General features: G+C 65.7%; 44 protein-coding genes and 1 pseudogene. 22 read left to right on the plus strand and 23 right to left on the minus strand.

Features of this window, described 5'->3' with window-relative positions; genetic code table 11:
• A pseudogene (locus L6D75_RS27555) lies at positions 1 to 106 on the plus strand (IS110 family transposase); the annotation flags it as partial.
• Positions 107 to 184: 78 nt separating this feature from the next.
• Here L6D75_RS27555 and L6D75_RS24740 read toward each other — a convergent pair.
• From L6D75_RS24740 to aceE, 5 genes are all read right to left on the minus strand, one after another.
• The gene (locus L6D75_RS24740; RefSeq protein WP_176516965.1) at positions 185 to 808 is read right to left on the minus strand and encodes a glutathione S-transferase; all 624 of its coding nucleotides are present in this window, start codon (positions 806 to 808) and stop codon (positions 185 to 187) included.
• 3 nt (positions 809 to 811) lie between these two features.
• Positions 812 to 1,480 carry a peptide-methionine (S)-S-oxide reductase MsrA gene (gene msrA, locus L6D75_RS24745; protein WP_176516963.1) on the minus strand — a complete coding sequence of 223 codons (669 nt, stop codon included), beginning with the start codon at positions 1,478 to 1,480 and terminating at the stop codon, positions 812 to 814.
• A 138-nt stretch (positions 1,481 to 1,618) separates the two neighbouring features.
• Positions 1,619 to 4,300, minus strand: a complete 2,682-nt coding sequence (locus L6D75_RS24750; RefSeq protein ID WP_176516961.1) for a putative bifunctional diguanylate cyclase/phosphodiesterase — start codon at positions 4,298 to 4,300, stop codon at positions 1,619 to 1,621.
• A gap of 365 nt (positions 4,301 to 4,665) precedes the next feature.
• Complete coding sequence (gene aceF, locus L6D75_RS24755) at positions 4,666 to 6,306, minus strand: dihydrolipoyllysine-residue acetyltransferase (RefSeq protein ID WP_176516959.1); 1,641 nt, start codon at positions 6,304 to 6,306, stop codon at positions 4,666 to 4,668.
• Positions 6,307 to 6,319: 13 nt separating this feature from the next.
• Positions 6,320 to 8,965 carry a pyruvate dehydrogenase (acetyl-transferring), homodimeric type gene (gene aceE, locus L6D75_RS24760; RefSeq protein ID WP_176516957.1) on the minus strand — a complete coding sequence of 882 codons (2,646 nt, stop codon included), beginning with the start codon at positions 8,963 to 8,965 and terminating at the stop codon, positions 6,320 to 6,322.
• Positions 8,966 to 9,348: 383 nt separating this feature from the next.
• Between aceE and glnE the strand changes: the two genes are divergently transcribed.
• The 8 genes from glnE to L6D75_RS24800 all read left to right on the plus strand — a co-directional run bounded on the left by glnE (position 9,349) and on the right by L6D75_RS24800 (position 19,432).
• Positions 9,349 to 12,282, plus strand: coding sequence for a bifunctional [glutamate--ammonia ligase]-adenylyl-L-tyrosine phosphorylase/[glutamate--ammonia-ligase] adenylyltransferase (gene glnE, locus L6D75_RS24765; RefSeq protein ID WP_176516956.1), 2,934 nt, complete (start codon positions 9,349 to 9,351; stop codon positions 12,280 to 12,282).
• Between the two features lie 192 nt (positions 12,283 to 12,474).
• Positions 12,475 to 13,524: a lipopolysaccharide heptosyltransferase II gene (waaF, locus tag L6D75_RS24770; protein WP_176516954.1), complete on the plus strand. Its 1,050-nt coding sequence runs from the start codon at positions 12,475 to 12,477 to the stop codon at positions 13,522 to 13,524.
• Positions 13,525 to 14,583 (plus strand): lipopolysaccharide heptosyltransferase I, encoded by a 1,059-nt coding sequence (waaC, locus tag L6D75_RS24775; RefSeq protein ID WP_176516952.1) that lies wholly within the window; start codon positions 13,525 to 13,527, stop codon positions 14,581 to 14,583.
• Positions 14,583 to 15,707, plus strand: a complete 1,125-nt coding sequence (locus L6D75_RS24780; RefSeq protein WP_176516949.1) for a glycosyltransferase family 4 protein — start codon at positions 14,583 to 14,585, stop codon at positions 15,705 to 15,707. Before waaC ends, L6D75_RS24780 begins: the two co-directional genes overlap by 1 nt.
• Positions 15,704 to 16,510 carry a lipopolysaccharide core heptose(I) kinase RfaP gene (gene rfaP / locus L6D75_RS24785; protein WP_176516947.1) on the plus strand — a complete coding sequence of 269 codons (807 nt, stop codon included), beginning with the start codon at positions 15,704 to 15,706 and terminating at the stop codon, positions 16,508 to 16,510. The genes L6D75_RS24780 and rfaP overlap by 4 nt, the downstream gene beginning before the upstream one ends.
• On the plus strand, positions 16,510 to 17,244 hold the full coding sequence (locus L6D75_RS24790) for a lipopolysaccharide kinase InaA family protein (protein ID WP_176516945.1): 735 nt from the start codon (positions 16,510 to 16,512) through the stop codon (positions 17,242 to 17,244). The genes rfaP and L6D75_RS24790 overlap by 1 nt, the downstream gene beginning before the upstream one ends.
• A complete protein-coding gene (locus L6D75_RS24795; RefSeq protein WP_176516943.1) occupies positions 17,241 to 17,993 on the plus strand; it encodes a lipopolysaccharide kinase InaA family protein in 753 nt (250 codons plus the stop codon). The genes L6D75_RS24790 and L6D75_RS24795 overlap by 4 nt, the downstream gene beginning before the upstream one ends.
• A complete protein-coding gene (locus L6D75_RS24800; RefSeq protein ID WP_176516941.1) occupies positions 17,993 to 19,432 on the plus strand; it encodes a lipopolysaccharide kinase InaA family protein in 1,440 nt (479 codons plus the stop codon). Before L6D75_RS24795 ends, L6D75_RS24800 begins: the two co-directional genes overlap by 1 nt.
• Positions 19,433 to 19,507: 75 nt before the next feature.
• On the opposite strand, the gene L6D75_RS24805 is transcribed toward L6D75_RS24800, so the two are convergent.
• From L6D75_RS24805 to L6D75_RS24835, 7 genes are all read right to left on the minus strand, one after another.
• Entirely contained in the window at positions 19,508 to 19,687 is a 180-nt protein-coding gene (locus tag L6D75_RS24805) for a hypothetical protein (protein WP_176516939.1), read from the minus strand.
• Positions 19,684 to 20,796, minus strand: a complete 1,113-nt coding sequence (locus tag L6D75_RS24810; RefSeq protein WP_176516937.1) for a PepSY-associated TM helix domain-containing protein — start codon at positions 20,794 to 20,796, stop codon at positions 19,684 to 19,686. Before L6D75_RS24810 ends, L6D75_RS24805 begins: the two co-directional genes overlap by 4 nt.
• 83 nt (positions 20,797 to 20,879) lie before the next feature.
• Positions 20,880 to 23,312 (minus strand): TonB-dependent siderophore receptor, encoded by a 2,433-nt coding sequence (locus tag L6D75_RS24815; protein WP_176516935.1) that lies wholly within the window; start codon positions 23,310 to 23,312, stop codon positions 20,880 to 20,882.
• A gap of 237 nt (positions 23,313 to 23,549) precedes the next feature.
• Complete coding sequence (locus L6D75_RS24820) at positions 23,550 to 24,506, minus strand: FecR domain-containing protein (RefSeq protein ID WP_176516932.1); 957 nt, start codon at positions 24,504 to 24,506, stop codon at positions 23,550 to 23,552.
• Positions 24,503 to 25,021 (minus strand): RNA polymerase sigma factor, encoded by a 519-nt coding sequence (locus L6D75_RS24825; protein WP_236193877.1) that lies wholly within the window; start codon positions 25,019 to 25,021, stop codon positions 24,503 to 24,505. Before L6D75_RS24825 ends, L6D75_RS24820 begins: the two co-directional genes overlap by 4 nt.
• A 201-nt stretch (positions 25,022 to 25,222) precedes the next feature.
• Positions 25,223 to 25,933 carry a 3'-5' exonuclease gene (locus L6D75_RS24830; RefSeq protein ID WP_236193878.1) on the minus strand — a complete coding sequence of 237 codons (711 nt, stop codon included), beginning with the start codon at positions 25,931 to 25,933 and terminating at the stop codon, positions 25,223 to 25,225.
• Positions 25,930 to 27,867, minus strand: a complete 1,938-nt coding sequence (locus tag L6D75_RS24835; protein WP_176514847.1) for a putative nucleotidyltransferase substrate binding domain-containing protein — start codon at positions 27,865 to 27,867, stop codon at positions 25,930 to 25,932. The genes L6D75_RS24830 and L6D75_RS24835 overlap by 4 nt, the downstream gene beginning before the upstream one ends.
• 190 nt (positions 27,868 to 28,057) lie before the next feature.
• On the opposite strand from L6D75_RS24835, the gene L6D75_RS24840 reads away from it, so the two are divergent.
• On the plus strand, positions 28,058 to 28,501 hold the full coding sequence (locus L6D75_RS24840) for a response regulator (protein WP_176514849.1): 444 nt from the start codon (positions 28,058 to 28,060) through the stop codon (positions 28,499 to 28,501).
• Positions 28,502 to 28,615: 114 nt separating this feature from the next.
• Here the strand turns inward: L6D75_RS24840 and L6D75_RS24845 are convergent, their stop codons facing one another.
• Positions 28,616 to 30,793 carry a malate synthase G gene (locus L6D75_RS24845; RefSeq protein ID WP_176514851.1) on the minus strand — a complete coding sequence of 726 codons (2,178 nt, stop codon included), beginning with the start codon at positions 30,791 to 30,793 and terminating at the stop codon, positions 28,616 to 28,618.
• 455 nt (positions 30,794 to 31,248) lie between these two features.
• On the opposite strand from L6D75_RS24845, the gene L6D75_RS24850 reads away from it, so the two are divergent.
• Positions 31,249 to 31,767: a glycine cleavage system transcriptional repressor gene (locus tag L6D75_RS24850; protein ID WP_176514853.1), complete on the plus strand. Its 519-nt coding sequence runs from the start codon at positions 31,249 to 31,251 to the stop codon at positions 31,765 to 31,767.
• A gap of 219 nt (positions 31,768 to 31,986) precedes the next feature.
• Here L6D75_RS24850 and rarD read toward each other — a convergent pair whose 3' ends face one another.
• The 4 genes from rarD to L6D75_RS24870 all read right to left on the minus strand — a co-directional run bounded on the left by rarD (position 31,987) and on the right by L6D75_RS24870 (position 35,612).
• Entirely contained in the window at positions 31,987 to 32,874 is an 888-nt protein-coding gene (gene rarD / locus L6D75_RS24855) for an EamA family transporter RarD (RefSeq protein ID WP_176514855.1), read from the minus strand.
• Positions 32,875 to 32,938: 64 nt separating this feature from the next.
• A complete protein-coding gene (locus tag L6D75_RS24860) occupies positions 32,939 to 33,913 on the minus strand; it encodes a serine/threonine protein kinase (RefSeq protein WP_176514857.1) in 975 nt (324 codons plus the stop codon).
• 142 nt (positions 33,914 to 34,055) lie between these two features.
• Positions 34,056 to 34,820: a TOBE domain-containing protein gene (locus L6D75_RS24865; protein ID WP_176514859.1), complete on the minus strand. Its 765-nt coding sequence runs from the start codon at positions 34,818 to 34,820 to the stop codon at positions 34,056 to 34,058.
• A 54-nt stretch (positions 34,821 to 34,874) separates the two neighbouring features.
• Positions 34,875 to 35,612: a ComF family protein gene (locus tag L6D75_RS24870; protein ID WP_176514861.1), complete on the minus strand. Its 738-nt coding sequence runs from the start codon at positions 35,610 to 35,612 to the stop codon at positions 34,875 to 34,877.
• An 89-nt stretch (positions 35,613 to 35,701) separates the two neighbouring features.
• Here L6D75_RS24870 and bioB point away from each other — a divergent pair, with 89 nt between their 5' ends.
• The 9 genes from bioB to L6D75_RS24915 all read left to right on the plus strand — a co-directional run bounded on the left by bioB (position 35,702) and on the right by L6D75_RS24915 (position 46,071).
• Positions 35,702 to 36,760: a biotin synthase BioB gene (gene bioB, locus L6D75_RS24875; RefSeq protein WP_176514863.1), complete on the plus strand. Its 1,059-nt coding sequence runs from the start codon at positions 35,702 to 35,704 to the stop codon at positions 36,758 to 36,760.
• Between the two features lies 1 nt (position 36,761).
• Complete coding sequence (gene bioF, locus L6D75_RS24880; RefSeq protein ID WP_176514865.1) at positions 36,762 to 37,934, plus strand: 8-amino-7-oxononanoate synthase; 1,173 nt, start codon at positions 36,762 to 36,764, stop codon at positions 37,932 to 37,934.
• A complete protein-coding gene (locus L6D75_RS24885) occupies positions 37,927 to 38,658 on the plus strand; it encodes an alpha/beta fold hydrolase (RefSeq protein ID WP_176514867.1) in 732 nt (243 codons plus the stop codon). The genes bioF and L6D75_RS24885 overlap by 8 nt, the downstream gene beginning before the upstream one ends.
• On the plus strand, positions 38,651 to 39,469 hold the full coding sequence (gene bioC, locus L6D75_RS24890) for a malonyl-ACP O-methyltransferase BioC (protein WP_176514869.1): 819 nt from the start codon (positions 38,651 to 38,653) through the stop codon (positions 39,467 to 39,469). Before L6D75_RS24885 ends, bioC begins: the two co-directional genes overlap by 8 nt.
• Before the next feature lie 10 nt (positions 39,470 to 39,479).
• Positions 39,480 to 40,160 (plus strand): dethiobiotin synthase, encoded by a 681-nt coding sequence (gene bioD / locus L6D75_RS24895; protein ID WP_176514871.1) that lies wholly within the window; start codon positions 39,480 to 39,482, stop codon positions 40,158 to 40,160.
• 117 nt (positions 40,161 to 40,277) lie between these two features.
• Positions 40,278 to 40,574, plus strand: a complete 297-nt coding sequence (locus L6D75_RS24900; protein ID WP_176514873.1) for a pyrroloquinoline quinone biosynthesis protein PqqE — start codon at positions 40,278 to 40,280, stop codon at positions 40,572 to 40,574.
• Between the two features lie 302 nt (positions 40,575 to 40,876).
• Positions 40,877 to 42,682, plus strand: a complete 1,806-nt coding sequence (locus L6D75_RS24905) for a phenylacyl-CoA dehydrogenase (protein ID WP_176514875.1) — start codon at positions 40,877 to 40,879, stop codon at positions 42,680 to 42,682.
• A gap of 202 nt (positions 42,683 to 42,884) precedes the next feature.
• The gene (locus L6D75_RS24910; RefSeq protein WP_176514877.1) at positions 42,885 to 44,168 is read left to right on the plus strand and encodes a GGDEF domain-containing protein; all 1,284 of its coding nucleotides are present in this window, start codon (positions 42,885 to 42,887) and stop codon (positions 44,166 to 44,168) included.
• 124 nt (positions 44,169 to 44,292) lie between these two features.
• Complete coding sequence (locus L6D75_RS24915; protein WP_176514879.1) at positions 44,293 to 46,071, plus strand: acyl-CoA dehydrogenase C-terminal domain-containing protein; 1,779 nt, start codon at positions 44,293 to 44,295, stop codon at positions 46,069 to 46,071.
• 230 nt (positions 46,072 to 46,301) lie between these two features.
• On the opposite strand, the gene L6D75_RS24920 is transcribed toward L6D75_RS24915, so the two are convergent.
• On the minus strand, positions 46,302 to 47,228 hold the full coding sequence (locus tag L6D75_RS24920; RefSeq protein ID WP_176514881.1) for a LysR family transcriptional regulator: 927 nt from the start codon (positions 47,226 to 47,228) through the stop codon (positions 46,302 to 46,304).
• Between the two features lie 211 nt (positions 47,229 to 47,439).
• Here L6D75_RS24920 and L6D75_RS24925 point away from each other — a divergent pair, with 211 nt between their 5' ends.
• Both L6D75_RS24925 and L6D75_RS24930 read left to right on the plus strand, forming a co-directional pair.
• On the plus strand, positions 47,440 to 48,720 hold the full coding sequence (locus tag L6D75_RS24925; protein WP_176514883.1) for an aspartate aminotransferase family protein: 1,281 nt from the start codon (positions 47,440 to 47,442) through the stop codon (positions 48,718 to 48,720).
• A gap of 139 nt (positions 48,721 to 48,859) precedes the next feature.
• On the plus strand, positions 48,860 to 49,018 hold the full coding sequence (locus L6D75_RS24930; protein WP_009681539.1) for a YqaE/Pmp3 family membrane protein: 159 nt from the start codon (positions 48,860 to 48,862) through the stop codon (positions 49,016 to 49,018).
• A 3-nt stretch (positions 49,019 to 49,021) separates the two neighbouring features.
• On the opposite strand, the gene L6D75_RS24935 is transcribed toward L6D75_RS24930, so the two are convergent.
• The 5 genes from L6D75_RS24935 to L6D75_RS24955 form a co-directional block, all read right to left on the minus strand.
• Positions 49,022 to 50,845 carry a S9 family peptidase gene (locus tag L6D75_RS24935; protein ID WP_176514885.1) on the minus strand — a complete coding sequence of 608 codons (1,824 nt, stop codon included), beginning with the start codon at positions 50,843 to 50,845 and terminating at the stop codon, positions 49,022 to 49,024.
• Positions 50,811 to 51,959, minus strand: coding sequence for a pyrroloquinoline quinone biosynthesis protein PqqE (pqqE, locus tag L6D75_RS24940; RefSeq protein ID WP_176514887.1), 1,149 nt, complete (start codon positions 51,957 to 51,959; stop codon positions 50,811 to 50,813). Before pqqE ends, L6D75_RS24935 begins: the two co-directional genes overlap by 35 nt.
• The gene (gene pqqD / locus L6D75_RS24945) at positions 51,931 to 52,206 is read right to left on the minus strand and encodes a pyrroloquinoline quinone biosynthesis peptide chaperone PqqD (RefSeq protein ID WP_176514890.1); all 276 of its coding nucleotides are present in this window, start codon (positions 52,204 to 52,206) and stop codon (positions 51,931 to 51,933) included. Before pqqD ends, pqqE begins: the two co-directional genes overlap by 29 nt.
• Complete coding sequence (gene pqqC, locus L6D75_RS24950; RefSeq protein WP_176514892.1) at positions 52,203 to 52,958, minus strand: pyrroloquinoline-quinone synthase PqqC; 756 nt, start codon at positions 52,956 to 52,958, stop codon at positions 52,203 to 52,205. Before pqqC ends, pqqD begins: the two co-directional genes overlap by 4 nt.
• Positions 52,959 to 52,967: 9 nt before the next feature.
• The coding region (locus tag L6D75_RS24955) for an MBL fold metallo-hydrolase (protein WP_236193881.1) at positions 52,968 to 53,399 on the minus strand (432 nt) is incomplete at its 5' end.

Below are 53,399 nucleotides of genomic sequence, written 5' to 3' on the forward strand. Positions count from 1 at the left end.
CCTCGTCATCCTGTCCCGGAAATTAGCCAGAATTGCGTTCGCCCTGATGAAAAACCAAAGCGAATACATCAGTAACGGGGGCAAAAAACTTTGCCCCCAACCATAGAATCTCCCACAGGTACACCACAGTTCTCGAACGCTGTGGTCTACCTGTGGGAGCCGGCTTGCCGGCGATTGCGGTCTGTCAGGCTGTCGGCGCAGTGGCGAGCATCGACGGCCGCTCGCTCACCTCGGCATACCACGCCGCCAACCCCGGCTGGCGCTCGCGCCAACCGAAATCAGGCTGGCGCAAATCCAGATACCCCAGCGCACAGGCCACGCCAATCGCCGCCAGGTCGAAGCCCGACATCAGCTCCGGCAGGTGCTCCTGCTCCAGGTTGGCCAGGCTGCGGCGGATCTTCTCGCCCTGCGCCTGCAGCCAGCCCTCCCAGCGCTTGGCCTCCGGGCGCAGGAAGCTTTCATAGCGCGACGACACCGCCGCATCCATGATCGCATCGGCCTGGGACGCCAAGGTCATGCGCCGCCAGCGCGCCGAGCCCTCGCGGGGCAGCAGTGGGTTGCCCACATGCTGCAGGTCCAGGTACTCGCAGATGACCCGGCTGTCGTGCAGCACGGTGCCGTCTTCCAGGCGCAGGGCCGGGATCTTGCCGATCGGGTTGCCCTGGTTGAGCTGCGCGTCGCCGCTCACCGGGCTGATGTTCACTGGCTGCAGGGCCACCCGGTCAAGCTGGCCGGTCTCGTGCAGCACCACCATGACCTTGCGCACGAATGGCGACAGCGGCGAGTGGAACAGGGTCATCGTGGCCATGGCTCAGTTGCCTTGCAGGCTGGGTGGCAAGCACACGCCGGTGCCGCCGATGCCGCAGTAGCCTTCCGGGTTCTTGGCCAGGTACTGCTGGTGGTAGGCCTCGGCGAAGTACACGGTCGGCGCCTGGTCGATCTCGGTGGTGATCTCGCCGTAGCCGGCCTTGGTCAGCTCGGCCTGGAAGGTGTCGCGGCTGGCCTTGGCTTCGGCGAGCTGCTCTGGCGAGGTGCAGTAGATGGCCGAACGGTACTGGGTGCCGATGTCGTTGCCTTGGCGCATGCCCTGGGTCGGGTTGTGCAGCTCCCAGAACATCGCCAGCAGCTCGCGGTAGCTGACGCGGTCCTTGTCGAACACCACCAGCACCACTTCGGTGTGGCCGGTCAGGCCGGAGCAGACTTCTTCGTAGGTGGGGTTAGGGGTGAAGCCGCCGGCATAGCCGACCACGGTGCTGACCACGCCTTCACGCTGCCAGAAGCGGCGCTCGGCGCCCCAGAAGCAGCCCAGGCCGAAGATGGCGAAGTCGACGCTGCCTTCTAAGAACGGGCCGAGCAGGGGGGTGCCTTCGAACACGTAGTGGAACTCGGGCAGGCTCATCGGGGTTTCGCGGCCGGGCAGGGCTTGCTCGGCGGTTGGCATGACGTTTTTGTTCACCAGGATTTCCGAACGCAGGACCATGGCCGTTCCTCTGTGTTTTCAGTTGGATAGGTGTTGGTCTCATCGCGGATAAATCCGCTCCTACAAATGCGTGTAGGAGCGGATTTATCCGCGATGAGGCCCGAATGGACTCTATAGTGCCCGAGCTTTACGCAGCTGTCAGTCCATTGGACCGCGCGGATAGCGCTTGAGTTTTTCCGCCAGCTCACGCCCCGGAATCGGCCGGTCGAACAGGTACCCCTGGCCCACATCGCAGCGGTGCCGGCGCAAGAACGCCAGCTGCTCCGACGTCTCGATCCCCTCGGCTACCACCTTGAGCTTGAGGTTGTGGGCCATGGCCACCACCGCCGAGGTGATCTCCATGTCGTCCTGGTTGTCGGGGATCTCGTTGATGAAGCTGCGGTCGATCTTGATGATGTCGATCGGAAACTTCTTCAGATAGCTCAGCGACGAGTAACCGGTGCCGAAGTCGTCCATGGCCAGGGTCAGGCCCAGGGCCTTGAGCTCGTCGAGCTGGCGGTGGGTGTCTTCGGTGGCCTCCAGCAGCAGGCCTTCGGTCAGCTCCAGCTCCAGCAGGTGCGGGGGCAGGGCTTCTTCCTTGAGGATCGAGCCGATCGAGGCCACCAGGTCGGGGTCGGAGAACTGCTTGGGCGAGAGGTTGATGGCCACGTGCAAATTGCCCATGCCGGCCTCGCGCAGCTGCTGGCTCATGCGGCATGCCTGGCGCACCACCCACTTGCCGATGGGGATGATCAGGCCGGTTTCTTCGGCCACGCTGATGAACTGGTCGGGGCGGATCATGCCGCGCTCGGGGTGGTTCCAGCGCAGCAGCGCCTCCAGGCCCAGCAGGCGGCCGCTGCGCAGGCACAGCTTGGGCTGGTAGAACACCTCCAGCTCGTTCTGGGTCAGGGCGCGGCGCAGGTTGTTCTCGACGAACAGCTTGTAGCTGGCCTCGGCATTGAGCACCTCGGTGAACACCTGCACCTGGTGCTTGCCATTGGCCTTGGCCTTGTGCAGGGCCAGGCCTGCGTTCTTCATCAGGCTGGTCGGGTCGCTGCCGTGCAGCGGCGCGCAGGCCAGGCCCACCGAGGCGGTCACGTTGATCAGCTGGTTGTCGACGAACATCGGCTTGTCGAGCGTGCGCAGCAGTTGCAGGGCAACGCCCTGGCCGTCTTCCAGGCTGGTTTCGTCGAGCAGCACGGCGAATTCGTTGCTGGCAAAGCGCGCCAGCACGCCGCCGGCGCTGAGGCTGTTGCGCAGGCGCCGGGCCAGGCTGATCAGCAGCTTGTCGCCGGTCTGGTGGCCGAGGCTGTCGTTGATCCGCTTGAAGTTGTCGATGTCCACCAGCAGCAGGCAGGTGGGGCTTTCGCCTTCGCGGGCGAAGCGTTCGTCGAGGCTGCGGATGAAGGCCGGGCGGTTGCCCAGGTTGGTCAGGTTGTCGGTGTAGGCCAGGCGCTCGATGCGCTGCTGGGCCAGCTTGGTCTGGGTGACGTCTTCGTAGATGCCGATGTAGTGGGTCAGCTCGCGGTTGTCGCCATACACCTTGGAGATCGACAGCTGGCCCCAGTAGGGCTCCAGGTTCTTGCGCCGGCTCTTGAATTCGCCTTGCCAGCTGTTGCCCATGGCCAGGCTCGACGGCGAGTCGAACAGCAGTTCGCTGAGGTTTTCCAGCGCTGGCAGCTCGGCCAGGTGGTGGCCCTGGACTTCCTCGGTGCTGTACTGGGTGATCGCCGTGAAGCTGGGGTTGACGTACTCCACCACGCCGTCGCGGTTGACCAGCAAAAAGGCGCTGGCGCTTTGTTCCACGGCGCGCTGGAACAGGTGCAGGGCGCTGGCGGCGGTGCGCCGGTTGTGGTTGGTGATGACCTGGGCGAACTGGTCGGCCAGCTCGCCGGCAAAGGCGATTTCATCCGACTGCCAGGCCCGTGGCTGGCCGGTCTGCTCCAGGCACAGCACGCCGACCACCTGGCCATCGACGCGGATGCTGGCGTCGAGCATGGCGTTGTTGTCGGCCAGCAGGCTTGCGGCCAGCTCACGGGTGCGCGGGTCGTGGTTGGCGTTGTGCGCATCGATGGCGCGGCTGGCGTGGAGGGCGTCCAGGTAGTCGGGGAAGCGGCTGGCGTCGATGGCCTCGGGCAGGCGATGCACCTGCTCGTTGCGCAGCCAGGCGCTGATCGGCTCCAGGCGCTGGTCTTCCAGGTGCCAGATGCTGGCGCTGTCGACCTTGTAGATTTCGCAGGCGCTGCGGGTGATCAGCTGCGCGGCTTCGAGCAGCGAGTTCTCGGCGCTGTAGCGCTGGCGGGCCAGGCGCAGGATCAGGTCCTGCTGGCCGCGCACGCGCTCCAGGTGTTCGAGCTGCTCCTGCTGAGCGCGCTGGTTCAGTTGCAGGGCCAGTTCCAGGCGGTTGTTGCGTGATTCCAGGGCCGTGGCATCGAGCTCGTCGTCTTCGTCGTCCAGCACCGTGAGGAAGCCGCGCAGCAGCTGGCGGTTGTGCTGCTTGAAGGCTTCGCCGGTTTCCAGCACGCGCAGGGTGCGCGCCTGGGCGTGCAGGCTGTAGCGCACGCGGTAGTAGCTGCGCTGGTTGAGCTGCAGCTGGATGTCGTCGTGCAGGCGGTAGCGCGCCTCGGGCTCCATGAGGCTGGCATACGGCGCGTCGATCAGCGCGCACAGGTCGGAGGCCGGCAGGCCGAACTGCTGCTCGCAGGCCGGGTCGAGGTAGAGCATGGCCCAGGTGGCTTCGTTGAGCCTTTCGAAACGCAGCATGCCGAGCCGCGAGGGCACGGGAAGCTGCGTGACGACCTCGGCCGCCACACGGCTGGCGGCATCGGGTTGGCTTTTCATCGAAGACTCGCTTGAAGAGGGAGACGCGGCCTGGGCGGCGGCGCATCTGGCAAGGTTGCATCATGTCCCCAAGGCTGGCAAGCGGCCATGTGGGGTGTCATGTATATGTTTTCGGCGGCAGGGCGGGAATCCTTAGGGGTGCTGGAAAATGGGGGCCGCTTTGCGACCCTTTCGCGACACAAGGCCGCTCCTACAGATGACCGCGATCTGTCTGTAGGAGCGGCCTTGTGTCGCGAAAGGAGGGCAAAGCCCTCCCAAAAAATCGCAGGCAAAAAAAAGCCCCGCCAGATGACGGGGTTGAGGTACGAGCGTGGCAGCTCGAAAAGGGTACCTGCCTCCGCGAAGGGAGGCAGGCTGGCTGCGTGTTACAGCAGCATGGTGCGGATATCGCCCAGCACGTCGCCCAGGCGCTTGGTGAAGCGCGCGGCGGCGGCGCCGTTGATCACGCGGTGATCGTAGGACAGCGACAGCGGCAGCATCAGCTTCGGCTGGAAGGCCTTGCCATCCCAGACCGGCTGCATGGTTGCCTTGGACACACCGAGGATCGCCACCTCAGGCGCGTTGACGATCGGCGTGAAGCCGGTGCCGCCAATGTGGCCGAGGCTGGAGATGGTGAAGCAGGCGCCCTGCATGTCGTCGGCCGACAGCTTCTTGGTGCGGGCCTTCTCGGCGAGCGCGGCAGCTTCGGCAGCCAGCTGCAGCAGGCTCTTCTGGTCGACGTTCTTGATCACAGGGACCAGCAGGCCGTCCGGGGTGTCCACGGCAAAGCCGATGTGCACGTACTTCTTGCGGATGATGGCCTTGCCGCTTGGCGCCAGCGAGCTGTTGAAGTCCGGCAGTTCCTTGAGCAGGAAGGCGCAGGCCTTGAGCAGCAGCGGCAGCACGGTCAGCTTGACGCCAGCCTTCTCGGCCACGGCCTTCTGCGCAACGCGGAAGGCTTCGAGCTCGGTGATGTCGGCGGAGTCGAACTGGGTCACGTGCGGCACGTTCAGCCAGCTGCGGTGCAGGTTGGCGGCACCGACCTGCATCAGGCGGGTCAGGGCCACTTCTTCCACTTCACCGAACTTGCTGAAGTCCACGGCCGGGATCGGCGGGATGCCAGCGCCGCCGGTCGCGCCAGCGGCTGCTGGTGCTTCCTTGGCCTTCTGCATCATCGCCTTGACGTAGACCTGCACGTCTTCTTTCAGGATGCGGCCGTGCGGGCCGGTGGCCGCGACAGCGCCCAGCTCGACGCCGAACTCACGGGCCAGCTGGCGGACCGCCGGGCCTGCGTGAACCTTGGCGTTGCTGCCGGCAGCCGGTGCGCTGGCAACCGGTGCAGGGGCAGCGGCCGGGGCGGCAGCGGCAGGCGCGGCAGCTGGAGCAGGCGCCGCTTCAGCCTTGGCAGGTGCGGCAGCGGCCGGAGCCGGTGCGGCAGCCGGGGCAGCGCCAGCCACCTTGAGCTTGAAGATCAGGTCGCCAGTGCCGACTTCATCTTCTAGCTTGCACAGCACTTCTTCGACCACGCCAGCAGCCGGCGACGGGATCTCCATGGAGGCCTTGTCGGACTCCAGGGTGATCAGCGACTGGTCGGCTTCGACGGTGTCGCCGACCTTGACCAGCACTTCGATGATCTTGGCCTTGCCCGACGAGCCGATGTCCGGCACGTGGATGTCCTGCACGCTGGCGGCAGCCGGGGCTGCAGCAGGCGCAGGGGCGGCTTCGGCAGGCTTTTCAGCCGCAGCCGGTGCAGCAGCAGGGGCCGCGGCCGGAGCCTCGGGCGCCGCAGCGGCGCCCTCGGCTTCCAGCACCAGCAGTTCGTCGCCTTCTTTCAGGCGGTCGCCCAGCTTGACCTTCAGTTCCTTGATGACACCGGCCTTGGGCGCCGGGATCTCCATGGAGGCCTTGTCGGACTCCAGGGTCAGCAGGCTCTGGTCGGCCTCGATACGGTCACCGACCTTGACGAACAGCTCGATGATTTCACCTTCACCGCTGCCGATGTCAGGTACGCGAATGAGTTCGCTCACTTAAAAATACTCCTCAGCAGTCCAGTGGGTTGCGCTTGTCCGGATCGATGCCGAACTTGACGATGGCGTCGGCCACCACCTTCGGTTCGATCTCGCCACGGTCGGCCAAGGCTTCCAGGGCAGCCAGCACCACGAAGTGGCGGTCGACTTCGAAGAAGTGACGCAGCTTCTTGCGGCTGTCGCTGCGACCGTAACCGTCGGTACCCAGGACTTTGAACTCTTTGCTCGGTACCCACTGGCGAATCTGCTCGGCGAACAGCTTCATGTAGTCGGTAGAGGCGACAACCGGGCCTTTGCGGCCGGCCAGGCACTGCTCGACGTAGGTCTGCTGTGGCTTCTGGCCAGGCTTGAGGCGGTTGGCGCGTTCCACGGCCAGGCCGTCGCGACGCAGTTCGTTGAAGCTGGTGACGCTCCACACGTCGGCACCGACGTTGAACTCTTCACGCAGGATCTTCGCCGCTTCGCGAACTTCGCGCAGGATGGTGCCGGAGCCCATCAGCTGTACGTGGTGCGCGGCTTCGCGGGTGTCTTCCTCGAGTAGGTACATGCCCTTGATGATGCCTTCCTCGACACCGGCCGGCATGGCTGGCTGCTGGTAGGACTCGTTCATCACGGTGATGTAGTAGAAGATGTCCTGCTGCTCTTCGGTCATCTTCTTCATGCCGTCCTGGATGATCACCGCCAGCTCGTAGCCGTAGGTCGGATCATAGGTGCGGCAGTTCGGGATGGTCCCGGCCATCATGTGGCTGTGGCCGTCTTCGTGCTGCAGGCCTTCACCGTTGAGGGTGGTACGGCCGGCGGTACCGCCGATCAGGAAGCCACGGGTACGGCTGTCGCCAGCGGCCCAGGCCAGGTCGCCGATACGCTGGAAGCCGAACATCGAGTAGAAGATGTAGAACGGCAGCATCGGCTGGTTGTGGCAGCTGTACGAGGTACCGGCAGCGATGAACGACGACATGGCGCCGGCTTCGTTGATGCCTTCCTCGAGGATCTGGCCCTTTTTGTCTTCGCGGTAGAACATCACCTGGTCTTTATCGACTGGCTCGTAGAGCTGGCCGACCGACGAGTAGATGCCCAGCTGGCGGAACATGCCTTCCATGCCGAAGGTACGGGCTTCGTCCGGGATGATCGGGACGATGCGCTGGCCGATTTCCTTGTCCTTGACCAGCTGCGCGAGGATACGCACGAAGGCCATGGTGGTGGAGATTTCGCGGTCGCCCGAACCGTCCAGGATCGCCTTCAGGGTTTCCAGTGGCGGGGTCGGCACGCTGAAGCTCTGGGCACGGCGCTGAGGCACGAAACCACCCAGTGCGGCGCGGCGCTCGGCCAGGTACTTGGCTTCGGCGGAACCTTCTTCTGGCTTGAAGAACGGCAGGTTCTCAAGCTCGGCATCCTTGACCGGGATGTCGAAGCGGTCACGGAAGTGACGCAGGCTGTCGACGTCGACCTTCTTGGTGTTGTGCGCGGTGTTCTTGGCTTCGCCAGCACCGGTACCGTAACCCTTGATGGTCTTGGCCAGGATGACGGTCGGCTGCTCTTTGTGGTTGACCGCCTGGTGGTAGGCCGCATAGACCTTGTACGGGTCGTGGCCGCCACGGTTGAGCTTCCAGATCTCGTCGTCGGACAGGTCTTCGACCATGGCCTTGAGCTCTGGGGTGTTGAAGAAGTGCTCACGCACGTAGGCGCCGTCTTTGGCCTTGTAGTTCTGGTACTCGCCGTCGATGACTTCGTCCATGCGGCGCTGCAGGGCACCGTTGGTGTCCTTGGCGAACAGTGGGTCCCAGAAGCGGCCCCAGACGACCTTGTTGACGTTCCAGCCACCGCCACGGAACACGCCTTCGAGTTCCTGGATGATCTTGCCGTTGCCGCGAACCGGGCCGTCGAGGCGCTGCAGGTTGCAGTTGATGACGAAGATCAGGTTGTCCAGCTTCTCGCGGCCAGCCAGGGCGATCGCGCCCAGGGATTCCGGCTCGTCGCACTCGCCGTCGCCCATGAAGCACCAGACCTTCTGCTTGCCGGCCGGGATGAAGCCACGGGCTTCCAGGTACTTCATGAAGCGCGCCTGGTAGATCGCCTGGATCGGGCCCAGACCCATGGAAACGGTCGGGAACTGCCAGAAGTCAGGCATCAGCCAGGGGTGCGGGTACGAAGACAGGCCTTTGCCGTCCACTTCCTGACGGAAGTTGTTCATCTGGTCTTCGTTGATGCGCCCTTCCATGAAGGCACGGGCGTAGACGCCTGGCGAAGCGTGGCCCTGGAAGAAGATCAGGTCGCCGCCGTGTTCTTCGGTCGGGGCCTGGAAGAAGTAGTTGAAGCCGATGTCGTACAGGGTGGCGCTGGAGGCGAAGCTGGAGATGTGGCCGCCCAGGTCCGAATCCTTCAGGTTGGTGCGCATCACCATGGCCAGCGCGTTCCAACGCACCATCGAGCGAATGCGGCGTTCCATGAACAGGTCGCCAGGCATGCGTGCTTCGTGGGTGACAGGGATGGTGTTGCGGTATGGCGTGGTGATTGCGTATGGCAGCTGGGAGCCACTGCGGGTGGCCAGCTCGCCCATGCGGGTCATCAGGTAATGAGCGCGGTCTTCGCCTTCTTTGTCGAGGACCGACTCCAGGGCATCCAGCCATTCCTGGGTTTCGATTGGATCGAGGTCTTGCATGGCTTGCTCCAGGGCGGAAAGGCCACCAGAATCGGGGGCCTGAGTTTGCGACTGGCCTTATGGGCAGACGTCGTGAATTCTTGGATTGCCGGAGTGTGCACCGGCGGCGTGTAGTTTTACTACATTTGCTTTCGCATTTCATGCTTTTGCACGGTCGGGGTAGTAGTAAAACTACACAAATGCGACGTTTGGTCGCACCTTGGCTTGTGAGGAAAAACGTTCATGTTGGTTGGCTTTGTGTCGCGAACGGGTGATTCTTGATGTTTATTGCCAATGATTCGTTTTTTTCAGCTATTTCCAACTTTTGTACGACAGTCCAACCGTGGTCCAGCCTCCCCGTGGCCGCATTTACCCCTCTCTTTCACGCCGATCAAGGATAGACCATGCGCCTGCCTTTGCCGCTCGAACTGCCTGCCACCCTGCAACCGCTGGTCGCGCGCAACCAGCAGTTTCTGCTCGATGCCCTGGCTGGCCATCCTGAGCTGGACCTGAACAGCTGGAGCGCGGCGCAACGCCTGCAATTCGACCAGGTGGCGGCGGCCAGCGACTTCGTCCTCGGCCTGGCCCAGCGCGAGCCGGCGCTGCTGTTTGCGCTGCTGGCCAGCGGCGAGCTGGAGCGGCGTTATGCTGCGGGCGAGTTGCGCGGGCACGTCGCCGCCGCAGCCCAGGCGGCGCAGAGTGAAGAGGAGCTGGCGCGCAACCTGCGCCGCGAGCGCAACCGCCAGCAGCTGCGCATCATCTGGCGCGACATCACCCGCCAGGCCGAACTCGGCGAAACCTGCCGCGACCTGTCCGACCTTGCCGATTCGGCCATCGACGAAGCCTATCAATGGCTGTACCCGCGCCATTGCCAGCAGTTCGGCACGCCGATCGGCAACCGCAGCGGCCAGCCGCAGCACATGGTGGTGCTGGGCATGGGCAAGCTGGGGGCGGTGGAGCTGAACCTGTCGTCGGACATCGACCTGATCTTCGCCTTCCCCGAAGGCGGCGAGACCGAAGGGGTCAAGCGTTCGCTGGACAACCAGGAGTTCTTCACCCGCCTGGGCCAGCGCCTGATCAAGGCGCTCGACCCGGTCACCGTCGACGGCTTCGTGTTCCGCGTCGACATGCGCCTGCGCCCCTATGGCTCGGCCGGTGCCCTGGTGCTCAGCTTCAATGCCCTGGAGCAGTACTACCAGGACCAGGGCCGCGACTGGGAACGCTACGCGATGATCAAGGCGCGGGTGGTGGCTGGCGATCAGGCCGCCGGCGCCCAGCTGCAGGAGATGCTGCGCCCGTTCGTCTACCGCCGCTACCTGGACTTCTCGGCCATCGAAGCGCTGCGCACCATGAAGCAGCTGATCCAGCAGGAAGTGCGGCGCAAGGGCATGGCCGACAACATCAAGCTCGGTGCCGGCGGCATCCGCGAGGTGGAGTTCATCGCCCAGGCCTTCCAGTTGATCCACGGCGGGCGCGACCTGAGCCTGCAGCAGCGGCCGCTGCTCAAGGTGCTGGCCACTTTGGAGGGCCAGGGCTACCTGCCGACGGCGGTGGTGCTGGAGCTGCGCGAGGGCTATGAGTTTCTGCGCTACACCGAGCATGCCATCCAGGCCATCGCCGACCGCCAGACGCAGATGCTGCCGGACAGCGACCTCGACCGTGCGCGGGTGGCCTACATGCTCGGCTATGCCGACTGGGACAGCTTCCATCAGCACCTGATGCACTGGCGTGGCCGGGTCGACTGGCACTTCCGCCAGGTGATTGCCGACCCGGATGACGAAGACGGCGAGGGCGAGCTGGTGGTGGGCGGCGAGTGGTCGCCGCTGTGGGAGCAGGCACAAGATGAAGAAGCCGCCTGCCGGCAGTTGCAGGAGGCCGGCTTCGAGCAACCGGCCGAAGCCCTGCGGCGCCTGACCGGGCTGCGCGCCAGCCCGCAGTTGCGCTCGATGCAGCGCATTGGCCGCGAACGCCTGGATGCCTTCATCCCGCGTCTGCTGGCCCAGGCTGTGGAACACGATAACCCGGACCTGGTGCTGGAGCGCGTTTTGCCGCTGGTCGAGGCCGTGGCGCGGCGCTCTGCCTACCTGGTGCTGCTCACCGAAAACCCCAGCGCGCTGCGCCGGCTGCTGACCTTGTGCGCCGCCAGCCCCTGGATCGCCGAGCAGATCGCCCGCTACCCGCTGCTGCTCGATGAGCTGCTCAACGAAGGCCGGCTGTTCAGCCCGCCGATGGCGCCGGAGCTGGCGGCCGAGTTGCGCGAGCGGCTGACGCGCATCCCCGAGGACGACCTCGAGCAGCAGATGGAAGCGCTGCGCCACTTCAAGCTGGCCCACAGCCTGCGCGTGGCCGCCTCGGAAATCAGCGGCAACCTGCGCCTGATGAAGGTCAGCGACTACCTCACCTGGCTGGCCGAGGCCATCCTCGACCAGGTGCTGGCACTGGCCTGGCGCCAGACCGTGGCCCGCCACGGCCAGCCCAAGCGCAGCGACGGCAGCCTGTGCGACCCGGGCTTCATCATCATTGGCTACGGCAAGGTCGGTGGCCTGGAGCTTGGCCACGGCTCGGACCTGGACCTGGTGTTCATCCACGATGGCGACCCGCAGGCCGAAACCGACGGCGCCAAGCCGATCGACAGCGCGCAGTTCTACACCCGCCTGGGCCAGCGCATCATCCACCTGCTGACCACCCAGACCAACTCCGGCCAGCTGTACGACGTCGACATGCGCCTGCGCCCGTCCGGCGCCTCGGGGCTGCTGGTCAGTTCGCTGGGCGCATTCGAGCGCTACCAGCAGAACGAAGCCTGGACCTGGGAGCACCAGGCGCTGGTGCGGGCCCGCGTGCTGGTGGGCTGCAAGCAGCTGACCGCGGCATTCGAGAGCGTGCGCGCCAAGGTGCTGGGGCAGCCGCGCGACCTCGACAAGCTGCGCGTCGAAGTCAGCGAGATGCGCGCCAAGATGCGCGACAACCTGGGCACCAAGGCGACGGCCGCAGGCACTGCCAGCAATGCGTTCGACCACGGCATGGCGTTCGATATCAAGCAGGACGCCGGCGGTATCGTCGATATCGAATTTATGGTGCAATACGCCGCTCTGGCCTGGTCCCACGACCATCCGGCCATTCTCCGATGGACCGATAACATCCGCATTCTGGAAGAGCTGGAGCAGGCGCAGTTGATGCCAGCCAGCGATGCGATCCTGCTGCGCGAGGTGTACAAGGCGTTTCGTTCGGCTTCGCACCGCCAGGCCCTGCAGAAGCAGGCCGGGGTGATCGACGCGACGCAGTTTGCCGATGAACGCCGCGAAGTGCGGCGGATCTGGGGGCAGTTGGGGTTGACTTGAAGTCTGTGCTGGCCCCACCGCGGATAAATCCGCGCCTACGCCGCCTGTAGGAGCGGATTTATCCGCGATGGGGCCAGCACAAACAGCATCTACCCCTCGGTGGTACACTGTCCGCCACATAGCCTGAATATAAAGAGGGGAGGCCAGGCTGTAATGCAGCCTGCAGCCTCCCCGAGCGTTTCTGGACTAAGCATGAGAATACTGATCATTGGCCCCAGCTGGGTCGGCGACATGGTGATGGCGCAGACCCTGTTCCAGTGCCTGAAACAGCAGCACCCCGACTGCGTGATCGACGTCCTGGCCCCCGAGTGGAGCCGGCCGATCCTCGAACGCATGCCCGAGGTGCGCCAGGCCTTGAGCTTCCCGCTCGGCCACGGCGCGCTGGAGCTGGCCACGCGCCGGCGCATCGGCAAGTCCCTGGCCGGCCAGTACGACCAGGCCATCCTTTTGCCCAACTCGCTGAAGTCGGCGCTGGTGCCGTTCTTCGCCGGCATCCCCAAGCGCACCGGCTGGCGCGGCGAAATGCGCTTTGGCCTGCTCAACGACGTGCGCAAGCTGGACAAGGCCCGCTACCCGCTGATGATCGAGCGCTTCATGGCCCTGGCCTACGCGCCCGGTGCCGAACTGGCGCAGCCCTATCCGCGGCCCAGCCTGCAGATCGAAGCCGCGAGCCGCGAGGCGGCCATGGCCAAGTTCGGCCTGGAGCTGGACCGCCCGGTGTTGGCATTGTGCCCCGGCGCCGAGTTTGGCGAGGCCAAGCGCTGGCCTTCCGAGCACTATGCCGAGGTGGCCGACGCGATGATTCGCCAGGGCTGGCAGGTGTGGCTGTTCGGCTCGAAGAACGACCACGCCGTCGGCGAGCAGATCCGCGGCCGGTTGATCCCGGGGTTGCGGGAGGAGTCCTACAACCTGGCGGGCGAAACCTCGCTGGCCGAGGCCATCGACCTGATGTCCTGCGCCGATGCCGTGGTGTCCAACGATTCGGGCCTGATGCACGTGGCCGCCGCGCTGAACCGCCCGCTGGTGGCGGTGTACGGCTCCACGTCGCCTGGCTTCACGCCACCGCTGGCAGAGCAGGTGGAGATCGTGCGCACCGGCATCGAATGCAGCCCGTGCTTCGACCGCACCTGCCGCTTCGGCCATTACAACTGCCTGCGCCTGCTGGAGCCGGGCAAAGTCATCGCTGCCCTGCACAGCCTGGGCGGGCCGAACCTGATCGATGCCGTGGCCGAGGTCGACTAAGTGCGGGTACTGATCATCAAGACCTCGTCGCTGGGTGATGTGATCCACACCCTGCCGGCGCTCACCGATGCCGCCCACGCGATCCCGGGCATCCGCTTCGACTGGGTGGTGGAAGAAGGCTTCGCCGAAATCCCCAGCCGGCATCCGGCGGTCGACCGGGTCATCCCGGTGGCCATCCGCCGCTGGCGCAAGAACCTCTGGCAGACCCTCAAGAGCGGCGAGTGGAAGGCCTTCAAGCAGCGCCTGCGCGAGCACAAGTATGACCTGGTGATCGACGCCCAGGGCCTGGTCAAGTCGGCCTGGCTGACCCGCTACGTCAAGGCCCCGGTGGCCGGCCTGGACCGCTTCTCGGCGCGTGAAGGCCTGGCCAGCCGCTTCTATGACCGGCGCCTGTCGGTCGCGGTCGGCCAGCATGCGGTGGAGCGTGTGCGCCAGCTGTTCGCCATGGCCCTGGCCTACGACCTGCCGGAAGGCATCGGCAACTACGGCCTGGACCTCGACCGCCTGCAACTGCCGCCGGCGGCACCCTACGTGGTGTTCCTGCACGGCACTACCTGGGCGACCAAGCACTGGCCCGAAGCCTACTGGCGCGAGCTGGCCGAACGCCTGGGCCGGCGCAAGCTGCAAGTGCGCCTGCCATGGGGCAACCCGGCGGAGAAGGCCCGTGCCGAGCGCATTGCCCAAGGCTTGAACAACTGCCAGGTGCTGCCCAAGTTGAACCTTGCCGGCGTCGCCCGCGTGCTGGCGGCAGCCAAGGCCTGCGTGGCGGTGGACACCGGCCTTGGGCACCTGGCCGCGGCGTTGGATGTGCCGACCATTTCCCTGTTCGGCCCGACCAACCCGGGCCTGACCGGCGCCTATGGCCGCGTCCAGGTTCACCAGGCCAGCGACTTCCCCTGCGCGCCGTGCCTGCAGAAAAAGTGCACCTACAAACCGAGCGCCGACGACCTGCGCCGGTTCGATCTGAAACGCGAGTGGCCGCTGTGCTTCACTCGCCTGAATCCCGAGCATGTGGCGAGCCGCTTGAGCGCGCTGCTGCTGGCTGAGGATGTCCGTTGATGCAACTGGCTTTCGTGCTTTACAAGTATTTCCCCTTCGGCGGGCTGCAGCGCGACTTCATGCGCATTGCCCTGGAATGCCAGAAGCGGGGCCACCAGATCCGCGTCTACACGCTGATCTGGGAGGGTGATATTCCGCCGGGCTTCGAGGTGCTGGTAGCGCCGGTCAAGGCGCTGTTCAACCACCGGCGCAACGAGAAGCTCAGCGCCTGGATGGCTGCTGACCTGGCCAAGCGCCCGGTCGACCGCCTGGTGGGCTTCAACAAGATGCCGGGGCTGGACGTGTACTACGCCGCCGACGGCTGCTTCGAGGACAAGGCCCAGACCCTGCGTGGCGGCCTGTACCGGCGCTGGGGCCGCTACCGGCACTTTGCCGAGTACGAGCGGGCCGTGTTCGCCAAGGACGCGCACACCCAAGTGCTGATGATTTCCGAGGTGCAGCAGCCGCTGTTCATCAAGCATTACGGCACCCCGGTGGAGCGCTTCCACCTGCTGCCGCCAGGTATTTCCCAGGACCGCCGCGCGCCGGCCAATGCCGCCGAGATCCGCGCCGAGTTTCGCCGGGAATTCAACCTGGGCGATGACGACCTGCTGCTGGTGCAGATCGGTTCGGGCTTCAAGACCAAGGGCGTGGACCGCAGCCTCAAGGCCCTGGCCGCGCTGCCCTCGGCGCTGCGCAAGCGCACCAGGCTGATGGTCATCGGCCAGGACGACCCCAAGGTGTTCCAGCTGCAAAGCGCCACCCTGGGCCTGGGCGACCAGGTGCAGTTCCTCAAGGGGCGCAGCGACATCCCGCGCTTCCTGCTCGGCGCCGACCTGCTGATTCACCCGGCCTACAACGAGAACACCGGCACGGTGCTGCTCGAAGCCCTGGTGGCCGGCCTGCCGGTGCTGGTGTCCAAGGTTTGCGGCTACGCCCATTACATCGCCGAGGCCGACTGCGGCCTGGTGCTCGACGAGCCGTTCGAGCAAGAGCAGCTCAACCGCTACCTGCAGCGCATGCTCGATGAGCCGCAAGCGCGCGCCGAGTGGTCGCGCAACGGCCTGGCCTTTGCCGAGACCGCTGACCTGTACAGCATGCCGCAGCATGCTGCCGACGTGATCCTGGGGCAGGAGACCGCATGAAGCTGATACTGGCCGAACCCTTCAAGCGCCTGTGGGCCGGGCGTGACGCCTTCGAGGCCGTGGAAGCGCTGCAAGGCGAGGTGTACCGCGAGCTGGAAGGGCGCCGCACGCTGCGTACCGAGGTCGATGGCGAGGGCTTTTTCGTCAAGATCCACCGCGGCATCGGCTGGGGCGAGATCTTCAAGAACCTGTTCACCGCCAAGCTGCCGGTGCTCGGCGCCGGCCAGGAATGGCAGGCCATCCAGCGCCTGCATGAGGTGGGTGTGCCGACCATGACCGCCGTTGCCTATGGCGAGCGCGGCAGCAACCCGGCGACCCAGCACTCGTTCATCGTCACCGAAGAGCTGGCGCCGACCATCAGCTTGGAAGACTTCAGCATCGACTGGCTCAAGCAGCCGCCCGAGCCACGCCTCAAGCGTGCGCTGATCGCCGAAGTGGCGAAGATGACCGGCGGCATGCACCGCGCCGGGGTCAACCACCGCGACTGCTACATCTGCCACTTCCTGCTGCACACCGACCGCCCGGTGACGGCGGACGACTTCAAGCTGTCGGTCATCGACCTGCACCGCGCCCAGACCCGCGCCACCGTCAGCCGCCGCTGGCGCGACAAGGACCTGGCCGCGCTGTACTTCTCGGCGCTGGACATCGGCCTGACCCAGCGCGACAAGCTGCGCTTTCTGCGCGGGTACTTCCAGCGCCCGCTGCGCCAGGTGCTTGCCGAAGAGGCGGCGCTGATCGCCTGGCTCGAGCGCAAGGCGCAGAAACTCTACGACCGCAAGCAACGCTATGGGGATGCACTCTGATGGCGAGTTGGAACCTGGCGCCAGGCTATGAACACCTGGCGGCGGACTTCGGCAGCCTCGATGCGGTATTCGCCCTGCAGGGCGAACGCCTGACCCGTGACCCCATCAGCGAGGTCATCCGCATCGAGCGTGGCGGCGTCCACTATTACGTCAAACGCTACACCGGCGCCGGCAAGCACATGCGCCGCTACCTGGGCCGGCCGCGGATCAAGGCCGAATGGCAGAACCTCAAGCAGTTCGCCAAGTGGGGCATCCCCACCGCCGAAGTGGTCGCCTGGGGCCTGGAGCGCAACGGCCTGGCGTTTGGCCGCGGGGCGATGATCACCCGCGAGCTGCCCAACACCGAAGACCTGTCGGCGCTGGCCGAGCGCAACGACCCGCGCCTGGCCGACCGCCACTGGGTCGACCACCTCAGCCGCCAGTTGGCCCGGCACACCCGGGTGATGCACGAGCACCGCTTTGCCCACAACGACCTGAAATGGCGCAACCTGCTGGTCGACGACAAGGGCACGGTGTTCTTCATCGACTGCCCGACCGGCGACTTCTGGCGTGGCTTCATGTGGCGCCACCGCATGGTCAAGGACCTGGCGTGCCTGGATAAGGTCGCCAAATATCACCTGTCGGCGACCCAGCGCCTGCGTTTCTACCTGCAGTACCGTGGGCGCGAGCGCCTGAACCTGCGCGACAAGCGGCGCATTCGTCAGGTACTGAGCTTCTTCGAGGGAAGGGAATGACCGATTACCTGGCCAGCGCGGACATCGCGCTGCTCAAGCGCCATGGCCTGAACGATTTCGAGGCGCTGTGGGCGCTGCAGCTCGACGCCGTGGATGAACCCAACACCGGCCGTGGCGGCTGGAGCAGCGTGTTTCGCCTGGAGCTCGAAGGCAAGGGCTACTACCTCAAGCGCCAGTGCAACTACCTGACCCGCACCCTGCACCGGCCCTTGGGCGAACCGACCTTCGCCCGCGAGTTTCGCAACATCAGCCGTTACCAGAAGCTGCAGATCCCGGCCTTGCAGGCGGTGTTCTACGGCGAGCGCAAGCAGGGCGGCGAGCACCGGGCGATGCTGATGACCCGCGCGCTGGACGACTGGAGCGACCTGGAAAGCCTGCTGGCACAGTGGCCGCAACTGGCCGACGCCGAGCGCAGCGGCATCCTCCAGGCCACCGGCCAACTGGCGCGCACGCTGCACAGCGCAGGCCAGGTGCACGGCTGCTTCTACCCCAAGCACATCTTCCTGCGCCAGCGCCGTGACGGCTGGGACGCGCAACTGATCGACCTGGAAAAGACCCGGCCGCTGCTGTTCGGCAAGCGTGACCGGCTCAAGGACCTGGAGCCGCTGCTGCGCCGCGCCCGTGCCTGGAGCGAGGCGGACGTGCGCCAGCTGCTGGCCGCCTACCTGGCCAAGCCGGCCGACAGCGCCCTGGTCGGTACCTGGCTGCAAGGCCTGACGCAACGCCGTCGTGAAAAAGAGGCCCGCTGATGCGTTTGTCTGAATTGAAAGCCACCGGCCGCAGCCCATCGCTGCCGCTGTCGGTGACCCTGGCCGATGCCGCTGGCAGCGCCGAGCTGCAGCTGCTGAGCCTGCTGCGGGTATTGCCCGGCCAGCGCTACGTGGGTGCTGGCGTCTGGCGTGGTACGCCGGTGCTGGCCAAGCTGCTGGTGGGCAATAGCGCCGCCCGGCATTTCCAGCGCGAGCTGGAGGGTGTGAAACTGCTGGCCGAGCAAGGCCTGACCACGCCCAAGCTGTTGGCCGACGGCCTGAAGGAAGGCGAGGGCGGCTGGCTGCTGTTCGAGTACCTGGACGGTGCGCAAAGCCTGGCCGATGCCTGGGCCGCGGTGCAAGACCTGCCAGTGCTGGCCGACGAGCAGCACCTGGTGCTCGGTGAAGCGCTGACGGCCGTGGCGCAGATGCACGCCAAGGGCCTGTGGCAGGAAGACCTGCACCTGGACAACCTGCTGCGCCATGGCGGCCAGCTGTACCTGATCGACGGCGCCGGCATCAAGGCCGAAACGCCGGGCCAGCAGCTGTCGCGCTCGCGTGTGCTGGAAAACCTCGGGGTGTTCTTTGCCCAGTTGCCCAAGCGCCTGGAGCCCTTCATCGAAGAGCTGCTGGTGCATTACCTGCTGGCCAATGGCGAGCATGCCTTGCCCATGGAAGCGCTGCAGAAGCAGGTGGACAAGGTGCGCAACTGGCGCCTGAAGGACTACCTGGAAAAGGCCGGCCGCGAATGCACGCTGTTCAGCGTCGAGCGCAGCATGTCTGGCCTGCGGGCCATTCGCCGTGGCGAAGTGCAGGCCATGCTGCCGGTGCTGGAGCAGGCCGATGCGCTGATCGACCAGGGCCATTTGTACAAGACCGGCGGTGCGGCCAGCGTGGCACGCATCGAGGTGGGTGGCCGCACGCTGGTGCTCAAGCGCTACAACATCAAGAACACCGCCCACTGGTTCAAGCGCTTCTGGCGCCCGAGCCGTGCCTGGCATTCCTGGATCGAAGGCCACCGCCTGGAGTTCCTCGACATCGCCACGCCGCGCCCGCTGGCGGTGCTCGAGCAGCGGGTGATGGGCCTGCGCAGCCGGGCGTTTCTGGTCACCGAATTTGCCGATGGCCCGGACCTCACCGCGTGCTTCGCGCCGTTCGTGGAAAACGGCGATGCGCCTGAAGAGCAGGTCGATGCGCTGGTGCACCTGATGCAGCAGCTGATTCGCGAGCGCATCAGCCATGGCGACTTCAAGGGGCACAACCTGTTCTGGCAGAACGGCCAGTGGTCGCTGATCGACCTCGATGCCATGTGCCAGCACGCCACCCAGCTCAGCTTCGCCCCGGCCTATGCCCGTGACCGTGCGCGGCTGCTGCGCAATTGGCCAAGTGGCAGTGCCTTGCACCAGCGGCTTGACCGGTTGCTCCCGAAGCTGGACTGACGCAACACACTCCCGCCTTTGTGGTAGCCGGCAAGCCGGCTCCCACAAGAACTGCTGCTCAGTCACTGGTCAGCCTCAACGGCGCCAGAACAGTGCCCGTGCGCTGAGCAGCGCGGGTATGCCGAGCCCGACCCAGGACAATACATCCCAGCCGCCGTCGCCGAGCAGCGCGGCGAACAGGCCGCCGGCGCCCAGCAAGGCGATCAGCAGCGGCCAGGTGAACAGCCGCCAGGTGGATTGCGATCGGTGGCTCATGGGCGTGCTCCCTTGCCTTTGCGCTGCTTGCCCCACCACAGGTACAGGCCGCTGATGAGCACGACGATGGTCAGCACATCGAGCACGGCCCAGAGGACCTGCATCGGCCGCCCGCCGTAGTCGCCAAAGTGCAGCGGCTGCGACAGGCCCATGGCGTCCATGTACCAGGGGCGCTCGCCGACTGCCGTGACCGCCAGCGTGCGGGCGTCGATCAGCACCGGGGTCCACAGGTGCGAGGTCAGGTGCGTGGCGCCTTTCATGAACACGGCGTAGTGGTGTTCGCTGGAGAAGCGGGTGCCGGGGAAGGCGATGAAGTCCGGGCGCATGCCCGGGGCGGCCCGCTCGGCGATGGCCAGCAGCTCGCTGGCTGGGGCGCGTTCGGTCAGCGGCGGCGCATCGCGGTACGGGGCGACCATGGCGGCCAGGCTGTCGTTGCGCCAGGCGGCGATGACCAGGTCGGAGAGCGCGCTGATCACCCCGGTGACCCCCACGGTCAAGGCCCAGGCCAGGGTGACCACGCCAATCAGGTTGTGCAGGTCGAGCCAGCGCAGGCGGCGCGACTTGTCGTGGCGCACCGTGGCGAACGCCAGGCGGCGCATGAACGGTGCGTAGAGCACCGTGCCGGAGACGATCGCGACGACGAACAGCACGCCCATGAAGGCCAGCAGCAGCTTGCCCGGCAGGCCGGCGAACATGTCCACATGCAGGCGCAGCATGATCATCATGAAGCCGCCGTTGGCTGCCGGCATGGCCACGGCCTCGCCGGTACGGGCGTCGAGCATGAAGGTGTGCGACGAATTGGGTTCGGTGCCGGCGGTGGCGGCCGTGATCGCCATCACGCCATTGGGCTCGTCTTCGTCGAAACCGAAGTACTGCATCACCTCGCCAGGGCGGTGCTGCTCGGCCTTGATCACCAGTTGCTGCATGTCCAGGTGCGGGGTGCCGGGCGGCAGCTCGCGCAACTCGGCGGCATCGCCGAGCAGGTGTTCAAGCTCGTGGTGGAAGATCAGCGGCAGGCCGGTGAGGGCCAGCAACAGCAGGAACACCGTGCAAACCAGGCTGCTCCAGGTATGGATCACGGACCAGCGGCGGATGGTTGGGCTTTTCATTACATTTTATTTCTCGACGTTCAGAAAGACCAAAGCCGCCCACGGGGGGGCGGCTTGGCCGGCGAGCTCACAGCGTCAACTGCTTACCACTTGTAGGTGGCACTGGCGACCACGCTGCGCTCGTCGCCGTAGTAGCAGTAGTAGCCGTCGCAGGTGGAGATGTAGTCCTTGTTCAGCAGGTTGGTGGCGTTGACGGCCACCGAGGCGCCCTTGAGGCTGTTGTCCAGGCGGCCCAGGTCGTAGTGCACGGAGGCGTCGAACACGGTGTAGGCGTTGGCCTTGCCCAGGTAGGTATTGGCCTCGTTGCCGTAGGTGTTGCCGGTGTAGCGGGCGCCGGCGCCGATGCCGAAGCCGTCGAGCACGCCGGTGTGCCAGGTGTAGTCGGCCCACAGCGAGGCCTGCTGGTTGGGCATCAGCTGCAGGCGGTTGCCTTTGTACTGGCCGTCCTGCACTTCCGATTTGGCCAGGGTGTAGGCCGCGATCACCTTGAGGTTGTCGGTGACGTCGGAAACGGCTTCCAGCTCCAGGCCACGCACCTTCACTTCGCCGGTCTGGCTGGTGATCGGCACGCCGCCGACGTTGTTGGTGACCGAGACGTTTTTCTGGGTCAGGTCATACACGGCTGCCGACAGCAGGGTGTTGGAGCCCGGCGGCTGATACTTGATGCCCAGCTCCCATTGCTTGCCTTCGGTGGGCTTGAACGACTTCTCCGGGTCGGCGTCGGCGTGGCTGGCCGGCTGGAACGACTCGGCGTAGGACAGGTAGGGCACGAAGCCCGAGTCGAACACGTAGCTGATGGCGGCGTTGCCGCTGAATTTCTTGTCGCGCTGGGTGTTGGTGGCGTCACCCTTGTTGAAGAACTTGGTGCTGGTATGCACCCAGTCTTCACGGCCACCGAGGGTCAGGCGCCAGTTGTCCAGGGCCATCTGGTCCTGCACGTAAACGCCGGTCTGGCGGGTTTTCTGGTCGTAGTCGTAAAACGCCGTGGAGCGATCAGGGCGGGTGATCGGCAACCCGTAGATCGGGTTGTTGACGTTGCTGTCCGGCACGTTGAAGCCATAGATCGACAGGTAGTTGTTGTTGACGCGCTGGTGGTCGAGGCCGAGCAGCAGGGTGTGGCTGACGTCGCCGGTGGCGAAGTCGGCCTGGAAGTTGTTGTCCACCGCGAACTGGCTGATGTCTTCATCGGTGTTGGTGGACATGCGGCTGACGGTGCCGTCGTCTTTCACCGGGCCGCCGGGCTCGTAGTAGGCGCCGGGCGTGATGACCTGGAAGGCCAGGTCCGACTTGGTGTAGCGCAGGTTCTGGCGGAACTGCCAGACATCGTTCAGGCGGTGCTCGAAGGCATAGCCCAGCGCGTAGTAGGTGCGGTCGTAGAACTCGTAGTCCGGGTCACCGAGGTTCTTGTGATGCGAGATCTTGCCGAAGGGCATGTCGATCTTGGTGCCCTGGATCGGGCGGAACTGGCTGGTGGCGCCGGTATCGTCGCGGGTGAACTGGGACAGCAGGGTCAACGAGGTGTCGTCGTCGATGTTCCAGGTCAGGCTCGGGGCGATGTTGTAGCGCTTGTCGTCGATGTGGTCGATCTGCGTGCCGCCGTCACGGATCACGCCGCTGACGCTGTACAGGAACTGGCCCTGGTCGTCGATCTTGCCGGTGCTGGCGAAGTTGATCTGGCGGTGGTTGTCGCTGCCGTACTGCAGCTCGATTTCATGTTCGCTCTGCGCCTGCGGGCGGCGGCTGACCATGTCCAGCAGGCCGCCGGGCGGGGTCTGGCCATACAGCGAGGACGCCGGGCCGCGCAGCAGGGCGAGGCGGTCGAGGTTCCAGGTTTCGGCTTTCGGGTTGGCGTACACCCCGCGCGGCAGCGGCAGGCCGTCGAGGAACTGGGTGGGTTCGAAGCCGCGCACGCGCATCCAGTCATAGCGGGTGTCGCTGCCGTAGCTGGCCGAGACGATGCCCGGCATGTAGCGCACCGCGTCGTCCAGGCTGTGCACGCCGCGGTCGCTCATCTGCTGGCGGGTGGCGACGGAGATCGAGCGCGGCACTTCCACCAGCGCGGTATCGGTCTTGGTGCCGGCGGCGGTGCGCTTGGCAAGGTAGCCCTCCACCGGGCCCCAGGCGCTTTCGCTGTCGCTGCTGGCGTTCACGCTGGTTTCCGGCAAGGCCAGGCTGCCATCGGGCACGGCCACCAGGCTGTAGCTGCCGACGCTGCTTTGCTGCAGTTGCAGCCCGGTGCCGCGCAAGGCCGCCTGCAGGGCGCCGAGGCCGTCGTACTGGCCGTTGACCGGGGACGAGTCGCGGCCGCTGACCAGTGCCGGGTCGATGGCCAGGGCAATGCCCGACTGGCTGGCGATCTGGTTCAGGGTGCTGGCCAGCGGGGCGCTGGGCAGGTTGTAGGCGCGCGGGGCATTTTGCTCGGCGGCGAACAGGGCAGGGCTGGCCAATGGCGCGGCCAGGCCGATGGCCAGGGCCATCAGGCTGGGACGCAGGAAACGATCAACGGCACGGGACATGCAGCGGGCTCCTCGACGGATAAGTGCTTTCTGCTTCCTTGCCGAGCGAGATTTCAGAAGTGACAGGGGTAATCTGAAAAAAAGTGAGAATTGTTTGGTTTTGGTTGTGGGCTGTTCCGGCCCTATCGCCGGCAAGCCGGCTCCCACAGGAAAGTCACCGCTCAGAGGGGCTGTGCTTTTCTCTGTGGGAGCCGGCTTGCCGGCGATGAGGCCACTACGGTTGGAACTACTTGGGAACTACTTGGGAACTACGGTCACCCACCATTGCGTATGCCGCTCGACCTTGACCGGCAACGCCGGCACCAGCGAAGCCAGCGCCAGGTCGGTATCGGTCAGCGGGAAACTGCCCGACACGCGCAGGTCGGCAACTTCATCCGCCACGCCCAGGTGCCCGTTGCGGTACTGGCCGAGCTTGGCCAGCAGGTCGGCCAGGCGCACGTTGTCGACCACCAGCATGCCGCGGGTCCAGGCATCGGCGCCGGCCTGCACCGGGCCGACATGGCCCAGGCCATTGCTGCTCATCAGCACCTGCTGGCCCTCGTGCAGCACTTGCTCGTCGCCGCTGTTGAGCGGCATGGCGGCGACCGAGGCCTGCAGCACTTCCAGGCGCGTGCCGTGGTCTTCGCGGCGTACCAGAAAGCGCGTGCCCAGGGGGCGCAGGCGGCCATCGTCGGTGCGCACCAGCAAGGGGCGAGGGTCCTGGTGGCCGGTTTCCACCGAAATCTCGCCCTGGTGCAGCACCAGCACGCGCTGTTCGCCGGCGTAGTCGATATCGACCGCCGTGTGGCTGTTCAGGCTCAGCAGGGTGCCGTCTTCCAGGCGCAGGGTGCGCAGCTCGCCGGTGGCGGTGCGCTGGTCGGCCAGCCAGTAGCTGGGCTGCAGCGACGGCGCGCCGAGCCAGCCGAGCAAGGTGCCGAGCAGGAGCATGCCGGCCAGGCCGCTGCCGGCCCTGCCGATGCGCCGGCGCAGGCTGACACGTGATTGCAGCAGGGCCTGGCGGGCGGGGCCGGCGGCGGCGCTGACGCGCTGGTCGAGCACGCCAAGCTGGCGCCAGGCGCGGGCGTGTTCTTCGCTGGCGGCGTGCCAGCGCATGAATTCGTTGCGTTCATCGGCCGTGCCGCTGCCCTCGTCGAGGCTCAGTTTCCAGGCAATGGCGGCTTCCAGGACTCGGGCTGAAACCGGTGCAGCGTTCACGTCGGCTCCCCGTACAGGGCGATGTAGCACTGGCGCATGCCTTGGGCGATGTACTGGCGCACGCGCGACACCGACACCCCCAGGCGCTCGGCGATCTCGGCGTGGCCCATGCCGTCCAGGCGGTTGTGCAGGAAGGCGGCGCGGGCCTTGCTCGAGAGCTTGCCGAGCAGGCGGTCGATGGCCTTGAGGTCTTCGAGGATCAGGTGCTGGATTTCCGGCGAGGGGTGTTCGGCTTCCGGCAGGCGCGCCAGTTCGGCCAGGTAGGCCTGCTCCAGTGCGGCGCGGCGAAAGTGGTCGAACATCAGGCCCTTGGCCACGGCGGCGAGGAAGGCGCGCGGTTCGCGGGGGGTCTCCAGCTGTTCGCGGCCGAGCAGGCGCACGAACGTGTCCTGGCTCAGGTCTTCGGCACGCTGACGGCAGGCCATGCTGCGTTGCAGCCAGGCGAGCAGCCAGCTGCGATGGTCGCGATACAGCGCACCGACCAGATTGGCGTGTGGGCTTGGTGCAGAAGACACGCAGCGTCCCCCCGGAACGAATGCATTAACTAACGATAATTATTCGCGATTGTTGCAGAGGCGGGGGGTGGGGTGCAATGGACGCTTATCGGATTGCCAGTATGGCAGGGGGATCGAAGGGGGCAGGGCTGGCCCTATCGCCGGCAAGCCGGCTCCCACAGGTACAGCGCCAGCCTTGATTTTTGGGAGCGGCTTGCCGGCCTAAAGGCCATGGTTCTGCAGCTTGCGCCGCCGCCACCCGCGCAGCCGCTGCTCCAGCTGCAATGGGCTGTCGAGCTGCTGGCGGCGTGCCTGGCTGAGCAGGATCAGCGCCAGTTCCGCCGTCACCTGGGCATCGGCGCTGGCGTGGTGGCGTTCGTCGATCTGCAGGCCAAAGCGCGCCACCCAGTCGTCCAGCCCGGCCTCGCGCAGCACGGTATCGGGGTTGAGCATCGGCGCCAGTTCGGCCACGTCGAGAAAATGCCCTTGCAGCCGGTAGCCCAGGCTCTGCTTCAGCGCCCGGGCCAGCATGCGCTGGTCGAACGGCGCGTGAAACGCCAGCACCGGGCTGGCGCCGATGAATTCGAGCAGCTCGAGCAGCGCTTCGGCCGGGTCGCAGCCTGCAGCCAGGGCGCTTGGCCCCAGGCCATGGATCAGCACGCTGGCGTTGGTCTTCTGCAGCGGGCGGTGCAGGGTGCGCTCGAACTGCTGGGAAAAGTCGATGGCGCCATCTTCGATGGCCACGGCGCCGATCGACAGCACCTGGTCGCGGTTGGGGTTCAGGCCGCTGGTTTCCAGGTCGAGCACCACCCAGCGCTGTTCGCGCAACGAACACACACCCAGCGGCGCCGCCTTGGGCAAGCGCGCCAGCCGCTCGCGCGCGGCGTCTGCGAGCGGCACGCTGACCGGGCGCAGCCAGGCGAACAGGCTCACAGCTGGTACCGCAGGGCCAGGCTGCTTTGCAGGCGCTGGGCCTGGCGCAGCGACTCGCGCAGGATGCGCCGGTCCAGGTGGTTGAGGCTGTCCGGGTCCAGGCGGTTGGAATAGGGCAGGTTGTCGCGGGTCTGGCACTGGTGCTGCTGCATGCGGGTTTGCTGGATGAAGTGGTAGGCCTCTTCGTAGGCGGCGCCATCGAGGGCTTCGATCACGCCTTGCTCGACCAGCTGGCGCAGGCGCTCCAGGGTATTGCAGGCGCCAATGCCGTTGGCCAGGGCCAGCAGCCTTGCGCCATCGACGAAGGGGGTCAGGCCCTGGACCTTGAGGTCGAGGGTGGCGGCCTTGTCGTTGCCCTGGCGGGTCAGCACGAACTCGCGCAGGCGCCCCACCGGCGGCCGCTGGCGCAGAGCGTTGTCGGCCATCATGCGCTGGAAGATGCGGTTATCGGCCACTTGCTCGAGCAGTTGCTGGCGCAGTTGTTCGCCACCTTGCTCGTTGCCCCAGACCACGCGCAGGTCGAAGTAGATGCTCGACGCCAGCAGGTTTTCCGGGCTGGCCTCGCGCACGAATCCGGCAAAACGCCGGGCCCATTCGGCGCGCGACAGGCACAACTCGGGGTTGCCGGCCATCACGTTGCCCTTGCACAGGGTGAAGCCGCACTGGGCCAGGCACTGGTTGATGTATTGCGCCAGCGGCAGCAGGCGGCTGCGAATGGCCTGGGCCTCGGTGGCGTCGGCGGCCTCGAACAGGATGCCGTTGTCCTGGTCGGTGTGCAGGGTCTGTTCGCGGCGGCCTTCGCTGCCAAAGCACAGCCAGCTGAAGGGCACGCCGGGGTCGCCGCGTTCGGCCAGGGCCAGCTCGATCACCCGGCACACGGTATGGTCGTTGAGCAGGGTGATGATCTGGGTGATCTGGGTTGAGGAGGCGCCGTGGGCGAGCATGCGCTCGACCAGCTGGCCGATTTCGCCGCGCAGCGAGACCAGCGTCTCCAGGCGCGGCGCGTGGCGGATGGTGCGCGCCAGGTGCACCAGGTCGACCCGCTGCAGGGAGAACAGGTCACGCTCGGACACCACGCCGCACAGGCGCTGGTTGTCCACCAGGCAGACGTGGGCGATGTGCCGCTCGGTCATCGCCATGGCCGCGTCGAAGGCGCTGGCTTGCGGGCTGAGGTAGAACGGCTTGGCGGTCATGTGCCGGTCGATCGGCGCCCCCAGGTCGGCGTCGGCTTCGGCCACCACCTGGCGCAGGTCGCGCAGGGTGAAGATGCCCACCGGGTAGCGCTGCGGGTCGACCACCACGATGCTGCCGACCTGCTGCTCGTGCATCAGCCGCACGGCGTCGCGCAGGGGGGTATCCGGGGTGCACACCACCGGGTGGCGCATGGCCAGTTCGCCCAGCGGCGTGTTCAGCGAATACTGGGTGCCGAGGGTTTCCACCGCCCGCTGGCGCACTTGCTGGTTGACCTGCTCGAGCAGGCTGCTGACGCCGCGCAGTGCAAAATCTCGAAACACATCCGACATCGAGAACAGGCGGATGAAGGCCGATTTGTTCAATTGCAGGCAAAAGGTGTCTTCGCCGGCCAGGTGTTCGGTGCGGGTGGCGCGCTCGCCAAGCAGGGCTGCCAGCGGGAAGCATTCGCCGCTGGTGATCTCGAAGGTGGTTTCCACGCCCGGCTTGACCAGGTGCTGGCGCTCGCCGACCACGCGCCCCTGCTTGACGATGTAGAAGTGCTCGACCGGGCCGTCCGCCGGTTTGAGGATGCTTTCCCCGCTGGCGTAGAACCGCAGCTGGCACTGTTCCACCAGAAAGCCCAGGTGGCTGTGCTCCATCTGGTTGAACGGTGGGAAGCGCTGCAGGAACTGCAGGGTGCCCTGGATGTTCTGCAGGACGGCAGTCCTGCCCGCCTGGCTGTAGGCGTCCTTTTTGCTCATGAAACTGACCGTATCGCTACGCCGAACTATATATATCTATATATAGGTGCCGGCCTTGTTGTTCTCGGCCCCCATGGTCGGCTTGCCGCCGTGCGGTGCCCATTGGACGTAAGTCTAGGGGCGTGCTGTGATCAATTTCTCAAGGCGTGGTCATACCGGCTGAGCGGGCTATTTTTTTGACGAGACGACCATGGTTGAGCATGACGACATCCTGAGTGAAGCGGAGCGTGAAGCATTGGCCGTGGTGAGTGCGCCGGTGGCACCTAAACCTGTGGTGCTGGTGGTGGATGACAACCCGGTGAACAGCGAGGCTCTGTGCCTGTACCTCAAGAGCCGGGGCATCGACTGCATGATGGCCGATGGCGCCCAGGAGGCGATGTTCAAGCTGCACTACGAGCCGCGTATCGCCTTGATGATCACCGACCTGCGCATGCAGCCCAAGGATGGCCTGGAACTGATTCGTCAGGTGCGTGAGTCGGAGCGGGCGGCGTTGTCGATCATCGTGGTGTCGGGCGACACCGATGTGAAGGAGGCGGTGGACGTGATGCACCTGGGGGTGGTGGACTTTCTGCTCAAGCCGGTGGACCTGGGCAAGCTGTTGGCGCTGGTGAAGAGGGAGTTGAAGATCGAGTGATGCAGGGTTGGGGCTGCTTTGCAGCCCTTTCGCGACACAAGGCCGCTCCTACAGGGATCACTGTGTAGGAGCGGCCTTGTGTCGCGAAAGGGCCGCAAAGCGGCCCCCTGCAATTTACAACCCGTTACGCGCCTTGAACTCGCGACGACGACGGTGCAGCACCGGCTCGGTATAGCCGTTCGGCTGCTTGGCACCTTCCACAACCAGTTCCACAGCCGCCTCGAACGCGACGTTGCCGTCGAAGTTCGGCGCCATCGGGCGGTACAGGGCGTCACCGGCGTTCTGTTTGTCCACCACCGCAGCCATGCGCTTGAGGCTTTCCAGCACCTGCTCCTGGCTGACCACGCCATGGCGCAGCCAGTTGGCCAGCAGCTGGGCCGAGATGCGCAGGGTGGCGCGGTCTTCCATCAGGCCGACATCGTTGATGTCCGGCACCTTCGAGCAACCGACGCCCTGGTCGATCCAGCGCACCACGTAACCGAGGATGCCCTGGGCGTTGTTGTCCAGTTCGTTGCGGATCTCTTCGGCCGACCAGTTGGTGTCGGCAGCCAGCGGGATGGTCAGGATGTCGTCGACCGAGGCCGGCACGCGCGAAGCCAGTTCGCGCTGGCGCGCCTGCACATCGACCTTGTGGTAGTGCAGGGCGTGCAGGGTCGCGGCGGTTGGCGACGGTACCCAGGCGGTGTTGGCGCCGGCCAGCGGGTGAGCGATCTTCTGCTCGAGCATCGCCGCCATCAGGTCGGGCATGGCCCACATGCCCTTGCCGATCTGCGCACGGCCTTGCAGGCCGGTGGCCAGGCCCACATCGACGTTGTTGTTCTCGTAGGCGCCGATCCACTTCTCGTTCTTCATGGCGCCCTTGCGTACCACGGCGCCGGCTTCCATGGAGGTGTGGATTTCGTCACCGGTGCGGTCGAGGAAGCCGGTGTTGATGAACACTACGCGCTCGGCGGCGGCCTTGATGCACGCCTTGAGGTTGACCGTGGTACGGCGCTCCTCGTCCATGATGCCGACCTTGACGGTGTTGCGCTTCATGCCCAGCAGGTCTTCGACGCGGCTGAAGATTTCGGCGGCGAACGCCACTTCTTCGGGGCCGTGCATCTTCGGCTTGACGATGTACACGCTGCCGGTGCGGGTGTTCTTGCGGCTGGTGTTGCCGTTGAGGTTGTGCAGGGCGATCAGGTTGGTGAACAGGCCGTCCTGGATGCCCTCGGGGATTTCGTTGCCCTGGGCATCGAGGATCGCCGGGTTGGTCATCAGGTGACCGACGTTGCGCACGAACAGCAGCGAACGGCCGTGCAGGGTGACGCTGCCGCCATTGGGCGCGGCGTACTCGCGGTCCGGGTTCATGGTGCGGGTGAAGGTCTTGCCGCCTTTGCTCACGCTTTCGGCCAGGTCGCCTTTCATCAGGCCCAGCCAGTTGCGATAGACAATGACCTTGTCGTCGGCGTCCACGGCGGCCACCGAGTCTTCGCAGTCCATGATGGTGGTCAGGGCCGATTCCATCAGGATGTCTTTGACGCCGGCGGCGTCGGTGCTGCCGACCGGGGTGCTGGCGTCGACCTGGATCTCGAAGTGCAGGCCGTTGTGCTTGAGCAGCACGGCGGTCGGCGCGGCGGCGTCGCCATGGAAGCCGATCAGCTGGGCGTCGTCACGCAGGCCGCTGTTGCTGCCGCCTTTGAGGGTGACCACCAGCTTGCCGCCTTCGATGCGGTAGGCCGTGGAGTCGACGTGCGAGCCTGCTGCCAGTGGCGCGGCCTGGTCGAGGAAGGCGCGGGCGAAGGCGATGACCTTGTCGCCGCGGGCCTTGTTGTAGCCCTGGCCTTTTTCCGCACCGCCTTCATCGCTGATGGCGTCGGTGCCGTACAGCGCGTCGTACAGCGAGCCCCAACGGGCATTGGCGGCGTTCAGGGCGAAGCGGGCGTTCATCACCGGCACGACCAGCTGCGGGCCGGCCATGTGGGCGATTTCTTCGTCGACGTTCTGGGTGGTGGCCTGGAAGTCTTCGACTTGCGGCAGCAGGTAGCCGATTTCCTGGAGGAAGCTTTTATAGGCGACGGCGTCATGGGCCTGGCCTTTGCGCGCCTGGTGCCAGGCGTCGATCTTGGCCTGCAGCTCGTCGCGCTTGGCGAGCAAGGCTTTGTTCTTGGGAGCGAGGTCGTTGATGATCTTCTCGGCACCCGCCCAGAACTGTTTGGCATCGATGCCGGTTCCAGGAATCGCTTCGTTGTTGACGAAGTCGTACAGGGCCTTGGCGACCTGAAGGCCACCGACGTGAACGTATCCAGTCATTGCTTGCCTCACCTCTGCTCAGCTATTTCGCTTTCGCTCTTCTGTATTAAGCCTGTAGCGCTTCTCTAAACACGGCACCAGTGCCTGCCCAGTCATCCACGAGCGCGGCGGGGTGCAGCTCGCCAGACGCGCTGGCGGGCGGTTTGCGTATTTTCACAGGCGCCTTGGCAGACATCGAAACGACGTTTTGTAGTCCGCGCCGATGCATACTACATGAAGCAGCAGGCAGGTAAACATCGGACTAAAAGCGTCGCTCTGCGACCGATTGGTCGCGTAGGGTCACGCTGGGAATTGGTATGTTCGCAAAAAACCGGTGGATTGTTCCAGATAAATCTTGAAACAGTACACGATTAGTTGCGCGGACTGCCCTGCGGCAGGTTGCCGCGCCTTGCCTATACTGAGTCGATCCCCCGAATTTTCGCCGCTTTGCGCGGCTGCACGCAGAGGAAGTCGCTGTGGATCATCTTGTACTCACCGTGATCGCTCCTGACAAGGCTGGCCAGGTCGAACGCATTGCCCAGTGCATTGCCGACCACAACGGCAACTGGCTGGAAAGCCGCATGTCGCGCATGGCCGGGCAGTTCGCCGGAATCTTGCGGGTGGCGGTGCCGGCCGAGAACTACGACGAGCTGGTGAAGTCGCTGCAGGCCCTGAGCCAGTACAGCATTCGCGTGCTGATCGCCGAAAGCGGCATCGAGCCCTCGTGCACCTGGAAGCCGATCGCCATGGAACTGGTGGGCAATGACCGGCCCGGCATCGTGCGCGATATCACCCGCCTGCTGGCCGACCATGGGGTGAACCTGGAGCGCTTCACCACCGAGGTGCGCCCGGCGCCGATGAGCAGCGAGCCGCTGTTCCATGCCGATGCCTTGCTGGCGCTGCCGCTGACCCTGTCGCTGGATGAGCTGCAGCGCAAGCTGGAGAGCCTGGCGGATGACTTGATGGTGGAGTTGAAGCTGCGCCCCGAAGATTGAGCAGGCGATTATCCCGAATATGCGGGGATGGCCCTGTGGATAAGCTGGGGGCGCACCTCGCCAGCCCAACAAGGGCGAGCCCTCCCGCCGTTTGAGCAAAAAACACCCAGTTTTCAGTGGCTTGTGCACAAACGCCGGGGACCAGGGTGTGGATAACCTCTGGAGATCTCTGCGCAGGCCACGAACCACGTGGCCTGCATAGATGTGATCATTTTTTGATCAGGCGCGCTTGCGCAAATTCAGCCACGCATCGACGCTGTACAGCGCCAGGCCCGCCCAGATGCACACGAACGCCACCAGGCTGCTGGGCGACAGGTGCTCGTCGAACAGCCATACCGCCTGCATCAGCACCAGGGTCGGCGCCAGGTACTGCAGGAAGCCCAGGGTGGTGTAGGGCAGGTGCCGCGCCGCAGCGTTGAAGCACACCAGCGGCACCAGCGTCACCGGCCCCGCCGCCATCAGCCACAGCGCCTCGCTGCTGGTGTAGAACGAAGGTTGTGCGCTTATCGCGGTGGGGTGCAGCAGCAGCCAGCCCAGCGCCAGCGGCACCAGCATCCAGGTCTCGACCACCAGCCCGGGCAGCGCGGCGACCGGCGCCTGCTTGCGGATCAGGCCATAGAAGCCGAAGGTCAATGCCAGCACCAGCGATACCCAGGGCAGGCTCCCCACCTGCCACACCTGCTGCGCCACCCCCAGCGCCGCCAGGCCCACGGCCAGCCATTGCAGGCGGCGCAGGCGCTCGCCCAGCAACAGCATGCCCAGCAGCACGTTCACCAGCGGGTTGATGTAGTAGCCAAGGCTGGCTTCGAGCATGCGGCCGTTGTTCACCGACCATACATACGTCAGCCAGTTTGCGGCGATCAACGTGCCACTGAGGGCGAGGATGGCCAGGCGGCGCGGGTTGTCGCGCAATTCGCGCCACCAGCCGGGGTGTTTCCACACCAGCAGCAACAGCGAACCGAACAGCGCCGACCAGAGCACCCGGTGGACGATGATTTCCACCGCCGGAACGCTCTGGATCGCTTTGAAGTACAGCGGGAACAAGCCCCAGATGATGTAGGCGCCAAGGCCCAGGAGGTACCCGCGGCGCGGGTTTGCGGCGTGCATGCAGAATCCTTGCTTAGGAAGCTAATTGAAGCGACGCCCATTGTAGACAGAGCGCGGCGCGCTTCTAGAACAATTTCAGCGGTTGTTCATCCAGCGCGGCCAGTTGCTCGCGCAGGGCGAGAATCTGGTCGCCCCAGTAACGCGGCTGGCCAAACCAGGGGAAGCTCGGCGGGAACGCCGGGTCGTCCCAGCGCCGCGCCAGCCAGGCGCTGTAGTGCAACTGGCGCAGGGCGCGCAGGGGCTCGATCAGGGCCAGTTCGCGCGGGTCGAAGTCGTGGAATTCGTTGTAGCCATCGATCAGCTCGGCCAGTTGCCCCATGCGCTCTTCGCGGCTGCCGGCGAGCATCATCCACAGGTCCTGCACGGCCGGGCCCATGCGGCAGTCATCGAGGTCGACGACGTGGTAGACCTCGTCGCGGTGCATCAGGTTGCCGGGGTGCAGGTCGCCGTGCAGGCGGATCACCTGGTGGGGCGTGCGGGCGTAGGCGTCTTCGACGCGCTTGAGCAGGTCGCGGGCTACCGATTCGAAGGCGGGCAGCAGCTCCTTGGGCACGAAGCCACCGTCGAGCAGGGTGTTCAGCGAGGCGTGGCCAAAGTTGTCCACAGCCAGTGCCTCACGGTGCTCGAACGGGCGTGTCGCGCCCACGGCGTGCAGGCGGCCCAGCAGTTGGCCCAGGCGGTAGAGCTGGTCGAGGTTGCCGGGCTCAGGTGCGTGGCCGCCGCGACGCGGGAACAGGGTGAAGCGAAAGCCCTGGTGTTCGAACAGGGTCTGGCCTTCGTGCTGCAGCGGTGCGACCACGGGCACTTCGCAGTCGGCGAGTTCGGCGCTGAAGCGGTGCTCTTCGAGGATCGCGGCATCGCTCCAGCGGCCCGGGCGGTAGAACTTGGCGATCAGCGGCTGCGCATCCTCGATGCCCACCTGGTAGACGCGGTTCTCGTAGCTGTTCAGCGCGAGGACGCGGGCATCGCTGAGAAAGCCGAGGCTTTCCACGGCGTCCAGGACCAGGTCGGGGGTAAGTGTAGCGAAGGGGTGCGACATGAGTGCTCCGGGGCTGGCTGCAAGGCCTCATGGTATCAGTGCCGGCCCTTTCGCGGGGCAAGCCCGCTCCCACAGTATTGCCCCTCGGCGGTGAACCTGTGGGAGCGGGCTTGCCCCGCGAACCGCGCGCAGCGCGGCCAGCCTAGACCGGTACCCCCAGCAACACCGACGACGGATGAAACTGCACCCGCACCGGGCTCCCCGCCTGCACCTTCTGCTGCGCCAGCCACTGCGCTTCGGCAAATGCATACAACGTCTGCCCATTGCTCAGCGCCAGGCGCACTTCACTGGGCTCGTGGCCATCGACCAGCACTTCTTCGACGGTGGCTTCAAGCACATTGCTGCCTGCCTCTGTCTCGTCGCCGGCCCCCAGCAGCTGCACCCAGCCCGCCTTGAGCAGCGCCACCACCATGGTGCCCAGGGTCAGCTCCAGGCGCGCAGTGCTGTCATGGGTGATCAGCGCAGCGATTTCCAGCCCGCCACCCAGGGCCAGGCTCACCCGGTCGTGCCGGCCTTCGCGGCGCAGGCCGCTGACCTGGCCCTGCAGCTGGTTGCGCGCGCTGGTGCGCAGCATCAGACGCCCGAGCAGGTCGAGGTCGCTGGATTCTTCTGCGGCTTCAAGCAGCTGGGCCTGCAGGTTCTGCAGGCGCTGGTACAGGCGCAGCACCCGCTCGCCTTCGGCCGAAAGGCGCGCGCCGCCGCCGCCGCGGCCACCGGTGCTGCGCTCGACCAGCGGCTGGCTGGCCAGGTTGTTGAGTTCGTCGATGGCATCCCAGGCGGCTTTGTAGCTGATGCCGGCCGCCTTGGCGGCGCGGGTGATCGAGCCTTGCTCGGCGACGTGCTGGAGCAGGGCGATGCGCTGCGGGCGGCGGGCGATGTGTTGGGTGAGCAGGGCAGGTAGGGACATGGGCTTGGCGGTCATGGGCTGATGGCACGACGGTGCCTTCGTGCCGGTGCACAGTCAAGCCTGGCCCGGCTTTGGCGTGCGCGCCAGGCAGTAGACATCGACGCGCCGCGCGCCATCCTTGTGCAGAAGCTGGGCAATCGCCTGGGCCGTGGTGCCGGTGGTGAGCACATCGTCGACCAGGGCGACATGCCTGCCCTGGAACATGCCTGGGCGCTGCAGGCTGAACGCCTGGCGCAGGTTCCGGCGCCGCGCCTTGGCATCCAGCCCCTGCTGGGCAGGCGTGTCGCGGGTGCGCAGCAGCAGGCGCTCATCGCAACGCACATTCAGCTGTGACGAGAGCCAGCGCGCCAGCAGGCCGGCCTGGTTGAACCCCCGTTCACGCAGCCGCCGCCGGGCCAGCGGCACCGGCAACAACAGCTCGGGCACCGCCAGCCCTTCGGCATAGCGGTGAAGCAGGCCATGGCCCAGGAGTTCGGCCATCAACCGCCCAAGCGGCCATTGCCGGCGGTGCTTGAAGCGGCTGATCAAGGTGTCCACGGGAAACCCGTAGTGCCACAACGCGACGACATGTTCGAAGGCCGGAGCACACCGGCTGCACGGGCCGCAGGTCAAGCCGGCCATGGGCAGCGGCAGCGCGCAGCGCACGCAGTGCTCGTCCAGCCAGGGCAGTTCCTGCTCGCAGGCCGCGCACAGGGGGTAGGGCTGTTCGGCCGGCTCGTCACAGAGCAAACAGCGATGGTTAATATTTGTACAGTTGTAAACCAGTGCTTTTACATGCGGTTGACAGTTCATAAGCCTTCCATGACTATGCGAGCTATCCGTGATGCGCTGGCGGGCATTCCTGTCCCGGCGCCAGCTACAGCCTAAACAAGGAAACGCCGATGAGCGCCAGCACAACTGCTACAACACGTCACGACTGGTCCCTGCCAGAGGTCAAGGCACTGTTCCAGCAACCGTTCAACGACTTGCTGTTCCAGGCGCAGACCGTGCACCGCGCGCATTTCGACCCCAACCGTGTGCAGGTCTCGACGCTGCTGTCGATCAAGACCGGCGCCTGCCCGGAAGATTGCAAATACTGCCCGCAGTCCGGCCACTACAACACCGGGCTGGAAAAACAGAAGCTCATGGAAGTGCAGAAGGTCCTGGAAGAGGCCGCCCGGGCCAAGGCCATCGGCTCCACGCGCTTCTGCATGGGCGCTGCCTGGAAGCACCCGTCCGCCAAGGACATGCCCTACGTGCTGGAGATGGTCAAAGGGGTCAAGGCCATGGGCCTGGAAACCTGCATGACCCTCGGCAAGCTCGACCAGGAGCAGACCCAGGCCCTGGCCCAGGCCGGCCTGGACTACTACAACCACAACCTCGACACCTCGCCTGAGTTCTACGGCAGCATCATCACCACCCGCACCTACGGCGAGCGCCTGCAGACCCTGGCCTACGTACGCGATGCCGGGATGAAGATCTGCTCCGGCGGCATCCTCGGCATGGGCGAGTCGCTGGATGACCGCGCCGGCCTGCTGATCCAGCTGGCCAACCTGCCCGAACACCCGGAGTCGGTGCCGATCAACATGCTGGTGAAGGTGGCCGGCACGCCGCTGGCCGAGGAAGAAGATGTCGACCCGTTCGACTTCATCCGCATGCTGGCAGTGGCGCGCATCCTCATGCCCAAGTCGCACGTGCGCCTGTCTGCCGGCCGTGAGCAGATGAACGAGCAGATGCAGGCCCTGGCCTTCATGGCCGGTGCCAACTCGATCTTCTACGGCGAGAAGCTGCTGACCACCGCCAACCCGCAGGCCGACAAGGACATGCAGCTGTTCGCGCGCCTGGGCATCAAGCCCGAAACGCGTGAAGAGCATGCCGACGAAGTGCACCAGGCCGCCATCGAGCAGGCGCTGGTCGAGCAACGCAGCAGCGAGCTGTTCTACAACGCAGCCTCGGCCTGAGATGGCCTTCGATCTGGCGGCGCGCCTGGCCGAACGGCGCGCCGCTGACCTGTATCGGCAGCGGCCGTTGCTGGAGAGCCCACAGGGGCCGCAGGTGGTGGTCGATGGCCAGCCGTTGCTGGCCTTCTGCAGCAATGACTACCTGGGCCTGGCCAACCATCCCGAGGTGATCAAAGCCTGGCAGGCCGGCGCCGAACGCTGGGGCGTCGGCGGTGGCGCCTCGCACCTGGTGATAGGCCACAGCACGCCGCACCATGCCGTCGAAGAGGCCTTGGCCGACTTGACCGGCCGCCCGCGCGCGCTGCTGTTTTCCACCGGCTACATGGCCAACCTCGGCGCCATCACCGCCTTGGTGGGGCAGGGCGACACCGTGCTGCAAGACCGCCTCAACCACGCCTCGCTGCTCGACGGTGGCTTGCTCAGCGGTGCGCGTTTCAGCCGCTACCTGCACAACGACGCAGCCAGCCTGGCCACCCGCCTGGAAAAGGCCACCGGCAATACCCTGGTGGTTACCGACGGGGTGTTCAGCATGGACGGCGACCTGGCCGACTTGCCGGCCCTGGCCAAGGCCGCCCGGGCGCGGGATGCCTGGCTGATGGTCGACGACGCCCACGGCCTGGGTACCTTGGGCGCGCAGGGCGGTGGTGTCGTCGAGCACTTCGGCCTGGGCGTGGAAGACGTGCCGGTGCTGATCGGCACCCTGGGCAAGGCGTGCGGCACCGCGGGTGCATTCGTCGCCGGTAGCGAGGACCTGATCGAAGCGCTGGTGCAGTTCGCCCGGCCCTACATCTACACCACCAGCCAGCCACCGGCACTGGCCTGCGCCACGCTCAAGAGCCTGGAGCTGCTGCGCCGGGAAACTTGGCGGCGGGAACACCTGGCGGCGTTGATTGGCCAGTTCCGCCAGGGCGCCGAGCAGATCGGCCTGCAGCTGATGGACAGCCCGACGCCGATCCAGCCGATCCTGGTCGGCGACAGTGCAAAGGCCCTGCGCCTGTCGCGCATGCTGCGCGAGCGCGGGCTGCTGGTTACCGCCATTCGCCCCCCCACCGTGCCTGCCGGCAGCGCACGCCTGCGCGTCACCCTGAGCGCGGCGCACAGCCAGGCGCAGGTGCAGCTATTGTTGAATGCATTGGCCGAGTGTTATCCACAACTGGAGGCCGCCGATGCGTAACCGACTGATCCTTCTGCCCGGCTGGGGGCTGGGCACCGCTGCCCTGGAGCCGCTGGCCGCCAGCCTGCGGGCCCAGGACGCCCGCCTGCAGGTCGAGCTGATGCCGCTGCCGGAGCTGGCCGACGCCGATTTGCAGGCCTGGCTGGAGCACCTTGACCGCAAATTGCCCACCGACACCTGGCTGGGCGGCTGGTCGCTCGGCGGCATGCTTGCCAGCGAACTGGCGCGCAAGCGTGGCGACCATTGCTGCGGCTTGCTCACCCTGGCCAGCAACCCCAGTTTCGTCGCCCGCCCGGGCTGGCCCCACGGCATGGCCGCAGACACCTTCGGCACCTTCCTGGACGGTTGCCGCAGCCATACCTCGGTCACCCTCAAGCGCTTTCGCACCCTGTGCAGCGACGGCGCCCAGCAGCCGCGCACGCTGTTGCGCCAGCTTGGCGTGGGTGTGCCGGATACCGACCCGCTGTACCTGGCCAGCGGCCTGCAAGTGCTGGCCCAGCTCGATACCCGCGAAGCCCTGCAGGCCTACGGCGGCCCGCAGCTGCACCTGTTCGCCGGCAGCGATGCGCTGGTGCCGGCGGAAGCGGCCAAGGCCCTGAGCGAGTTGCTGCCCGACGTGGAAGTCGGGTTGGTCGAAGACAGTTCCCACGCCTTCCTGCTGGAATACCCACAGGAGCTGGCGGCGGGTATCAAGAGTTTCCTGCATGAGAGTGGCGATGACTGACCTTTCCCATCCAACCCTGCCTGGCACGCTGCCGGACAAGCGCCAGGTGGCGGCTTCGTTCTCCCGCGCGGCGGCCAGCTACGACAGCGTGGCGGCATTGCAGCGCGCCGTGGGCGTGAGCCTGCTGGAGCAGCTGCCGAGCGACCTGGCGCCTTCGCGCTGGCTCGACCTGGGCAGCGGCACCGGCTACTTCAGCCGGGTGCTGGCCGAGCGCTTTGCGCCTGCCAGCGGTGTGGCGGTGGATATCGCCGAAGGCATGCTGCGCCACGCCCGTGGCGAACAGGGTGGCGCGGCCTATCACGTGGCAGGCGATGCCGAGCGCCTGCCCCTGGGCGATGGCAGTGTCGACCTGGTGTTCACCAGCCTGGCGGTGCAGTGGTGCGGCCAGTTCGCCAGTGTGCTGAGCGAGGCGCAGCGGGTGTTGCGCCCAGGCGGCGTGCTGGCCTTCAGCAGCTTGTGCGTCGGCACGCTGGATGAGCTGCGCGCCAGCTGGCAGGCGGTGGACGGCATGGTCCACGTCAACCGCTTCCGCCGCTTCGAGGATTACCAGCGCCTGTGTGCGGCCAGTGGTTTGGAGCAGGTTGGCCTGCAGCGCCAGCCCCATGTGCTGCATTACCCGGATGTGCGCAGCCTGACCCATGAACTCAAGGCGCTCGGCGCCCATAATCTCAACCCTGGCAGGCCTTCCGGGCTGACCGGGCGCGCCCGTATGCAGGGCCTGCTGCAGGCATACGAGACGTTTCGCCAGCCCCAGGGGCTGCCAGCCACCTATCAGGTGGTCTATGGTGTGATGCGCAAGCCACGGGCATGAGAGGAGTGAAATGAGCCAAGCCTATTTCATCGCCGGCACCGATACCGATGTCGGCAAGACCACGATCGCCGCAGGCCTGTTGCATGCGGCACGTTTGCAGGGCTTGAGCACCCTGGGCGCCAAGCCGGTGGCCTCCGGCTGCACGGCCACGGCCAAAGGGCTACGCAATGCCGATGCCCAGGCGCTGATCGACGAAAGCACGCTGAAGCTGGCCTATGAGGCGGTCAACCCGTTTGCCTTCGAGCCTGCCATCGCCCCCCATGTGGCCGCGCGCGAGGCGGGCGTGGCGCTGGAAGTGCCGGCGCTGCTCAAGGCCATGCGCCATGTGCTGGACCAGGGGGCGGATTTCACCCTGGTCGAAGGCGCGGGTGGCTGGCGGGTACCGTTGTCCGACCATGCCAACCTCTCCGACCTGGCGGTTGCGCTGAAACTGCCGGTGATCCTGGTGGTAGGCGTGCGCCTGGGGTGCATCAACCATGCCCTGCTGAGCGCCGAGGCGATTGCCCGCGATGGGCTGCAGCTGGCGGGTTGGGTCGCCAACATCATCGAGCCGCGTACCTCGCGCCTGGAAGAGAACCTGGCCAGCCTGGCCGAACGCCTGCCGGCGCCTTGCCTGGGGCGTGTGCCGCGGCTCAAGGTGGCGAGCGCAGACGCGGTGGCAGAACACCTGCAGCTGGACCTGCTGGACTAGCGGGCATGCCCAGGGTCTATCAGCTAGCACTAGGCCATTAGCGATTTAAACGGGCCTTTTGCGTCATGGCCTGCTTTAATTGCCAGTGTTCCTATCCAGCGTCATTGGAGTTCTGACATGGAAATCACCGGTAGCTCCGCCTACTACGCGGGCCTTGGCGCCATCCAGGCCGGGCAGAACCGCATCGACCAGGCCGCCGGCCAGATCGCCAACACCACCGTCGAACGCGCCGCCACCAGCCAGTCCAGCGACTTCCAGGCCGAGCGCCTGCGCGGGGTTGATCGCAGCCAGCAGATGGACTTGGCGACCAGCACCGTGCAGTTGGCCCTGGGCAAGACCGAAGTCGAGCTTGGTGCAAAAGTCGCCAAGGCTTCCGACGAAATGCTCGGCCGCTTCATCGACACCTACGCCTGATCCAACAATCAGCAGCCCCTCAAACTTGTGGGAGTGGGCTTGCCCGCGAATGCGTCAGAACGGACATCCACTGTTGTCTGGGCCGGCGCTTTCGCGAGGCAAGCCCGCTCCCACAGTCGTTTATGGGCAGGATTTTCCCTAATGGCTGATATGCCATTTTTCGTGACTGAAATGGCACCATGGTCCCTCCTTGACATCCGGCGATGCTAAACGTAAGTTTCAAACAACTGTTTGACCGAAAGCCACCAAGAGCTGGTCGGTATCGGCGGTCTCCCCAGAACTCATCACAGAGGTTCATCGCAATGCCTGATTACAAAGCCCCCTTGCGTGATATTCGTTTCGTCCGCGACGAGCTGCTCGGCTACGAGGCGCACTATCAGAGCCTGCCGGGTTGCCAGGACGCAACGCCAGACATGGTCGACGCGATCCTTGAAGAAGGCGCGAAATTCTGTGAACAGGTGCTGGCCCCGCTGAACCGCGTCGGCGACCTGGAAGGCTGCACCTGGAGCGAGTCGGGCGTGAAGACGCCGACCGGCTTCAAGCAAGCCTACGAACAATTTGTCGAAGGTGGCTGGCCGAGCCTGGCCCACGACGTCGCCCACGGCGGCCAGGGCCTGCCAGAGTCGCTGGGCCTGGCCCTGAGCGAAATGGTCGGTGGTGCCAACTGGTCGTGGGGCATGTACCCCGGCCTGTCCCACGGCGCGATGAACACCATCTCGGCCCACGGCACCGAAGAGCAGCAGCACACCTACCTGACCAAGCTGGTCAGCGGCGAGTGGACCGGCACCATGTGCCTGACCGAGCCACACTGCGGCACCGACCTGGGCATGCTGCGCACCAAGGCCGAGCCGCAAGCAGACGGTTCGTACAAAGTCTCCGGCACCAAGATCTTCATCTCCGCCGGTGAGCACGACATGGCCGATAACATCGTCCACATCGTCCTGGCTCGCCTGCCCGACGCCCCGGCCGGCACCAAAGGCATTTCGCTGTTCATCGTGCCGAAGTTCCTGCCCAACGCCGAAGGCGGCGTGGGCGAGCGCAACGGCGTGAGCTGCGGCTCGCTGGAACACAAGATGGGCATCCACGGCAACGCCACCTGCGTGATGAACTTCGACAGCGCTACCGGCTACCTGATCGGCCCAGCCAACAAGGGCCTGAACTGCATGTTCACCTTCATGAACACCGCGCGCCTGGGCACTGCCCTGCAGGGCCTGGCGCACGCCGAGGTGGCCTTCCAGGGTGGCTTGAAGTACGCCCGTGACCGCCTGCAGATGCGTTCCCTGACTGGCCCGAAAGCGCCGGACAAGGCCGCCGACCCAATCATCGTCCACCCGGACGTGCGCCGCATGCTGCTGACCATGAAAGCCTTCGCCGAAGGCAACCGCGCGATGGTGTACTTCACCGCCAAGCAGGTGGACATCGTCAAGTACAGCCAGGACGAGGAAGAGCGCAAGAAGGCCGATGCCCTGCTGGCCTTCCTGACCCCGATCGCCAAGGCCTTCATGACCGAAGTCGGCTTCGAGGCCGCCAACCACGGCGTGCAGATCTACGGTGGCCACGGCTTCATCGCCGAGTGGGGCATGGAGCAGAACGTGCGCGACAGCCGTATCTCCATGCTGTACGAAGGCACCACCGGCATCCAGGCACTCGACCTGCTCGGCCGCAAGGTGCTGATGACCCAGGGCGAAGCGCTCAAGGGCTTCACCAAGATCGTGCACAAGTTCTGCCAGGCCCAGGAAGGTGTCGACGCGCTCAAGGAATTCGTCGAGCCGCTGGCCGCGCTGAACAAGGAGTGGGGCGAGTTGACCATGAAGGTCGGCATGGCCGCGATGAAAGACCGCGAGGAAGTGGGCGCCGCTTCGGTGGACTACCTGATGTACTCCGGTTATGCCTGCCTGGCTTACTTCTGGGCCGACATCGCCCGCCTGGCAGCCGAGAAGCTGGCAGCCGGTACCAGCGAGGAGGCGTTCTACACCGCCAAGCTGCAGACCGCGCGCTTCTACTTCCAGCGCATCCTGCCGCGTACGCGTACCCACGTGGCGACCATGCTGTCGGGTGCCAATAACCTGATGGCGATGGACGAAGAAAACTTCGGCCTGTCCTACTAAGCCGCAAGGCTCTACAGAAACCCGCCTGCCCTCACCGGCAGGCGGGTTTTTTCATTCTGGCCTGCTTAAAACTGGTTACAACAAAACCTCAAGCGCAGCGCCCCCATGGCCGTTAACCCAGGTTGTCCTCATCTATTCATGTGCGCTGCCGATGAAGTAAGGGCACAATGCCATTATTGATCTGCCGGGTCGGAGATTACCCTTGTTTCGTCTAAACGCTGTACGCGCGAGCCACTTCCTGCCTTCGCTGGTTCTATTGTTGGCAGGGCTTGCGGCGGCTTACGTAAGAGACCTCAGCGTCTTCTTCACCTCACTGTTCAACGTGCTGCCCACGTTGGTTCTGCTGCTGGGCGGTGCTTATTGCGCCGTATACCGTCGCCAGCGCGAACTGTTTCTGATGGTCACGGTATATATCGCCTACTTCCTGCTCGATACCCAGACCGACTATTACCGCGACAACGGCCGCGTGCGTGAAGACGCAGCGGTGATCTTCCACCTGGTCTGCCTGCTGCTGCCGGCCTTGTACGGCCTGTTCGGCGCGTGGCAGGAGCGTACCCACCTGGCCCAGGACCTGCTAGCCCGCTTCGCCGTGCTGTTTGCCGTCGGCAGCGTGGCGGTGGCGCTGGAGCAGAGTTTCCCCGAAGCCTTGCTCAGCTGGCTGGCGGAAATCCGCTGGCCATCGCTGCATGGCCAGTGGATGAGCCTGATCCAGATGGTCTACCCGCTGTTCATCGGCGTGTTCATCCTGCTGGTGGTGCAGTACCTGCGCGAGCCCAGGCCCTTGCATGCGGCGCAGCTCATCGGCCTGGTGGGCATTTTCTGGATGTTGCCCAAGACCTTCATCCTGCCGTTCACCCTGAACATCATGTGCAGCCAGGTGATGCTGATGATCGCTGCCGCGGTTTCCCACGAGGCCTACCAGATGGCCTTCCGTGACGAGCTGACTGGCCTGCCCGGGCGGCGCGCGCTGAACGAGCGCATGCAGCGCCTGGGGCGCAACTATGTGATCGCCATGACCGACGTCGACCACTTCAAGAAATTCAACGACACCCACGGCCACGATGTCGGTGACCAGGTGCTGCGCCTGGTCGCCAGCCGCTTGTCGAAGGTGACCGGTGGCGGGCGCGCCTATCGCTACGGCGGTGAAGAGTTCGCCCTGGTGTTTGCCGGCAAGACGGCAGAGGAATGCGTGCCCCACGTGGAAGCGGTGCGCGAGATGATCGCCAACTACGCCATGCAGTTGCGCGACCAGAACAACCGCCCGCAGGACGACTCGGCAGGGCGCCAGCGCCGCAGCGGCAGCGGCGGCGGCACGGTGTCGGTGACCATCAGCATCGGCGTGGCCGAACGCCAGGCCGAACACCGCAACCCGGAAGAAGTGCTCAAGTCGGCCGACCAGGCGCTGTACAGCGCCAAGGGCGCCGGGCGCAATTGCGTCATGGTCCATGGGCAACAATCGCGGCGCGGGGCGGTGCGAATGGCGTGACCGAATGTGACTATATGGTCGCGTGATGACCCTATGTCTCGCAAAAGTTGTTCGGTTACACTGGATTCAACCCCGTGCCGCGGTCAACAGTGACCGCCCCCGACCCGACTAGCGAGAGGTTGTGATGGCTGACTATAAAGCGCCCCTGCGCGACATGCGCTTCGTTCTGAATGAAGTCTTCAAGGTGGCAGAGCAGTGGGCGCAGCTGCCCGAGCTGGCCGAAGCGGTCGACGCTGAAACGGCCCTGGCCGTGCTGGAAGAGGCCGGCAAGGTCATCGGCAGGAGCATTGCCCCGCTCAGCCGCGCCGCCGACGAAGAAGGCTGCCACTGGGACAACGGCGCGGTGCGCACCCCCGCCGGCTTCATCGAAGCCTACAAGACCTACGCCGAAGGCGGTTGGGTCGGCGTGGGCGGTGACCCGCTGTTCGGCGGCATGGGCATGCCCAAGGCAATCTCCGCCCAGGTCGAGGAAATGGTCAACGCCTCGAGCCTGGCCTTCGGCCTGTATCCGATGCTGACCGCGGGCGCCTGCCTGTCGATCAACGCCCACGCCAGCGAAGCGCTCAAGGAAAAGTACCTGCCGAACATGTATGCCGGCGTCTGGGCCGGCTCCATGTGCCTGACCGAGCCCCATGCCGGCACGGACCTGGGGATCATCCGCACCAAGGCCGAGCCCCAGGCTGACGGCAGCTACAAGGTCAGCGGCACCAAGATCTTCATCACCGGCGGCGAGCACGACCTGACCGAGAACATCATCCACCTGGTGCTGGCCAAGCTGCCGGACGCGCCGGCAGGGCCCAAGGGCATCTCGCTGTTTTTGGTGCCGAAGTTCCTGGTCAATCAAGACGGCAGCCTCGGCGCCCGCAACCCGGCCACCTGCGGCTCGATCGAGCACAAGATGGGCATCCAGGCCTCGGCCACCTGCGTGATGAACTTCGACGAAGCGTTCGGCTACATCGTTGGCGAGCCCAACAAGGGCCTGGCGGCGATGTTCACCATGATGAACTACGAGCGCCTGGGCGTGGGCATCCAAGGCCTGGCCTCGGCCGAACGCTCCTACCAGAACGCCGTGGAGTACGCCCGCGACCGCCTGCAAAGCCGCGCCCCCCTTGGCCCGCAGGCGAAGGACAAGGTAGCCGACCCGATCATCGTGCACCCGGACGTGCGGCGCATGCTGCTCACCATGAAGGCACTGATCGAAGGCGGCCGCGCCTTCTCCACCTACGTGGCCATGCAGCTGGACAGCGCCAAGTACAGCGAAGACCCGACCACGCGCAAGCGCAGCGAGGAACTGGTAGCCCTGCTGACCCCGGTGGCCAAGGCGTTTCTCACCGACCTGGGCCTGGAGTGCACGGTGCACGGCCAGCAGGTGTTCGGTGGCCATGGCTACATTCGCGAATGGGGCCAGGAGCAATTGGTGCGTGATGTGCGCATCACCCAGATCTACGAAGGCACCAACGGTATCCAGGCCCTGGACCTGATGGGGCGCAAGGTGGTGGCCAGCGGTGGCGCCTACTACCGGCTGTTCTCCGATGAAATCCGCCAGTTCATCGCCAGCGCCGGCAGCGAGCTGGACGAGTTCGCCAAACCCCTGGCCGCCTACCTGGACCAGCTGGACGGGTTGACCGAGTGGGTGCTTGCACAGGCCAAGGGCAACCCGAACGAAATCGGCGCCGCCTCGGTCGAGTACCTGCACGCCTTTGGCTATGTTGCCTATGGCTACATGTGGGCATTGATGGCGCGCGCCGCCAAGGCGGGCGAGGGCGACGAGACGTTCTATGCGGCCAAGCTTGGCACTGCGCGCTTCTACTTCGCGCGCCTGTTGCCGCGGGTGACTTCACTGGTGACGTCGGTGAAGGCGGGCAGCGAGTCGTTGTACCTGCTGGACGCCGAGCAGTTCTGATTGATGTCAGGTTGCCTGTAAGCATTTTCCTACATGACGCGGTGACTTTTCGCCACTGGTCTCAGATTGGATCCACGGTTACTCTTTGTACATGGACGTTGCGCAGGAAGCGCAAAGGACAGAACAGGGACAACGAAGGATTTCCTGCCAGGACGGTGGGGCGATAGGGATGTCACAGGGAAACAGTCTGGAAAACCCCGCTTAGGCGGGGTTTTCTTTGTGCGCGTGTTTTATCCGCCCAGCACATCCAGCGGTGAGGCCCCCAGCGGCCTGGCATCCGCCTCCTCTTCCAGCAAGTTGCGCAGCAACTCCACCGAAGCCTGCTGGCGCTGTGCATCGCGAAACACCAGGCCGACCTTGAGCGGCACCCGCGGTTCGCTCAACGGCTTCCACAGCAGCCCCTGGTCATCTTCGGCAGCATCCTTGGCCCGCCCCGGCAGGATCGTCGCCAGCGCGGTATGCGCCAGGCTGTCGAGAATCCCCCCCATGTTGTTCATCTCCGCCTGCACCTGAGGGCGGCGGCCCTGGCTTGCTAGCTGCTCCTTCCAGATCTGGCGGATCTGGAATTCCTCGCCGAGCATCAGCATTGGCAACTCTGCGGCCTGGCGGATGGATACCTTCTTGAAATCCTTCAACGGGTGGGTATCGGGGATGACCAGTTGCAGTTCATCTTCGTACAGCAACATGCCGTGCAAGCCGGGCTGGCGCGGTGGCAGGTAGCTGATGCCGATGTCCAGGCTGCCGTTGAGCAGGCGCCGCTCGATCTCCAGCCCCGACAGTTCATAGATCTGCACCACAAGGTGCGGCTGGGCCTTGCGCACCCGCTCCAGCAGCTGCGGCACCAGGCTTGGCCGCACGGTTTGCAGCACGCCGATGGCCAGCGTGCGCAGCGACTGGCCCTTGAAGTTGCGCATCGCCTCATGGGCGCGCTGCAGGCCGTCGAGCAGGGGCAGGGCGTGGTTGTACAGGGTATGCGCCGCCAAGGTCGGCAGCAGGCGCTTGTTGCTGCGCTCGAACAGGCTCAGGTCGAGGCTGTGCTCGAGCTGGCGGATCTGTTGCGACAGCGCCGGCTGGGACAGGGACAGGCGTTCGGCGGCGCGGCCGACATGGCCTTCTTCATACACCGCGACGAAATAACGCAGTTGGCGAAAATCCATAAGTAACACTTATCGAAAAAGCTGGAAAAACGGAATGGCCGCAAGCGCGGCCGACGCCTAGTCTATCGCCGTATTGCAACGGGTTACAGCGAGCAATCAAGGCATTGTTACCCCGTTTGAAAAACACTTTTGATAGGCAAGGCAAAATATTCATGCGCCGGCACCAAGACCGGACCCTGGCCGCCCTTTACCGTGATTGGTTGGAGCCCCGATGAACCTGTTCAACCTGCGCCGCTCGGCTCCTGCCGCGGTCGCCGAGCCCAAGCGTGCGCCGGTGCTCGAAGCGGACGTGCCAGCGCCGAGCCGCGAGCGCCTGATGCCGGGCAGCACACGGGCCGAGCATGTGTTCGTGCGTGGCCAGGGCTCCTGGCTGTGGGATGACCAAGGGCGTGCCTACCTGGATTTCACCCAGGGTTGTGCCGTCAACAGCCTGGGCCATAGCCCCAGCGTGCTGGTCAAGGCGCTCGGCAGCCAGGCCCAGGCGCTGATCAACCCAGGGGCCGGCTACCACAGCCGTGGCTTGCTGGCGTTGGTCGACCGCCTGTGCCGCAGCACCGGCAGCGACCAGGCCTACCTGCTCAACAGTGGCGCCGAAGCCTGTGAAGGGGCGATCAAGCTGGCGCGCAAGTGGGGCCAGCTGCATCGCAATGGTGCCTATCACATCATCACCGCCACCCAGGGCTGCCATGGCCGCAGCCTGGGCGCGCTGTCGGCCTCCGACCCGCTGCCCTGCAACCGCTGCGAGCCGGGGTTGCCGGGTTTCAGCAAGGTGCCGTTCAACGACCTGGCGGCGCTGCATGCGCAGGTCGACTCGCGCACCGTGGCGATCATGCTCGAGCCGATCCAAGGTGAAGCCGGCGTGATTCCGGCCACCCAGGCGTACCTGCAAGGCGTCGAGAAGCTGTGCCGCGAACTGGGCATCCTGCTGATCCTCGACGAAGTGCAGACCGGTATCGGCCGCTGTGGCGCGCTGCTGGCCGAGCAGACCTATGGTGTGCGCGCCGACATCATCACCCTGGGCAAGGGCCTGGGTGGCGGCGTGCCGCTGGCGGCCTTGCTGGCCCGTGGCAGTGCCTGCTGCGCCGAGCCCGGCGAGCTGGAAGGCAGCCACCATGGCAATGCGCTGATGAGCGCCGCGGGCCTGGCGGTGCTCGATACCGTGCTGGAGCCGGGGTTCTTCGAGCATGTGCAGGACAGCGGCCGCCACCTGCGCGATGGCCTGAGCCGCCTGGCAGGGCGCTACGGCCAGGGCGAAGTGCGTGGCCAAGGCTTGCTCTGGGCCTTGCAGCTGCAGGAGAACCTGGCCCATGACCTGGTTCAGGCAGCGTTGCAAGAAGGGCTGCTGCTCAATGCACCGCAAACGGATGTGGTGCGCTTTTCGCCGGCACTGACCGTGAGCAAGGGCAACATCGACGAGATGCTCCTGCGCCTGGCCCGGGCCTTTGCCCGCCTGCATGCGCAACAGCATGCCCGCCGCGAAGTCTCGGCGTAACACGAATTCAACGAACCGTCTGGCGTTCCTGCGCATCGCCCTTGGCCTGTTTCATTTGGCCAGGGGCGTTTTTTTTTGCCTGTGGAACCTCTGTCTGGCGCAGCTAGTCTCTGTTTAGACCCTTTGAGGAGAGACTCGCATGGACTTCATTCGCATCATCATCGCCATCATCCTGCCGCCACTGGGTGTGTTCCTGCAGGTGGGGTTCGGCGGCGCGTTCTGGCTGAATATCCTGTTGACCTTGCTGGGGTACATTCCGGGCATCGTGCATGCGGTGTACATCATCGCCAAGCGCTAAGCGTTACTGGCCCAGCACCCGGCAATAGAACTTCCACTCGGCTTCCAGCGCATGCGCAAGGTTCTCGGCCTTGCGCAGGCCATGCCGTTCACCGCCATAGAAATGCCCTTCGGCCTCGACCCCGTTGGCCTGTAGCGCCTCCAGCATCGAGCGCGTCTGCTCCGGCACCACCACCGCATCCAGCTCACCCTGGAAGAAAATCACCGGCACCTTGATCTGCGCGGCATGCAGCAGCGGGGTGCGCTGGCGGTAGCGTTCGGCATCGTGCTGCGGGTCGCCGATCAGCCAGTCCAGGTAATCGCCTTCGAACTTGTGCGTGGCGCGGCCCAGGGCAATCGGGTCGCTGACGCCATACAGGCTGGCGCCGGCACGGAAAACATCCTGCAAGGCCAGGGCACACAAGGTGGTGTAGCCGCCGGCGCTGCCGCCGCGAATGAAGGCCTTGTGCCGGTCGATCATGCCGCGCGAGGCCAGGTGCTCCACAGCTGCGCAGGCATCCTGCACATCGCTTTCGCCCCAGCGCAGGTGCAGCGCCTGGCGATACGCGCGGCCATAGCCGGTGCTGCCGCGGTAGTTCAGGTCGGCGACGGCAAAGCCGCGTTGGGTCCAGTACTGGATGCGCGGGTCGAGCACCGGGTAGCACGCGGAAGTGGGGCCGCCGTGGATGAACACCACCAGCGGCGCCGGGCCTTGCGCGTGCGCGGGCGGGTAGAAGAAACCATGGGCGGTGCTGCCGCCGCTGCCGTAGTGGATCGGCTCGGGCAGGCTGATGCGCTCGGCCGGCAAGACCTCGGCGCCGCCGGCAAGGATGCGCACCTCGTGGCTGGCGCGGTCGATGGCGATCACGGCGGGCGGGCTGATCGGCGAGGCGGCGATGGCGTAGAGCTGCGCGTCATCCATGGCCAGGCTGCGAAAACGGGTGTAGGCGCTGGCGTAGCGTTCCACCTGGCCATCGGCGCGGCGCAGCCCCAGCTGGCCGAAGCCGTCTTCGAACCAGCTCGCCAGGTAGCTGTGCGGCCCCATGGCCAGCCAGGTGCTGGCGCCGAGCTGCCAAGGCGCTGCGGCGTGGTCGGCGGGCTCGGCCGGCAAGGCTTGCCAGCGCCCGTCGACTTCGCCCCACGGCTGCCAGAACCCGTTGCGGTCCGACAGGCAATACAGCCGGCCCTGGGCATCGAAACGCGGTTGCTGCAGGGATTCGTCCGTGCCGGCCACGCAGCGGGCCGGGCCCCAGGCGCCAATGGCGCTGCGCTCGCGGCACATCAGCCGGGTGATGGTCCAGGGTTGTGCCGGGCGGTCCCACTCGACCCAAGCCAGCCGCGAGCCATCATCGCTCAAGGTGGGCGAGGCGTAGAAATCGGCGCCTTCGGCCAGTACTTCGACCCCGTTTTCGTCGAAGGCCACCAGGCAATGCTGCACACCTTGTCCGTGGCGCTCCTGCACCGCCAGCACGTTGCCGTCGTGCCACTGCAGGTCGCCGTAGCGGCAGGCGTCATCGTGCGTCAGTGCGCGGGGTGTGCCGCCATCGAGTGGCTGGGTGTAGACCTGCTGGTCCTGTTCATTGACGAACAGCAGCCCGTCGCCCCCCAGGCAGAAACTGCCGCCGCCATACTCGTAGACCCGGCTGCGCACACTGAAGCCATCCGGCGTCAGGCAACTGGCCTGGTAGCCATGCCAGCGCCATACCCGGCAGGCGCCATCGGCCGGCCGGAACTCGTTCCAGAACAGCCCTTGGGCACTGACTTTGAGCTCGGCGAAATCGGTGCCGGCGGCGACGGCCTGGGCGGCGCTGAATTCAGCCGCGGGCGATGACACGGGAGTTTCGTTCATTGCGGAAGGTCATCTGTTCAATGGCGAGCTCGGCGGTTTGCGCCTCCTCGCGGGCCTTGAGGATGATGCCGTGGTCGGGCGACTTGGCGCACACCGGGTCGGCCTTGCTGGCGTCGCCGGTGAGCATGAAGGCCTGGCAACGGCAGCCGCCGAAGTCCTTTTCCTTCTCGTCGCAGGAGCGGCAAGGTTCGGGCATCCAGTCATAACCGCGGAAGCGATTGAAACCGAACGAGTCGTACCAGATGTGGTGCAGGTCGTGGTCGCGCACGTTGGGGAACTGCACCGGCAACTGCCGGGCGCCATGGCAAGGCAGGGCAGTGCCGTCCGGGGTGATGGTCAGGAACAGGCTGCCCCAGCCATTCATGCAGGCCTTGGGGCGCTCTTCGTAGTAGTCGGGGGTGACGAAGATCAGCTTGCACGGGTGGCCTTCGGCCTTGAGCTTGGCGCGGTACTCGTTGGTGATGCGCTCGGCGCGCTCGAGCTGCTCGCGGGTGGGCAGCAGGCCCAGGCGGTTGAGGTGCGCCCAGCCATAGAACTGGCAGGTGGCGAGCTCGACGAAGTCGGCTTCCAGGGCGATGCACAGCTCGATGATGCGGTCGATCTTGTCGATGTTGTGCCGGTGGGTGACGGAGTTGAGCACCATCGGGTAGCCATGGGCCTTCACCGCACGGGCCATTTCCAGCTTTTGCGCGAAGGCCTTTTTGGAGCCTGCCAGCAGGTTGTTCACCTGCTCGTCGCTGGCCTGGAAGCTGATCTGGATATGGTCCAGGCCTGCCTCCTTGAACGCGGCGATGCGCGCCTCGGTCAGGCCGATGCCCGAGGTGATCAGGTTGGTGTAGTAGCCCAGCCGGCGGGCCTCGCCGATCAGTTCGGCAAGGTCCTGGCGCACCAGCGGTTCACCGCCGGAGAACCCGATCTGCGCCGCGCCCATTTCGCGCGCCTCGGCCATCACCTTGAACCACTGCGCGGTGCTCAGCTCCTGGCCTTGCTGGGCAAAGTCCAGCGGGTTGGAGCAGTACGGGCACTGCAGCGGGCAGCGGTAGGTGAGCTCGGCCAGCAGCCACAGCGGCAGGCCGACCGGCACCTCAGGCGAGGCTGATCCAGTGTTCGGCACGGGCCACCTCCATGAATTGCTCGATGTCGTCGGCGACTTCGGGCACACCAGGGAATTGCTGTTCAAGTTCGCCGATGATCGCCGCCACGTCGCGCTTGCCGTCGATCAGGCCGCCAATCAGGCCGGCGCTGTCGTTGAGCTTGATCATGCCCTCGGGGTACAGCAGCACGTGGCCCTTTTGCGCCGGCTCGTACTGGAAGCGGTAGCCGGGGCGCCAGTTGGGTACCTGTTTGCGGTCAAGACTCATAGGGCGATCCCCTTGTGCCACACCCGTTGCTGGGTGACGGAATGATAAGGCGGGCGGTTCAGCTCGTAGGCCATGCTCATGGCATCGAGCATGCTCCAGAGGATATCCAGCTTGAACTGCAGGATTTCCAGCATACGCTCCTGGCCGGCCCGCGTGGTGTAGTGCTGCAAGGTGATCGCCAGGCCGTGCTCCACGTCACGCCGGGCCTGGCCCAGGCGGGTGCGGAAGTACTCGTAGCCGGCCGGGTCGATCCACGGGTAGTGCTGCGGCCAGCTGTCCAGGCGCGACTGGTGGATCTGCGGGGCGAACAGCTCGGTCAGCGAGCTGCTGGCCGCCTCCTGCCAGCTGGCGCGGCGGGCGAAGTTGACGTAGGCGTCCACGGCAAAGCGCACGCCAGGCAGCACCAGCTCCTGGGAGCGCAGCTGGTCGGGGTCCAGGCCCACGGCCTGGCCCAGGCGCAGCCAGGCTTCGATGCCGCCGTCCTCGCCGGGCGCGCCGTCATGGTCGAGCAGGCGCTGGATCCACTCGCGGCGCACTTCGCGGTCCGGGCAGTTGGCCAGGATCGCGGCATCCTTCATCGGGATGTTGACCTGGTAGTAGAAGCGGTTGGCGACCCAGCCCTGGATCTGCTCGCGGCTGGCGCGGCCCTGGTACATCGCCACGTGGTAGGGGTGGTGAATGTGGTAGTAGGCGCCCTTGGCGCGCAGGGCCTGTTCGAATTCGGCCGGGGACATTGGCAATGCGTCGCTCATGGCGCCTCCTTACAACTCGATGCTCATGCCGTCAAAGGCCACTTCAACGCCGCGGCGCTGGGCTTCGGCCCGCTCCGGGGAGTCTTCGTCGAGAATCGGGTTGGTGTTGTTGATGTGGATAAGCACCTTGCGCTGGCGCTCGAAGCCATCGAGCACCTCGAGCATCCCGCCAGGGCCGTTCTGGGCCAGGTGGCCCATTTCGCGGCCGGTGCGGGTGCCGACGCCGCGGCGCTGCATTTCGTCGTCCTCCCACAGCGTGCCGTCCACCAGCAGGCAGTCGGCGCCGTGCATCATCGCCAGCAGCTTGTCGTCGACCTGGCCGAGGCCGGGGGCGTAGAACAGCTTGCCGCCACTGCGCGTGTCTTCCACCAGCAGCCCCAGGTTATCGCCCGGGTGCGGGTCGAAGCGGTGCGGCGAGTAGGGCGGGGCGGCGCTGCGCAG

It is taken from the genome of Pseudomonas faucium (assembly GCF_021602585.1).
GTDB classification, from domain to species: Bacteria; Pseudomonadota; Gammaproteobacteria; order Pseudomonadales; family Pseudomonadaceae; genus Aquipseudomonas; species Aquipseudomonas faucium.

Excerpts from the sequence above, each read along its gene's own strand:
- L6D75_RS24740 (WP_176516965.1), bottom strand. The coding sequence starts at position 808 with ATGGCCACGATGACCCTGTTCCACTCGCCGCTGTCGCCATTCGTGCGC.
- msrA (WP_176516963.1), bottom strand. The coding sequence starts at position 1,480 with ATGGTCCTGCGTTCGGAAATCCTGGTGAACAAAAACGTCATGCCAACC.
- L6D75_RS24750 (WP_176516961.1), bottom strand. The coding sequence starts at position 4,300 with ATGAAAAGCCAACCCGATGCCGCCAGCCGTGTGGCGGCCGAGGTCGTC.
- aceE (WP_176516957.1), bottom strand. The coding sequence starts at position 8,965 with ATGCAAGACCTCGATCCAATCGAAACCCAGGAATGGCTGGATGCCCTG.
- glnE (WP_176516956.1), top strand. The coding sequence starts at position 9,349 with ATGCGCCTGCCTTTGCCGCTCGAACTGCCTGCCACCCTGCAACCGCTG.
- waaF (WP_176516954.1), top strand. The coding sequence starts at position 12,475 with ATGAGAATACTGATCATTGGCCCCAGCTGGGTCGGCGACATGGTGATG.
- L6D75_RS24780 (WP_176516949.1), top strand. The coding sequence starts at position 14,583 with ATGCAACTGGCTTTCGTGCTTTACAAGTATTTCCCCTTCGGCGGGCTG.
- rfaP (WP_176516947.1), top strand. The coding sequence starts at position 15,704 with ATGAAGCTGATACTGGCCGAACCCTTCAAGCGCCTGTGGGCCGGGCGT.
- L6D75_RS24790 (WP_176516945.1), top strand. The coding sequence starts at position 16,510 with ATGGCGAGTTGGAACCTGGCGCCAGGCTATGAACACCTGGCGGCGGAC.
- L6D75_RS24795 (WP_176516943.1), top strand. The coding sequence starts at position 17,241 with ATGACCGATTACCTGGCCAGCGCGGACATCGCGCTGCTCAAGCGCCAT.
- L6D75_RS24800 (WP_176516941.1), top strand. The coding sequence starts at position 17,993 with ATGCGTTTGTCTGAATTGAAAGCCACCGGCCGCAGCCCATCGCTGCCG.
- L6D75_RS24805 (WP_176516939.1), bottom strand. The coding sequence starts at position 19,687 with ATGAGCCACCGATCGCAATCCACCTGGCGGCTGTTCACCTGGCCGCTG.
- L6D75_RS24810 (WP_176516937.1), bottom strand. The coding sequence starts at position 20,796 with ATGAAAAGCCCAACCATCCGCCGCTGGTCCGTGATCCATACCTGGAGC.
- L6D75_RS24815 (WP_176516935.1), bottom strand. The coding sequence starts at position 23,312 with ATGTCCCGTGCCGTTGATCGTTTCCTGCGTCCCAGCCTGATGGCCCTG.
- L6D75_RS24835 (WP_176514847.1), bottom strand. The coding sequence starts at position 27,867 with ATGAGCAAAAAGGACGCCTACAGCCAGGCGGGCAGGACTGCCGTCCTG.
- L6D75_RS24840 (WP_176514849.1), top strand. The coding sequence starts at position 28,058 with ATGGTTGAGCATGACGACATCCTGAGTGAAGCGGAGCGTGAAGCATTG.
- L6D75_RS24845 (WP_176514851.1), bottom strand. The coding sequence starts at position 30,793 with ATGACTGGATACGTTCACGTCGGTGGCCTTCAGGTCGCCAAGGCCCTG.
- rarD (WP_176514855.1), bottom strand. The coding sequence starts at position 32,874 with ATGCACGCCGCAAACCCGCGCCGCGGGTACCTCCTGGGCCTTGGCGCC.
- L6D75_RS24860 (WP_176514857.1), bottom strand. The coding sequence starts at position 33,913 with ATGTCGCACCCCTTCGCTACACTTACCCCCGACCTGGTCCTGGACGCC.
- L6D75_RS24865 (WP_176514859.1), bottom strand. The coding sequence starts at position 34,820 with ATGTCCCTACCTGCCCTGCTCACCCAACACATCGCCCGCCGCCCGCAG.
- L6D75_RS24870 (WP_176514861.1), bottom strand. The coding sequence starts at position 35,612 with ATGAACTGTCAACCGCATGTAAAAGCACTGGTTTACAACTGTACAAAT.
- bioB (WP_176514863.1), top strand. The coding sequence starts at position 35,702 with ATGAGCGCCAGCACAACTGCTACAACACGTCACGACTGGTCCCTGCCA.
- bioF (WP_176514865.1), top strand. The coding sequence starts at position 36,762 with ATGGCCTTCGATCTGGCGGCGCGCCTGGCCGAACGGCGCGCCGCTGAC.
- L6D75_RS24885 (WP_176514867.1), top strand. The coding sequence starts at position 37,927 with ATGCGTAACCGACTGATCCTTCTGCCCGGCTGGGGGCTGGGCACCGCT.
- bioC (WP_176514869.1), top strand. The coding sequence starts at position 38,651 with ATGACTGACCTTTCCCATCCAACCCTGCCTGGCACGCTGCCGGACAAG.
- bioD (WP_176514871.1), top strand. The coding sequence starts at position 39,480 with ATGAGCCAAGCCTATTTCATCGCCGGCACCGATACCGATGTCGGCAAG.
- L6D75_RS24900 (WP_176514873.1), top strand. The coding sequence starts at position 40,278 with ATGGAAATCACCGGTAGCTCCGCCTACTACGCGGGCCTTGGCGCCATC.
- L6D75_RS24905 (WP_176514875.1), top strand. The coding sequence starts at position 40,877 with ATGCCTGATTACAAAGCCCCCTTGCGTGATATTCGTTTCGTCCGCGAC.
- L6D75_RS24915 (WP_176514879.1), top strand. The coding sequence starts at position 44,293 with ATGGCTGACTATAAAGCGCCCCTGCGCGACATGCGCTTCGTTCTGAAT.
- L6D75_RS24920 (WP_176514881.1), bottom strand. The coding sequence starts at position 47,228 with ATGGATTTTCGCCAACTGCGTTATTTCGTCGCGGTGTATGAAGAAGGC.
- L6D75_RS24925 (WP_176514883.1), top strand. The coding sequence starts at position 47,440 with ATGAACCTGTTCAACCTGCGCCGCTCGGCTCCTGCCGCGGTCGCCGAG.
- L6D75_RS24930 (WP_009681539.1), top strand. The coding sequence starts at position 48,860 with ATGGACTTCATTCGCATCATCATCGCCATCATCCTGCCGCCACTGGGT.
- L6D75_RS24935 (WP_176514885.1), bottom strand. The coding sequence starts at position 50,845 with ATGAACGAAACTCCCGTGTCATCGCCCGCGGCTGAATTCAGCGCCGCC.
- pqqD (WP_176514890.1), bottom strand. The coding sequence starts at position 52,206 with ATGAGTCTTGACCGCAAACAGGTACCCAACTGGCGCCCCGGCTACCGC.
- pqqC (WP_176514892.1), bottom strand. The coding sequence starts at position 52,958 with ATGAGCGACGCATTGCCAATGTCCCCGGCCGAATTCGAACAGGCCCTG.